The sequence below is a fragment of the Paenibacillus sp. FSL W7-1332 genome, assembly GCF_037969785.1.
Classification (GTDB): domain Bacteria; phylum Bacillota; class Bacilli; order Paenibacillales; family Paenibacillaceae; genus Paenibacillus_AQ.
Genome location: NZ_CP150209.1, coordinates 5,506,379 through 5,564,049 on the forward strand (window position 1 = coordinate 5,506,379; position 57,671 = coordinate 5,564,049).

Below are 57,671 nucleotides of genomic sequence, written 5' to 3' on the forward strand. Positions count from 1 at the left end.
GTCGCAGCCATCACGGCAGTTCTTCCCTGCTCATCCGTCGCATTGATGTCTGCGCCGGATTGAAGAAGCTGTCGTACTTGCTCCGTATTGCCTTGCTCGGCATATTCAATGAGTTCACGATTCATATTCTGCACCTCTTCTTTCTCCGGATTGGATTGACAGGCCGACAGGAAAAGGATCAATAGAATCGCTGATAAACGCAGCACTCGATGCTCCCTCCTCTTTCTATCGTGTATATTGGTATGCTAACATGAGACACAACCATATGAAAAATACTTAAAAAATTGAATTCACTAAGGTTTTTCATATACAAGGAGGATGGTTTCAACCTATGGACATCAGACAGCTCCGGTATTTTATTGCCATCGTGGAGGAAGGTACGATCTCGCTTGCCGCCAACCGGCTTCATATATCCCAGCCGCCTCTCAGTCAGCAGCTGAAAGCGATGGAGGAAGAGCTCGGGTCCGTCTTGGTATATCGCCGAGGAAAGCGGCTCGAAATCACCGAATCGGGTAAAGCGCTGTACAAATATGCGCTCCAAGTAACCCAGCTTATGGAAGAGGCCAAAGCCGAGGTTAAAGAGGTCGGAAACGGCGATAAGGGCACGCTGAGTCTTGGTATCAATACTTTATCCTCGGTAGAGCTGCCGTCATGGCTGCATGAGTTCAAGGCAAGATATCCCCAAGTCTCGTACAAAATTCAGCAGAACGAGTCGTATCAGCTCTGTGAACTCGTAAGAAACCGGTCGCTCGAACTAGCGATCGTCCGCCTGCCGCTCGAATTGGATGATTTCTCGATCCTTCATCTGCAGACGGAGCCCTTTTATATGCTCACCTCTGAGGCATCCACCGAACAGGAGACAACCCTCTCTCATATTGCGCAGTATCCGCTCATTCTGCCAAGCACGGAAGGATTGGGCGTATATTATACGATCCAGATGGCTTTCTCGGAACAGAAAATCCAGCCGAACATTGCAGCCGAATGCTCCGACATTTCGCTGCTGCTGCGCTTGGTCGCTTCAGGTTTTGGCGTGGCGATCGTTCCCGAAACGCTGGTCAAGCAGCACTTGCCAACATCTGTTCATGCCTTCAAAATCAAGGACACTCCGGCAGCGGCTTCCACAGCCTTGATCTGGCTGAGGGATCATCACGTCTCCAGTACGGCTCTGAACTTCATTGACTTGTTGACAAGTGCCCTATAACTGCTTGCTTACTGCTTCTATAATCTGCCGCTCATACAAAAAGAGGACAGAGCTAATGCAAGCTCTGTCCTCCGGCAAGAAATTAATGCAATTATCTTGTACGATACAATGAACCGGCAGCCTCGTGCTCCTGCTTCTGTCCTTGGGAGTGAAGATACAGCTCTTCATAATACCCATGGGAGTTCAGCAGTTCCTGATGCGTTCCTTGCTCTACGATCCGGCCTTTGCTCATGACCAAAATCCGGTCCGCCCCCATGATCGTAGATAGGCGATGGGCAATGACAAGGGTCGTTCGCCCCTCGGCCACAAGTTGAAGGGCGTTCTGAATCAGCTGCTCCGTATGCGAATCCAGATTGGCGGTCGCTTCGTCTAGAATGAGAATCTTGGGCTGGAACACAATGATTCGGGCGAAGGAGATCAGCTGCCGTTCGCCGGCGGACAAGCCGCTGCCCCGCTCCGACAACCGGGTGTCATAGCCTTCCCTCATCCTCATGATGATCGAATCCGCACCGATAAAGCGGCAAGCCTCGATCACCCGTTCCCTCGAGATGGTCTCGTCGAACAGCCGTACATTATCCAGCACCGTCCCGGAGTAGAGATACGGCTCCTGCTGAACAAGGCCTACCATCCGGTGCAGATCGGACTGTGCCAGCTCCCTGATGTCGATTCCATCAATTCGAATGCTTCCTTCATTTACATCATAGAAACGGCACAGGAGACTGATAAGCGAGCTTTTTCCCGCGCCGGTGGTACCGACAATCCCGATCATCTCTCCAGGGTTGATATGGAGATCCAGGTCCTGAATGACCGGTGCCCCGCCTTCGTAACCGAACGTGATCCGATCAAATTCAACGCGTCCCTCGACACTTGCTTTCTCGATGGCCACCGGCTTGCGTTGATCCGTAACCTCAGGCTGAATCGCCAGGAGACCCCATATCCGGTTAATCGCCACCGTTGCCGATTGCAGCGTGTTCCACTGCTGGGTGATCGTGTTGATCGGCTGAAAGAATAAACGGATATACGTTATGAAGGCATACAGCACGCCGAACTCCAGCGTCGTTCCCAGTACGGCTTGTCCGCCGAGCCACGTCACGAACGCAATCGCCAAGTTGTTCAATATTTCGTAGGAGCGGTTAAACAGCACATTCGTCCGGATCTCCCGAATGTTCGCTTTGAAGTAAGAGTCGTTCCGTTCCTCGAACTGCTTCTCCTGCTCCTTCTGCTGATGGAACACTTGGATCAGATTCATCCCCGATAGATTCTCGGCCACAAAGGCCACCAGCCGGGATAACCGCGTTCTGGCCATCTGATAGGTGTGGCGCATATAACGCCGGAACGCAATGGCAATCCCCGCAATGATCGGCAGCAGGATCAAGCAGTATAAGGTCAGCGTGACATCCAGCTGGAACATCAAGACCAGAATGAAGATCAAGGTGAAGCCGTCGCGGAACAGGCTGAGCAGCACCTGGTTAAAAAACTGATTGATCGCTTCGGTATCACTGGACACATGCGTAATCAAGCTGCCGCTCGGCACTTTATCGAAATATGACATCGACAGCTTGGATATATGGGCAAACAGCCGTTTGCGAATGCTCGCTACAATGCTCTGCCCCGCCTTCTGCAGCAAATTATTTTGCAAATAGGTAAAAACCATGCTGAGCAGCGATAACAAAAAATAGATAGCGCATATGAGCATCAGGCCCCGAAAATCGTTCTTGCCGACCATCAGATTATCATCGATTGCGATTTTCATCAGATACGGCTGCAGCAGCTCTGCCGAGATGGCAATCAAGGTGCAGCCGATAAACCCGGCAAAAATCAGTCGGTATTCCTTCATATAACCCGATAGAGCACGGAATGTGGAAATATACTTGGGCTTGGACTGAGGGGCATTCAGATCCGCCTTCTGGTCCAGCTGCCAATTGTTAATGGCCTGTGCCATGAAACTTCATCCCCTCTTCCTGAATGTCATGCAGCGTCCGGTACAGTCCGTCCTTCGACAGCAGTTCTTCATGCGTACCCCGCTGAACCATCTCTCCCTGATCCAGGACGATAATCTCATCGGCATGTTTCAATGCACTGATCCGGTGGGCAATAATGATCGTAGTCCTCCCAGCGCGGATATCCCGAACCGTCTCCATGATTTCCGTCTCCGTCACCGCGTCGACGGCGCTTACGCTATCATCCAGAATGAGGATAGGTGCATTCTTGATTATTCCCCGTGCAAGGCTGGTCCGCTGCCGCTGTCCTCCGGACAGGGTAATGCCGCGCTCCCCAAGGCGGGTCTCGAACTTGTCCGGAAACTCCACGATGTTGTCGTAGACCCGTGCTTTTCGCGCCGCTTCCTCGACGACAGCCGGCTCCGTGTCCCGTTTATAGAAGGCAATATTCTCGCGGATGGTCGAGCTGAACAGGAAGCCGTCCTGGGGAACATAGGCGATCCCTTCGCGCAGGCTTTTTAATGTAAGCTTCCGAATATCCACACCCCCGATCAGCACTTTCCCCGGAGGCGGGTCGAAGGTACGCAGCAGCAGCTTCATAAGCGTAGTCTTGCCGCTTCCCGTGCGGCCAATGATGCCCAGCGTCGATCCGGGCGGAACATCCAATTGAATGCCCCGCAGAACCTGTCTGGCCCCCTCCTCTTGACCATCCGCACCCTCGTAAGAGAAGGATAAATCACGCACTTCAATGCCCGGGTTCTCCTGATTCAGCTCCTTGGCGCCAGGCAGTTCCTTAATGTCGGCCTGCTTGCCAAGCAGGTCGTTTAATCGGTCAAGCGAAGCCCTCGCGCGCTGAACGACATTAATGACATTGCCGATCTGCTGCAGCGGATTCATCAGCATGCGAATGTAAAGCGTCAATGCGACAAAGTTTCCGACCGTAATCCGTCCCAGAATGGTCAGGTAACCGCCGAATAAGAGGGCGATAATGAGTGAGGTAGCGCCCAGAAACGGAATGATCGATTGAAAAAGCGATGATACGCGTACCAGCCGCAGCTGCTTGTCCCGGATGCGGTCCACCGTCGTCCCAAAACGCCGCTTCATCGTGTCTTCCACCGCGAACTTCTTGGTGACACGGATCCCGCCAAACTGCTCCTCCGCGGATTCCGTCATCACACCCAGCGCTTCCTGTACCTGCAACGATCTTCTTCTGATAATCGGTCCGAGCCAAACGACAATGACCGGAATCAGCAGCAAAGGCGCGATGCTCGCAGCCACCAGATACAGCGGTACGTTCGTGATCAGCAGCATGACGATTGTGGAGACCAGCAGGATGGAGGAGTTTGCCGTCTGATTGATCCCCATCGAGATCGCTTCCCTTACCGTCGTCACGTCATTCATGAAATAACTTAGCAGCTTGCCAACGCCATTCTTGGAATAAAATCGCTCACTGAGCCCCGTAAAATGGACAAACAATCGGCGGCGGTTCATAAATTCGAAATACCGCCCCGTGTACATCACCAGAAACTGACCGATCCCGCCGATGACGGCGAACCCGACACCGATACCCAGCAGCGTCCAGCTGTACTGCACGATACCGTCGACAGACAATAAACCATCCTTCAGTTCATCCGTAAAATTGCCCAGTACCCTTGGGAAGTTCACATGGATGATGTTAGCAACCAGATGACAGCAAACCGACAATACATAAAACGGCCACGTCTTCCTGAAAAAGTCTCCAAGTATTCGATGAGAGTCCAATGTCCCATATCACTTCCTGTCCCGTTATTGGATTGATTAGCCCGTTACGTTCCTCCTTCCATACGTTTGCTGTGATACTCCCATATTAATAGGTTCTAGAAATAAATCAGTCCTCCTTCCCGAACGGCCATATGATTTATACAAATTCAGACATACTGAGTAACAGGAGCCGATATCATTTCAATCCAATCATCCAAAGAAAAAAGCCGCAACCATTCGTCGCGACTTTTTTAAAAGGTGGTCCTATGGATGGCGCTATCCTGATTTTCGGCTCACGCTCACACCGCCAACCATGGTGCCGGCTCGCCCGAATAGGTCAGCGAAAGCTTATGCATGGCCCGGGTACAAGCAATATAGAGTAAGCTTCGATCCATCTCGGAACGATAGTTTTCGGCGTCCGCAAAAGGAACTAAAACCTGATCGAATTCCAGACCCTTGGCCATATGGGCGAAGGTGATCGTAATTCCCTCCTCAAAGCGTTCACTGCTAAAGTCGAGCAGATTCACGCTGCCCTGAAGCCCCCTGATGGACTCATACACCTGCCGGGCCTGCGAAGACGTTTTGCATATGATCCCCATCGTCTGCATCCCGGAATCTAAAAAGTGACGGCTAAGCTCTTGAATGAACTCCAGCTCCTCCCGGGCGTCACGACACCGGATCACCTGCGGCTCTTCTCCATGCCGCTCCACGGGAATCATGGTGCTGCCCGGATGAATTCGCTTCGCGAGTCCCATAATTTCCAGCGTGGAACGATAGCTTTTTAACAGCTCTATTGTATCGGCATGCGGAAATACGCTCTTGATATCATCCAGTGATGTGGACGTATATACGTTGACCGACTGGTTGCTGTCCCCAAGTATCGTTTTTTTGCACGAAAACCATTTCGATAGCACGACGTATTGAATCGGTGTATAATCCTGCATTTCATCGACCAGCAGATGCTTCACCATATCGTATGACGCGTTTCCTTCCAAATGCATTTTGAGATACAGCAGCGGAAAAACGTCCGCATACTCAATCGTTTTTCTTCCGTTCATGACAAACATGTCCGGTTTGTTCCTATATGAGAAAAATTCCTTGTACATGCTGAGCGCATTTTGAAATTTGAACATGTTCTTGATCGCGGTTTTGACTTTTTTGGCTTCTGCCGCAGTCAGTCTGTCTCCATCCTCTGTACGAACCCGGCCTGACAGGATGGAAGCCGTCTTCTCCAATCGCTGCCTGATCGGCGTGATCATGGTGCCAAGATAACAGTCCCTGATCTCCGAAGCCGAAATACATACGTCTTTCAGCTGAATATCCGCAGCCAGGAAAAAATGCTCCTCGGCATGTATCATATAAGCCTCCAGCTCATGTACGAAGTGCATGCTGGCCTTATACCGGATCCGTTCAATGGCCTGTTCGTCATCGGCGCTCACGATTTCGTTCACCTGTTCGAAGAAGGTCTGAAACTGACATAATCCCCCCAGCTCTTTGGCAGCAAGCTCCTCCATCGTAACCTCCATGATTTTCTCTTCGCCAAGCTCTGGCAGAACGTTGGATATATAATCAGAAAACACTTTATGGGGAGATATAATGAGCACGTTGCTGGAAGTCAACGTCTCCTTATGGCGGTACAACAGAAAAGCTACCCTGTGCAGAGCCACGGAGGTTTTGCCTGAACCTGCCGCCCCCTGTATGATCAGCACATTCGCGGTTTCGTTTCGTATGATGGCATTTTGCTCCTGCTGGATGGTAGCCACAATATTCTTCATCTTCTCGTCCGACGTGCTGCTGAGCTCCTTCTGCAGCACGTCGTCATTGATGTTCATGGAGCTCTCAATCATATATTCCATTTGACCGTCTTTGATTTTGTACTGCCTTTTGACGGTAATTTCGCCTTGCATCCTGCCCATGGGGGCTTCATACGACGCAGGACCGACATTGTAATCATAAAACAAGCTTGCTACCGGCGAGCGCCAATCATAAATGAGATGCTCCTGACTCTCCGGGTTCGTGAAGGAATGGATGCCAATATAGTAGGCACCTTCTTCTTCCGGTTCATTCGATCGGAAATCCACCCTGCCAAAATACGGCGACGTGAGTAGCTTGCGCATCTTCTGCAGCCTGGCAGCCGTCTTCTCACCCGTATCAATGGACAAGGAAATATCAACCCGGTTGGCTGCCCGTTCCGCCGCATCCAATTGGGCCATGTTGACCCACAGGTACTTCTTGGCTTCAATGATATCCCTGTAAGAATCAGACACCTTCCCCTCTAATTCCTTCGATGCCCGATGAAGCTCCTTTACTACAAACTCTAGATATTCCCGCTCTGCGCTTTCGCTTGGATTCAGCATTAGGAACCTCCCCCTCTTTGCTAAAGAATAGCTTTAAGTATAGGGGTTTCCCGAAAAAAATATAGACTTATACTTTCCGTTGTAGTATTGTGTATTTATCGTGGGTCCAAAAACACCTAAACGATTTACATCAACCATAATGTCATGACATAGATAAAAAACCAGGCTGCATGCTCATGCAAGCCTGGTTTTTTTCATGCCTCTTACCGCTCGTTTTTGGTTTGGTACAGATACAGCGTAAGTGGAACGAAAATAGCGATAATCACTACGCAGACCCCGATTCCTGTCATGATCACAGGCATGGTTGACGTGCCGTTCATCAGTCCCCTGACCGTGGCTGCCGCCATGCTGATCGGATTCAGGTCGATGAGAATGCCCGTCCATTTCGGCATCGTCGACGAATCCACCAGAATGTTGCTGGCGAACAGCAGCGGGTATATCGCGATCATGCTCGACCCCGATACCGTCTCCGGCCGTTTGGCCACGACGCCGATCAGCGCAAATATCCAGCTGACACCGAATGCAAAGAACAGGATGAAGGCAATGGCAAGTGCCATTTGGATGACGCTGCCCTCGGGTCGGAAGCCCAGCGCAAGCCCCGTGCCCAGGGCTACGATTACGCCGATTGTATAGCGCACACCATCCGTCAGGATGGAGCCAAGCACCGAGGCCGGCTGCCAAAAGGGCAGCGTTCGAAATCGATTATATACCCCTTTGGTAATATCCGAGCATATCGTGGTTCCGCTATACACCGTCATAGGCACGACCGTCAGGATCAGAATGCCGGGCAATAGGAATTGAATATAAGCCCCGGTTGACCCGGCCATAGCGCCGCCGAACAAGTAACTAAATATAAACAGCAGCAGAACCGGCGACAGAACCGCGTCCATCACCAGACCAAACCCGTTGTGCTTCGTATGCTGCCAAGTTCTCCACATAAAGATTCGGATCGCCGTCAGGGCATGGGGAGGATCGGTATCGGCTTGGCGAACAGGCAGCACGCCGTCCTTATTCGCTGTATGATGGCTTACACTCATGGCGTGCCTCCCTTCGACTTCGCGCGGGTCAGTGACAGAAAGACCTCATCCAGACTCGGTTCGCTTAAGGCGAAATATTCAATAGCGAACCCGTTCTTCATCAGTGTATGAAGGGCCTGATTCGCAGCACTTGCATCCTTCACCGGAATTTTATGTACCAAGGGATGATCGTCCTGCAATAAGGTCAACGCGTGTTCCTCATTTAACAAAGTACCCAGCTTGTGCTGGTCGGCCGGTTCGTTGAATTGAATGGTTAACGTTCTGTTGCCAACGGAAGCCTTCAATTGCCGGGGCGTCCCTTCCGCAATCAGGCTCCCCTTATCCATCACGGCAATCCGGTCCGCCAACTGATCGGCTTCTTCCAGATATTGCGTCGTCAGCAGCACGGTGGTGCCCCGTTTCAAAAGCGACCTTACAACCTCCCACACTTGAATGCGGCTTTGCGGATCGAGGCCCGTTGTCGGCTCATCCAGAAAAATAACGTCGGGTTTCGTAACGATACTGGCGGCAATATCCAGCCGCCTCCGCATCCCGCCAGAGTAATGCAACAGCGCGCGGTCCTTTGCTTCGCTGAGTCCAAAGGATTCGATCAGCTCCTCGCTTACGGATCGAGCCGATTTCGCCGAATAACCGTAAAGCCTTGAAACCAACATTAAATTCTGAAGACCGGAGAGTCCCTCATCCAGTGCTGCAAACTGGCCTGTCAGGCTGATCTTTCTTCGAACGTGCCGGGCATTGCTTGCGACATCATACCCGGCCACGCATGCGAATCCCCCATCCGGCTTAACCAGGGTGGATAACATATGAATGGTGGTTGTTTTTCCGGCGCCGTTCGGACCCAACAAGGCAAACAGCTCTCCTTGCTCCACTCGCAGATCCATTCCTTGAACGACCCCAATGCCGTTATAAGATTTGCGAAGCTCTTTCGTTTCAATGGCGTAAGGCAAGTTTCACAACTCCTCCTCTTCCTATACAAATCGACCTCTAGATTGCCATGCTGCTTGCCCTTAAAAATCGTCCTTATGATCACGGACCCAATCAGCAAGCGTGGCTGCCGGCCGCCCTGTGACCTGCGCTACCGTCGGTAATACCGTATAACCGATCTCGGGCGGATTTTTTCCCATTTGCACAAAAAATTCAATCGACTCCTCGTCATAGCCTTGCTCTCTCCATTTCGCTCTCGCCTGTTCCTCGGTCAGTTCCACAAAGCGGATGTCCCTGCCTGTTACCTCGCTTATAATCCGAACCGCTTCGAATCGCGAGAGGGCTTCCGGTCCCGTAAGGAAATATTCTTGTCCATGGTGACCTTCCTCAAGAAGTGCGGCGACGGCAACGCGAGCGATATCGGCTTCGTGGATTCTCGCACTCAGCGCATGGCCGAACGGCTCACGAACGACTCCTTCGTGGCGGATCGATTCCTGCCAATCCACCAGAATATTCGCCATAAACTCGCATGGCTTGAGCAAAGTCCACTCCATTCCGCTGTCTCGAAGTGCAGCTTCCACAGGCCCTTCTTCATAGCCCACCAATACCGTTACCCGCTGTATGCCAGCCTTCTCGGCAAGCTCAATAATCCGCGGATCCGTCTGCAGGGTCCCGTATGCCTCATCACTGGAAATGATCAAATGCATGGCCCTCACGCCTTGCATGGCGGGGATCAGGCTATCCGGGTCATTGAGATTCCCGGCTACCACCTGTACACCCTCCGGCAGATTCGCTTGCTGCGGATTGCGTGATATCGCCCTCACTTCTATGCCTCGCTGCACAAGCTGCTGCACGATATGTTTTCCAACGGTTCCTGTAGCTCCTGTTACCAAAACGGTCATATGAAACTTCCTCCTCGAGTTTTAATCTAACGGTTCATATTCATTCATTGTTCATTGTTCATGGTCCATCATTCATAACGTTTACGGATTTCCTCCAGCTCCTGCAGCAGTTCGTCCTTCAATTCCGGCGGAGAGATGATCTCCACCTTTGCACCGTAGCTTAAAATCACCGAGATGGCATAGGCTTTGGTATAGAACACCGTTCGGACATCTAGGAATCCCTCCCCGGAGATGAAAGCCTCCGGAAATTGCTCGGTCACCCTCGGTCCGGCGGATGAATCGAAACGGAGATGAGCCTGTATGCCCTGCACCGCCTCCTGATCCTCCCGCACCAGGTTTCCTCTTGGGATGAACGTGTCGGTGGATATTTCAAGACTGGATATGCGCGATACTCTGAAGATTCGTTTCCCCTGTTTTAACAAGCAGTAGGCCTCCAAATACCACACGCCTTGTTCCCAGTACAGCTGCAGCGGCTCCACTTGCCGCTCCGAGCGGCTGCCGGATGTACTCGTATAGTGAAGGGTCATCAGGTTCGAGCGTTCAATGGCATTTAGAATGGGTCGTACCCATGCCCGCTCATGCTCCGACGTGCTCATATCGAATAGAATTTGTTCATGACATCCTCCGTTCAACAGGGCAGGCTGCAGGGTTCCAAGCTTATTCAGGATGGAAGTGTATCTCCCCTTCACAGTCCCTTCGACGCCCTTCAAAAGATTGTAGATCGCCAAAAAATCGTCAACGGAGAAGTGCTGCCTCGTCAGATAGAACCCGTTCATCAATTCAAAGCCGCCATCCGCACCGGGATAGGAAGCAACCGGAATGCCAGCCTGATTAATGAGGTCTACATCGCGGTAGATCGTACGAACCGAGACTTCATACCGGGCGGCAAGCGCCGTGGCCGTCACTCTTTGTTTGGTCAACAATTCCATCGTAATGCCTAGCAGCCGGTCGAGTTTCATCGGTAACACTCCTCGCGTCTCGTAGTTTTTGACTTCTGAATCGAATGATAAAGCATGAATCCTGACATCTAGTATGTCAGGATTACATATCGTTCCTGATGGAATGGGATTATTTTTTAGGAAAAGAGTAGATGAGGTGGGATAACAAAAAAAAGCTCCGTATCACGGAGCTTCCTGCATAGATTATATCAGTTCAAACTGTCTAACTGCTACTGAAACCATCCGCTGACAGCTAGCTGTTTCCGCTGTTATGCCAGCTGTTGCGCATTACGCGTTCCATTCGACCCATTCGCCATCCTGCGGAATCTTGATTTGGGCGCGCAGATCTTCCGCTGTCAGACGACTTGACAGCTCCTCTCTTGTCACAAGACAGTGGTTGTTCGCTTCCATATGGACTGCAACCGCCATCGTATATGGAGCATACCGAAGCAGTTCGATCGCATCACTCTCATCCATGGTGATCGGATCTCCTGTAAGAAACTATCTATTGATAATTTTTCATATGATGTATTTTTAATATAATTTCTTTTATTTCACCGCATTTTCTTCTGCCATCAATTCCCTCGCATATTCGTTCAAATTGATGGATTGGCCGTGATTCAGCCTCGATTTCTCCGCTGCGAACGCAATCAGATGGCTCCGCACGGAGGCACTGGCCGACGTCAGGCTCTCCTGCCCGTTATAGCTCCGAACCTCCTTCAGGAAGCTCGCCACAATTCCGCTGTCGCCCCCGCCATGTCCGCTCGACTGCGAAGGAATCGTAATCTCCGTTTTCTGCCCGGTCAGGAAATCGTAAACCGTAATCTTGCCTTCCTCTCCCCGAAGCTCGCCGCGGGTGCCCATGATCTGAATTCTGCGCTCCTGTTCATACGTAAACCCGCACATGCTGAACATTGCAGTGGCGCCGCCTTCAAACTCCATGTTGACGACCTGATGATCGACCACATTGTTATCGCTCCGATATACGCAGCGGCCATAGTCCGTATCGCGAAGCCCCTGAATGATGTTCGGCTTGGTCAGCTCCTGGGTGAAATGCCCCGCCCATCCCTTGTACTGATCGCTCAAGTAAAACCGGGGGGCCGAATATGGACAGGTTGCTTCTACCTGGCAATCGAGGCAGCGGTCGGCCGAACCTTCGGGGGCCTGCTCCTCACGGAAATGCATCAGGGAGCCAAACGAAGTGACCTGCGTGCAAGGCCGGTCCATCAGCCACGACAGCACATCCATGTCATGACAGGATTTGGCCAGTATCATCGGGCTGGCCTTGTCGGAATGATTCCAGTTCCCCCGCACAAAGCTGTGCGCGATATGCCAGTATCCCACATTCTCGTTCAGCTGGATCGAAGCCACCTCACCGATGGTCCCTTCCTGAATCACGCGTTTAATGGTACTCCAAAAAGGGGTATATCTCAGAACATGGCATATGGTCAGCAGCCGGTTGTTGCGAATGGCCGCCTGCTCCATCTCAAGACACTCCTTCGGTTCCGGAGACATCGGTTTCTCCAGAAGTACATGATACTGTTTCTCCAGCGCTTGCATGGTTGGGCCATAATGCATGCGATCCTGCGTGCAAATGACGGCGATATCGGCAAGCTTTGGCTCCGCCAGCAGCGGCTCCCAGGATTCATAGCACTGTTCCGGCGGAATTCCGAACCTCTCGGCAAATCGGATGCGCCGCGCCGGATCGGCCTCGGCCACGGCCACGAAGGTCAACTCGTGCGGGTAATCCAGGGCATAGGGGGCATACCCCCCGGCGCCGCGAGCGCCGGCCCCGATCAATATGGCTTTCAATTGTGTCATAACATGTCGCTCCTTTTAGGTTCTGTACACGTGTTTATTTGGTATATCGATCTGCCGCGGACTGGTAAATGGCCAGATAGCGCTCCGAGCCCATTTTTTGCAGGTTAGCTACATATTGGTCCCAGTTATCAAAGGACTCGTTCCCAGCTATGAATTTATCCCGCATTTCATCCACGTATGTGTGAATGTCGGTTTGGATACCGGTAAGCTCGGACTGCTCATCGGCCGTAAAGTTAAACGGCGGCCAGACCTTGTCTTGAGGGATGACGTACGGCTCGGCTTTTTTTGCGTTCTCTACAGAAGTCGGTAGGCCTTCCGCTCCCTTGAAATACTTCTGGGTCACGAAGCCCGGATAATATCCGCCGGGCCATATCAGATACTGACCTACCGCCTGGTCCAGATTGAGACCTTCCGGATTGTTCTTGATGTCGTCCACGTAATCCACATTGCCTTCTGCATCTTCCTTATACGTTTCGTCTTTCCAGCCCATGAAGAACATGCGGATGCCTTCGTCGCTGTAGAAGTAATCCATCCAGCGGATGAGCGCGGCCGGGTTCTTCGCTTTATCGGTCAGTACAAACATCCCGATGTTCCCCAGCGGAGAGCCCGTGGCGCTGAACATCTGGTCGCCGTGCGGCCCCTTCAATACCGGCAGCCCCACATAACCCTCCTGATTGTAGATGGCGACCGGATCCACGTTATCAACAACGCCGAGAAGGCCTTCAACGCCTTTGGCGTCCACCTCCGTGCTCTTCACGGACATGATATCCTGCTCCAGCAGGCCGTCCTTGTACAGCTTGTTCACGAATTGAAGCAGTTCCTTGTATCTTGGATCCGTCGGAATGAACCGGACCTTTCCGCTCGCCGGATCGGTATCCACGTTAATGTTCGAAGTTCCGTGATAATTGAGACCGAACGAGCCGCGCAAATAGTTGACGATGCCGGCAGTCCCCACGCCGCCCCAGGCATATTCATCCTTCTGGCCGTTGCCGTTCGGATCCTTCTCTTTGAACGCCTTCAACATATCGTAGAATTCATCCAGCGTCTGCGGCTCTTGAAGGCCAAGCTTGGTCAGCCACTCCGACTTCACCCACGGCGTTCCGTACAGCACGGACCGGAATTCCGGATCGTATATCGTCGGCAGCCCGTAAATGTTGCCGTCCGGCATTGTAATCCCCTTCTCGATAACCGGATACTTTTCCATGAGGGCTTTAAAATTCGGAGCGTGTTGATCAATCAGGTCATTCAGCGGAATAAAAGCGCCCTGCTTGCCGTATTTCAGCAGGTCTGTCCTTGGAAATGCGGAAGCATAGAACATTTCCGGATAATCGCCGCCGGCCAGCAGCAAGTTCCGTTTTTCCGCCAAATTGTCTTTGTGCACCGTGTCCCACTGCACCTGAATATTGGTCATTTTCTCATATTCCTGCCACAGCCTGATGTTGTTCCAGTCGGCGTTGGCAAAGAACTTTCCGGCAAAACCGGTCACCGTCATCTTGTCGTCGACAATCGGAAAACCCGTTTCATTTATCGCGGATTTCCCTTCACTCGAAGGGTCCGATTGAGCCGTTCCTCCCGAACCTTTCGAGCTGCAGCCCACCGCCAGCGATACCGACAACATGCAGGTCAACAGAAGACTTCCCCATTGCTTCAGCTTCATCCGTAATCCTCCCCTTTTCATGTTCCATCCATATTTCCATGCAAGAAATTATCCTTTGATGGCCCCAATCATCACGCCTTTGACAAAATATCGCTGCAGGAACGGATAGAGGGCCAGCACCGGAATATTCGCCACGACCAGCACCGCGTACTTAATGCCCTCCACTTCCCTCTGCTGCTTGATCGCCGATTCGGTCGACATTTTGACCATATCGTTCGTTTGTCCCTGAATCAAAATTTCGCGCAGGATGAGCTGCAGCGGAAATTTATCTTTATCCGATACATACAGAAGTGCATTGAAGAACGCATTCCAATGACCGACCGCATAGAACAATATGGTCACAGCGATAATCGGCATGGACAGCGGCAGTATAATACGGGTCAGGATTTTAATGTTCGAGCATCCATCAATCGTCGCGGCCTCCTGCAGCTCGCCGGGTATGGACTGCTGAAAGAAGGTGCGCATAATGATGATGTTCCAGATGGATACGGCATTCGGGATAATCATGACCCAGAGCGTATTCAGCATGCCGAGGTTCTTGATCAGCAAATATGTAGGAATGAGTCCTCCGCTGAAAAACATCGTGAAGACCAGCAGCGCCATGATCGCATTTCGCCCGACAAAATCCTTCCGGGACAGCGGATAGGCGGCAAGGATGGTCATCGTGAGATTAATGAACGTGCCAAGCGACGTATATACCAGCGTGTTGGAAAAGCCGCTGATGATATCCTTGTTCTGAAAAATTTTTACGTAGGAATTCAGGTTAACGCCCTTGGGCCACAGCAGCATCTCGCCCCTCAGAACCGCCTGCGGGTCGCTAAACGATGCGCTGAGCACAAAAACCAGCGGGTACATGACAATGATGGTAACCAGGATCAGAATCGTATAATTGATAACATTAAAAATGCGGTCCCCTCTGGTTTCAATTTGCATGGTTCTTTCACTCCCCTCTTTACCAAAGACTGGTCTCGCTCACGCGCTTCGAAATAAAGTTCACAACAACCAGCAGGACAAAATTGATGATGGAATTAAACAATCCAATGGCAGCGGAGAAACTGTACTCGGCATTCTGGATCCCCATTCGGTAGACGTAGGTGGCTATAATGTCGGAGCTCTCCATATTCAGGTTGTTTTGCATCAGGAGCACCTTTTCGAACCCGATACCCATAATGCTGCCCATATTGAGGATCAAGAGGATGATGATCGTTGGCATGATGCCAGGGATGTTAATATGCCATATGCGCTGAAGCCTGGTTGCACCATCGACGCGCGCCGCTTCGTGCAGCTGGTTGTCAATGCCGGCAAGGGCAGCCAAATAAATAATGGAGCTCCAGCCCATGGTCTGCCATACATCCGACAGAACGTAAAGAGACTTAAACCAAGAGGGTTCAGTCATGAAATTGATCGGCTGACCGCCGAACATTTCAATAAAATGATTGATGATGCCGTAACGGGGCGACAGGAAAATCATCATCATCCCGACAACGACCACGGTAGAGAGAAAGTGAGGCGCATATGTGATGGTCTGCACGAATTTCTTGAACCGTTCAGCCCGAACCTCGTTCATGAGCAAAGCCAGAATAATCGGGATCGGAAAACCGACGGCAAGACTGTATAAACCGATGCCCAGCGTGTTCTTGATCAGGCGCCAGAAATAATAACTGTTGAAAAAGCGATCGAAGTGCTCAAAGCCGACCCAGGGACTGCCCCATATCCCCTGCGTTGCTATAAAATCCTTAAAGGCGATCTGGATGCCGTACATCGGAACATACTGGAACAGGATGTAATAGGCGATGACCGGTGAAATCAGGGCATAAAGCTGCCAATTGCGTAAGACGCGATTCCACAGTAAGCGCTTACGTTTCGTTTCGGGAACCACGGTTGCTGCGGAGTGCAGGGGCGTATTTGCCAATGAGCATCACCTCGTATGTATGGGATTGGATTAACCTCGTTTCACCAGCAAAGCGATTCTGACTTGCCATCAAAACATGGGTATCCGCTCAACCAGCGGATCAGTTTCTTTACATGCATCGAGCTTGAAAAGTACTCGTTACTGATTTCCCTCCTTTGCTATGCAATCCGTCATATGACTAAGCTACCACCGCCTCAGCTAGCCGTTTGTTAAAATACGGTTATTGCAACACCCCTATATGTTAGGTATAGTAACGCCAAATTAATTTATAAATAAGACCCGAGCAGGCGGGTGTTATTTCATTTGCTTGGAGTGATTTTGGATATATTTTTGGATGATTACGGATTAAATTTGGATCCATACTGGTATATAAGGCACCATGCGAAGGGCCTATTTCATGAATGGGAGGAATTCTTTCTATTATCAAAACCTTTATATTACAAGGGATGAAAACGAAATTAATGACTAGAGTGAAGTTATGCGAAGAATCGTTTAGCAGTTACCAAGACCAGAAATATCATTCCAAACATCTGGTTGATTTCCACTCATGATAATATAGCAATATGGCATTGTCAAATACTTTTTTGGATTGTTTTGGCCCAAAAACCTCAATGTTTGGATGAGAAAGCACAAAAAACAGCTATCGGATTTCAAGCCGACAGCTGTTCAATAATCTTTATTTCATATTTAATGTTAACTAATCGAACATATCGAGTTAGTTAAATGTGTGTTCTGGTAAAACTTGAAGACTCCCGAACAATCAATGAGCATGGCAGCAATATTTTGGTTGCCACCTTGAAATGCCCGTCCAAATAATCCACGATTGATTTGGCAGCTACCCTGCCGATTTCATACTTCGGCACGGAGACAGAGCTTAACGGGGGCGTTGTATACTGGGCCACATCAATGTTATCCATCCCCACGATCGCGATATCTTCCGGGATTCTGCCTTGATTCTCGACAACGGCACGCATCGCCGGAATGGCCAGCATGTCGCTGGCACAAAAAACAGCCGTTGGCCATTGCTCTTTGGGAAGGCCTCCGAGCAGCTCGGACAGCTTGCTGAAGCTTCGATCCACATTCCATCCGGTATTCATCAGCCACTCCTCGCGCACCTCCAGGTTGGCTTCCAGCATAGCGAATTTATATCCAACATACCGTTCTTCGCTCTCCATCTGCTTGGAATACGCAGGCCCCCCGATATAGGCGATTCGCGTGTGTCCCTGGTCAATCAGGTGGCTTACGGCTGCCCTCGCGGATGAAATCCGGTCACAGTCTACAACCGGTACGGTCAGCCGCTCATCATTCAAACTCACTCCCATGATGGCAACGCCGGCCTGCTGTATCAGTTCAAACAGCTCCTTGTCATACCAACTGACGGCTACAATCCCCTGAGCTCCTGTCTCCCTCAGCATGAGGCGTATTTTGTCCGCATCGGCGACTTCCTCGCATGTACGAACGATCGCCGGGGGCTGTCCGAGCTCCTCCATTTTTTTATGGAAACCGGCAAGAACCGTTGAGAAATACGGGTGGTCGTCCATCAGGTTTTGGGGAACGACGCAGACAACCCGCTTATCGGCTATGCCGTTATCATGTACGCTTTGGGATGACTCAGGCAGTTTATAACCAAGATCAAGCGCCGCCTGCCGGATTTTCTGCTTGGTATCCTCGCTGACCGGACGGCTTGCATCATTGCTGATGGCACGCGAAACCGTAGATATGGATACCCCGACCCGTTCGGCAATATCTTTGAGCTTAGCCAATCGCATCTCCTCCTTCGCAAAATTTGGAACCAAATTTTCCGCCATCCATTGATCATAGCATAAACTTTCTGGTTTTGGGGCGTCAAATTGATGACTCTCATCGCTGAGAAGAAAGGAGATGTCTCATGGATTCTTTCGTTTACGAAAGTATGAAATGCTGCATTTTAAGCTATCCCACAGCACTGCGTCATCAGTGGTTATTCATTAAGCTTCCAATGGCGCGCGCCCCATGCTCTCCCGCTTTCCTAAACGGAAAAGTACAAACGACACGACCATGGCTATGGCAACGCCCCCGGCACCGATCCAGGTGATGGATGACAAGGACCATTGCTCAACGGCAACTCCTCCGATGCCTGCGCCAGCAGCCATGGCGAGCTGCATCACGGATTGGTTCAGGCCTAGCATGACCCCCGATGAATTCGGCTCCAGCTGAACGAGATTATACTGCTGTGTCGGACCGGAAGACCAGGCGGATAACGACCATATAACAAGAATTGCAAATACGGGGATGGCCGATACGGCTGCTTGAGTAAAAGTCAGAACGATTAACGCGAGAATATGCAGCATCATGCCCCCTGTTAATGTAAGCGGCACTCCCCATCGATCCGTACTGAATCCGCCGAACTTGGAGCCAATAAGGCTGGCAATGCCAAAGGCAAACAGCGCCGCACTAATCAGACCTTCGTTCAGACCGCTAACATGAAGAAGGTAAGGAGACAGGTACGTATAGGCAATAGAATACCCGCCCAGCCAGAAGAAGGTGATCGCCAAACCGAGTGCGACTTTAGGCTTTTTGAGCAGTGCGAATTGCTGGAGCAGCGGTACGGGAGCATCTCCTTTGGTGTGGGGAATCGCCTTGTACAGCACGATCATGGAAACAACCCCCAGAACGGCAATGAAACCGAACACTGATTTCCATCCAAAAGCAGCAGCTACGACACGGCCGAGAGGGACGCCGATAATCAGGGAAGCCGTGAAGCCCATGACAACCGTAGCGATCGAACTCGCCTGTTTACCCGGCGGCGCGATTTTGGCGGCGATCCCGAGCGCAGTTACAACTACCATTCCTGCGCCCATCGCCATAATAACGCGCGCAATTACAAACGGAATATACCCCGGAAGGGCAAATGACAGCAGATTTGCGATCACAAAAATACCCAATGAATAAACCAACAGCTTCCGTCTCTCCATTCTAGCGGTCAGTGCCATAAGAACGGGGGTTAAAATCGCGTAGACCAATGAGAAAATCGTGATCAGCTGACCGGCTGCGGTTATCGTAATTCCTAACGAATCCGCAATTTTATCCAAAACTCCCGATATAATATACTCCGATGTTCCTACTAAAAAACTAACGATCGCTAAAAAGTAAATTTTCCAAGCACTCGTCATGATTGTATTTCCACTCCTTTAATAATATTTATATATCACGATTTGTCGATATGTTAAACCAATAAAAAGACATATCGCAATATCTAGATGTGTGGTGCGAGACAATACTGAATATTTCCTTTTTTTTGAAGGAATCATTCAGTACCTGCTCTAAATCTCCTGCTTTAAATACTCTCCAATTTCTCGGATAGCCTCTTCATCCCGCTTATAATACGTAAATTTCCCAAGCCGCTCCGTCTTGATCAAACCCGCCCGATGCAGAATCGATAAATATTGCGATGCGGTGGACTGCGTCATATTCAATTTCTCGGTCACCTGGGTTACGCATACCCCGACTTTCCTCATATCAATCCCTTCGTGGGGTGTAAAATGTTGTTCCGGTTCCTTGAGCCACTGCAATATTTCAAGCCTTGATTCATTGGACAGCGCTTTAAAAACTTCGATTGGTTTCATACGTATCATTATATCGGGATTTATCGATATGTCAACCCGTTTCCCTTACTGATCCTCCGTACGAATGCCATAGCGTTTTACGGCACTCGCGTAGAACCATTCGTTTGCCGTATCCAGCGCCGTCTCTTCGTCGATCCAGCCAGATAGGAGCCGCTCCCACAGAAACTCGGCAGCCAGCTTCTTCACAAGCAAAATCTTGCCGTAACTCCATTCCATGCATCGGGCATCCGAGACGATAATCGAGTTCTTGCTTGCCGGGAGTGCCTCCAGACGGTACTGCATGCTGTCCCGGTAGGTGCTCGCCCGGAAGTTGAACCACCACATGCCGCCGACATGAACGTTCGGGAAATTCCAGGCCGCCTGCACGGCATCGAGATTGTTCAGCTCCGATGCAAGCACAAGCTCAAATTCACATCGGTACGACTCAAACAAAGCCGTCAGCTTAAGAATCCGCTCTGTATCATTGGCAGGGAACGCCGTGCCGCACCATGATCTCTCTACTCCGAGAAACAGTTGAACGAGCAGGCCATTCCGATCTGCAGCACCACATATGACGTGCAGCAGCTCCATCAGAATATCGCCTCGCCCGCTTGCCGGCCCAATCTCCTTACGGATGTGCGAACTCGACTCATACCGCGGCAGCGTTGTCATGATGCCCGGGAGGCCGGCTTCGCGAAATCCGTCAAGCAGCAGGTCAATCTCGCCTCTCACATCAAGTAAAGTCCTGGCAGGATCATTAGATTGCACGATGCGGTCAACCCATGGACCCAGCACTCCGTCAATCCGGGGGATCAGTACAGCATCATCCCGCATGCCTTGAAACGTTGTATGCTCCGGATGATTCACGACAAACCGGCGGATATTCATCCGGTCAGCCGTTTGCTGTGCCCAGCCCTCTTCGGTCGATGCGTGCCGTACGCGAGCCATGGCTTCCCGCACCGAATGTTCATCCTTGATGGTGACTCCGTATAACTCACGCATAATGGAGGTAAATACCCAGTTCATCAGCGTGCTTCTCGTTGATCGATAGGCTTTTAGAAAAGCGGCAATTCGCTCCTCCTCCGGTAATTTATCCGCTTCATCCGGGTATCCTCCAGCTTGGAGCTCTCGGTAAAACCAGAAGTAATGGGCGATTTCCCAAAAATCCCTTGCACCGAGCCGGTCACCGATAAGGTGAGTATGGGTATCGAAGACCGGCAGCCCCATGATTCGCTCGAAGAATACGGCTTGTTTGCCGCTCATATCATGCAAGCTCATATGAACATCTCCCTCTCTTCATGAATCGGTTATTTCCGGTTTTCCGAGACGACAATGCCCTTCCCTTCGTTGTAACGGTCCGTGGCTTCCTTAATGATCTCAAGGCCGCCCTTCTTCTTGTATTCCTCAATCACTTTCGGCCAATCCGAGATCGGCTCTCTGCCATAAATCATCTTGATCATATGATCAAGAACGAGCTTAGGCCCCACGTCATCGCCTTGCGGCGCGGTATCCGGATATTTGGAATAAGCGTCCAATGCCGGGGAGAAGCGGATCGACCCCAGACCTTCCTTGAAGACCACCGTATCCATGAACTTGATCATATCCTGTCCGTCCTCGGTAAGCTCTTCCTTTGCCTTGTTGTATACCATATCGTGGACGAACCAGAACATGCTGCGGAAGCCGTCTTCATCCATCGCTTCCGGCGTGGATGGAGGCGTAAACTTGACCGCGCCGTTCTCCCGGGTGAACGTTTCGCCTTCAATGCCGAACGAGAAATATGTCTCTGCCTCCGGCGTCAGCATCCAGTCAAAAAACTTGATAATGCCGACGGCCTTCTCTTCTGAGACCTTGCTGTTAATATAGTAGGATGTATTGATGCTTGAATACAGCAGATGGCCTCCTGTGTTCTCCGGACCGCGCGGCGAAGCAATGATATCGACCTTGGCATCTGGCACGGCATTTTTCAACTTACCGCGGAATCCCGAGAGAAGCTGGGCATTGGCTGACCACATGCCGGATTTACCGCTCTCAATGTTTTTGCCATAATCACTCGAGGTCAGGGTCGCAAAATCCTTAGGAATCAGACCTTCATCGTACATGGTCTTATAGGTCTCGAGCGCCTTCGTCATATTGTCCACGTCGAAGAACTTGGGAACGACCTCCCCGTTCTGGAGTTCGTACTGTGATGGCAGCACGTCGAACGCTCCCAGAATCGTGTCCGCATATTTAAAGTTCTCCCGCATTTGATACGGGAACTCCACGCCTTCCTTTTTCATCGCACGCATCACGTCCAGAAATTCATCCACCGTCTTTGGAGCAGGGAGCCCTGTCTTCTCCAGCAGATCGGTCCGGATATACAGCCCTCTCCGGGACGGGTTGGACAGCCATGCCGGTATTCCGTAAATTTTGCCGTCATAGCTTGTCTCCTGCCAGGCTTCCTTCGGCACACTCTTCATCAAGTTCGGAGCATGCTCCTTCAGCAAATCGTCAAGCGGCATAAATACGCCTGCTTCTACGGAACCGGACATTCCCTTGCTTGTAGCCCCTCCCACGTTCTGAACGACGTCAGGAATATCATTGGAGGCAAACATTAAAGTCATTTTGCTGTCGAAGTCCTTCAGCGGAAGCATCGTCAGTTCAATATCCGTATTGGTCAGCTTCTCAAGCTCCTTCACCCATCTCTCTTCATTTACATCCTTCGAACGCTCGGCATGTTTGTTTCCGCTGGTTGCCATGGACATCGTGAAAGACAGCTTGCCATCAGCGGCAGCGCTTGATGAACCGGAGGTTCCTCCATCCGCTTCCTTGGCACCATTACAGCCAACCGCTGTTACGGCGATTAGCGCACTCATCAAAACCAAACTCCATTTTCTTCTCATCCATATCGCTTCCTTCCATAATTCTCACCTGAAAATCTAAAGCGCTTTCATAATAACATCCAATTCCCTTGCATTAACATGTACTTTCTTCTGATCGCATGTGTTTTCCTATGCTGGCCGTTCAAGGAGACATGGTGCTTAATAACCATTTGAATTATATTTAATATACTAATTTAATAAAATTAGTTTACTTTGTTCATAGTTCGTTATATACTCTCCCTGCAAGTGAGAATAGAGGGGGAATAAGACTATGAAGACCATTTTAATTACAGGCACATCCTCAGGAATTGGAAGAGGAACCGCACAGTATTTTTGGGAGCGAGGATGGAACGTTATCGCAACCATGCGTTCGCCGGAGAAGGAGATGGAATTCATTCAGCGAGAGCGTATGCTGGTCACAAGACTCGATGTTGTACGGAAGGAAACGATCGAAACATCCATCGCTGAAGGGATTCGGCAATTCGGTAAAATCGATGTGCTGCTGAACAATGCAGGCTACGCAGCCACTGGCGCATTTGAAGCCGCAACGGATGAACAGGTAAGAAAACAGTTTGATGTCAACGTATTTGGTGTCCTCCAGACAACCCAGGCTATACTCCCCCATTTCAGAATGAACGGCGAGGGAACTATCATCAATGTTTCATCCGTTGGCGGCAGAGTTGCCTTTCCTCTTCTGTCTTTGTATCATGCGAGCAAGTGGGCCATCGAAGGGTTCTCGGAGTCCTTGTTCTATGAACTGGCCGCACAGAATATTAAGGTGAAAGTTGTAGAGCCCGGAAACGTTGCAACAGACTTTACCGGACGTTCATTGGATCTGCTGTCAGACCCTTCGCTGAATGCTTATGCAGCCTATTCAGAAACGGTGCTGCAAAAACAAATGGCCAGCTTTGAAACCAACGTCTCCACACCGGAGTTAATTGCGGAAACCATTTACGAAGCGGCTACAGATACATCCTCCCGTTTCCGCTATTTATCCGGGGCGGATGCTCATTTCTTGATGGATTTGCGAAGCAAAGCCTCGGAGGAGGAGTTTATGGCGGGGATCACGCAGCAGTTCAGCTGAAAATTAGAAACCACCAGCTCCCTTTTATTCGGAGCTGGTGGTTTCAGGTAATGCATCATTGATCGGAAGACAGAGGCTGTGCTTTCCCCCTACCTCGCACGGCTGGCAGTAAGGACAGCAAACCGAGAACAGCCAAGAACGCCCCAACCCATAGAGGCGACGCCAAGCCAAAACCAGCATCCATCGCCATCCCTCCGATGGAGGATCCAACAACAACGCCAAGGCTGATCACGGACCCATGCACCGTCGTAACAAGCGACCCCGTATCGGCAACCCGGGTGACCCGGGTCGCCATGGCCGGGTTCATGGGCACACCTGCTAAACCTACGATCACAACCGCAATCATAGCGATCACCTGGCTGTGCACAAACAGTCCGAATACCACTAAAGCCGCCGCTAGAGCGACCAACCCAATGGTGAGGATGTGCATCATATATTGATCCGCCAGTCTGCCGGTGACCATGTTGCCAAGCACCGTTGCTACACCGTATACGCCAAGCAGGATCGGAACCGCCTGAACGCCAAAGCCGGTAAGATCGGTTAAGATCGGCGAGAAATAACTGAATGCGGCAAAGGTAGCTCCGATAATCAGCATGCTTGTGGCATATGCAGCCCATAGATGGCGATTCTTGAAGGCAACAAACTCTCCACGAATGCCGGCCGATTCCGTTCTGGGCAAGGATGGGATCGTAAACAGCCCCACCAGGCCCGATGCCAATACCAGAACCACAACAGCCCAGAAGCTGGCACGCCAGCCTAATAGCTGCTCGATCCACATCGCCAGCGGAAGTCCGATCGCCGTTGCAACCATTAAACCGCCGAGGACGATCGACGCCGCCCTTCCACGCGATTCCGGGCCGACGAGGGAAAAGCTAATCGCAAGCGAGACGCCAAACGCCGCTGCAGAGGAGATACCCGTGATCACTCTGGCAGCCATCATCACTTCATATGTGGTCGCGACAGCGCCCAGCGTCTGACCGACAAGAAAAATGGCAGCCAATATCAAAAAGGCCTGTTTGCGCGGCACCTTCAATAGCCCTACCGTCAGCAGCGGTCCTCCTATAATCATGCCGGCGGCATAAGCGGTAATGAGATAACCGATGGCTGCAACCGAAACGCCGAATTCTGCCGAAAGCGAAGGCATAATGCCTGCTACCATAAACTCAGAGGTTGTCATCGAGAAAATCATAAGTCCTAATATATAAATGGATAAAGGCAATGGAAACCACTCCTGTCTTTTATTATTCCACACTTCTGTAATTATCGGTACAAAAATAGGATCCGTGAGTCCCGTAAGCTCGAATAAGACGCACTTCGCATACAATCAACTATTTTACCGATTAGTACAAAATAATCCAAAAAAATAAGCCACCTCGCCCTCTCTACATTTCGGCATGAAAGAACATGCCATTCCGCTGAAAGGACGTATTCCTCCATAATCTTCGCACCATGATCGGCTCCTCTCTCCTATAGTTTCCAGCTCATTATATATATTTTGTAACGATCGGTCAATAAGTGTGTTTTTAAAATCCATCGGTTACGGGCGGCCGCATACCCCACCTCTACATTAGAAGTAGACGTGAGGTATCCACCCTCCGCACCAGCTTTACGTTACCTTTATGACTTGGCCGTTGGTGAACGCAACCGTCTCATTAATGAATTATCGTGCATCCACCGGCGCTTGCAGCTGCACATCCTGGCCGGCATCAAGCAATACCGCGTTAATCCCGTTAAGAAAAGCCAACGCGCTTGCCTTAATGATATCCGTATCCATCGCGCGCCCGGAATAGGTTTTGCCTTGGTATTCGATTCGAATGTTTACCCGGCCGATGGCTTCTTTTCCCCTGGACAGACTGTTGATTTTGTAATCCTTCAACTGTACGTCCAAACCGACCAACGTTTTCATGGCGCTGTACAGCGCATCGATCGGGCCATCCCCCACCATGCTGTCCCTGAACGTCTCGCTGCCTTTTCTCAGCTTCACGGTTGCCGTCGGATACAGATCATTGGTCACGACCTGGAACGAATCCAGCTCATACAGATGACTGCTGACTTCTTCATGGATACGGTGCTGGGTCACCAGATAAAAAACGTCATGGTCGTATACTTCCTTCTTGGCATCGGCCAACTGCAGGAATTTCGCGAACAGCGCTTCAAAATCTTCGCCTTCGCCTGTCTCGAAGCCAAGCTTCTCCACCGCATTCTTGAACGCATGCCTTCCGGACCGCGCCGTCAGGATCAGCTCCATGCTGTCGGCGCCGACTTCCTCCGGCGACATAATCTCATAAACCTGTTTATCCTTCAGCAGGCCGTCCTGGTGAATGCCGGATGAGTGCGCGAATGCATTCTCACCCGTAATCGCCTTGTTCACCTGCACATCCAGGCCCGTCAAATGCGTCAGCAGCCGGGAGGTTCTAATCAGCTCCTTGAGCCGGATGTTGGTGGAGGCCTTAAAGTGATTCTCCCGGACCTTCAGTCCCATGACCACTTCTTCCAGCGATGTATTGCCTGCGCGCTCCCCTAAACCATTGATCGTGCATTCTACTTTCTGGGCACCATTTCTCACTGCGCTGAGCGTGTTCGCCGTAGCTAGCCCGAGATCGTTATGACAGTGAACGCTGAGAATAACCTGGTCGTTCAGATTCTTCAGTCGTTCATTGATTTTGCGAATCAATTCGCCGAACTCATCCGGAACGGCATAACCGACCGTATCCGGCACGTTTATCATCGTTGCTCCGGCCTTCACGACGGCTTCGATCGTTGTCCACAGATATTCAAAATCGGACCTGGATGCATCCTCCGTCGAATACTGGACATGAGGCAGCAGTGTTTTGGCATATTTCACCGCATCAACGCCCATCTGGAGCACCGCATCCTTGGAGCGATTGAATTTCTTCTCCACATGAATGTTCGAGGTGCCAAGCACGATATGAATCAGCGGATTTTGCGCAAGCTTAATGCTCTCATATACGGCATCGATATCGCCCTTCACCGCGCGTGCAAGCGCAGTAATGGAGACGCTATCGCCTACGGTTCGGGCGATTTCCTGAACCGCTTGAAAATCCCCTGCCGAAGACGCGGGAAAACCAGCCTCGATAATATCGACGTTCAGCCGCTTTAGCTGCTGCGCAAACTCGATTTTCTGCTGTACGTTCAGTTTGGCGCCCGGAACCTGCTCTCCGTCGCGCAAGGTTGTGTCCAATACGATAATATTGCGTTCCATTTGATATTCCTCCTCGATCATCGATCGTTCATTTTCATTCATTTATATCAAGCGGGGTTGGTTAAACCCGGAATTTAACCAACAAAAAAACCCCGCCTCTACGTATAGAGGCGGGGTTGAACCCGCGGTACCACTCTAATTCATTTTATGCAAAATGATCTTCTTCGATGGCCATCACCATCTATCCCTATAACGGTGGAACTCCGGCTAACCCTACATGATCAGGCAGCTGTTCATAGGCGAGTTCAAAGGGAACGACATTACCGTTTCACACCTTCCAACGGCTCTCTGAAAAGTCATTTCGCTTTTACTATTTCTAATCAAAACATTTCGATATGAATTTTGATAATTATCTTAAGGAATGAGAAGCGCTTTGTCAACCCTTTATCTTCCAGAAGCGAAAGAGTGCATTTTTTACAGCAATCCGGATTTCTTCACATTCGCCAGAAAATCATGGAATTCCGGAATATTCAGCTGCTGCGCCGCATCGGACAACGCCGTAGCCGGATCGGGATGAACTTCTACCATCACGCCGTCAGCTCCTGCAGCGAGAGCCGCTCTGGCACAAGGGGCCAGGATGTCCTTGCGGCCTGTGGAATGGGTCACGTCCACCAGCACCGGAAGATGCGTTTCTTGTTTCAGAATCGGCACCGCCGAGATGTCCAGGGTGTTTCTCGTCGCCTTCTCGTACGTCCGAATGCCGCGTTCAATCAGCATCACTTGCGTATTGCCGCGGGACACGATGTATTCCGCAGCGTGCACAAACTCATCGATCGTAGCCGCAAGTCCGCGTTTCAACAGCACCGGCGTCTGAACATCCCCTGCCGCTTTTAACAGCTCAAAGTTCTGCATGTTCCGCGCACCGATCTGAATGACGTCAATGTATTCGCACGCAAGCTCGATATGCGCAGGATCCACGATTTCGCTGATCGTCTTCAGGCCGAACTCGGACGCCACTTCCTTCAGAATTTTCAGGCCCTCAATGCCCAAGCCCTGAAAATCGTAAGGCGATGTTCTCGGTTTGAACGCGCCGCCGCGCATGACGGTTATGCCCGCTTCCTTAAGGGCAGCCGCAACCTGGCGTACTTGCTCATAACTCTCAACGGAGCATGGCCCTGCGATCATTACCGGCGTACCGCCGCCGATCACCGTATTGCCCAGCTGAATCAGCGTGTCTTCCTGCTTCTTCTTCCGGCTCACCAGCAAATGCTTCTTGTGATCGACTTGCTGCAGCTTCAAGGATGCCTGGAAAATCTGTTTAAATAAATGACGCACCGTTTCATTATCGAAAGGACCTTGGTTATGCTCCACCAGAGTATCCAACATTTTTTTCTCGCGTACCGGGTCAAAATCAGGAACTCCCTGCTTTTGCTTCTCCTGACCGATCTCCTGGGCGATTCGTGCCCGCTCCGACAACAGCTCCAGCAGTTGAAGATTAACGGAATCCAGCTCTGATCTTAATTGTTCCAAACGTCCTTGACTCATCTGAAATCTCTCCCTCACCTTTTATTTCTGGTTTATAAAAACAAAAAGACCCCCCGCCCGGAAAGGGACGAGGAGTCGTGGTACCACCCTTATTAGATATGCCGAAAAAAAGCAAACACATCTCACTTGAACCTCTTAACGCAAGGGTTACGGGTAAACCTACCCTCTGCACGCAACATGCAGATTATCAGCATACCAGCTCCGGAATGAACTTCAGCGGAGAACCTTCGCCCGGGCGCTCTCAGTCGGTGGCTGCCCTTTCCTGTCAGGAACGTTCTTTCGCTTACTCTTTCCATCATCGCTTGTTATAACATATCGTGTTGGTTAATTAAGAAGCATTGTATTACACTCCGAATTAAAATTGCAAGAGTTTTATTTAAAGCTTGGGTGCTTTGATGCAGTGAAGAAACTTTATTTCTGCTTTTTGCAGGTGTTCACAATCTCCATACACACATAGATCTTTCCCTTACTTATAGTGCATAAGCTGTGGAGTTGCCCTGAGGTCTGTTCATCCATTTCCCGTTCGTGAAATCGGGGAACGGAAGCATTGTGCCTCCAAGTTCAATCGACTGCTCGGATAGCGCGGTCACCGCCATCCAGGCGGCCATGTCGTACACATCGATCGGCATTTCCGTTTTCTTGAGCACACTCTCGACAAAAGCGCGCAAGCATAGATAGTCCATGCCGCCATGCCCTCCCCGTACGCCGTCTTTCAAATAATTCGCCCACACCGGATGCTCGTACTCGTGGAAATAGGATTCGAACGGCTCCCATGCATGGGCCGGGCTTCGATCCTCGATATGAATAACGGCGCCGTCCTCCATCCAAATGCCCTTCGTTCCCTGTATGCGTCCCCCGCGGGAATATGGACGGGGCAGGGATGTATCGTGCGTCAACAGAATCGATTCACCGTTGGCGCACTGAATCATGGTGGTAACTATATCACCAAGAGCCATATCCGTAAGCGTAGCCGGGTGCTCGGCACCCAGGTTTCTGCGAGCCCACTCTGTTATTCCGCGCGTCTTGGTGGACATGGAGGAAAGCTTGGTAAGACGGTTGCCCCGGTTGATGTTCAGCATTTTGGCTGCTGGCCCCAGACCGTGGGTCGGGTACACATCGCCGTTGCGGTGCAAATAATTGTGGACGCGGTAATGGCGGTTTTCCACCCCCATCGCTACTTCTTCCCGGAGGTCATGCTGATAAGCCCCCTGACAGTGAAGCAGTTCCCCGAAAATCCCTTCTCTTACCATCCTCAGCAGCGCCATTTCTTCCCGGCCATAACAGCAGTTTTCCAGCAGCATGCAGGGCGTACCGGTCTCCTCATAGGTGCGAACCAGCTGCCAGCATTCCTCGAGGGAAGCAGCGCCTCCCACCTCCGATGCCACGGGCTTTCCCGCCCTCATCGCGGACACGGCGATCTCGCTGTGGCTGGTCCAGGATGAAGCGATGATAACAGCCGTTACATCCCTACGTGCAATCACTTCCCGATAATCCGTAGAGGAAGCAGGGACAGGACTTCCAGTTTCAGCAACCTGCCGTGCAGCCTCTTGAAGGCGATCCTCGTATAGATCCGAAATCGCCGTAATCTCCACATCCGGCATATCACTCAGCAGCCTCAGCAGATCCTTTCCACGTTTGCCGAGACCGACAAAGGCTAACCGAATCTTTTCTTGGGAATCGTTGTACCCGATCATATATGAACTACTCCTTCTATCATGAATTGGCCCCTTTAAACTTATGTTGATAAATGGCAGAACGAGGCTATGCCATCATTGTCCCCTGCCCCATCCGTTTCCGTTCATCGGACGAAAGATGCCGACCTCCGTGTAATTATTCCATTGGTTCGACGTATTGCCCGATCCGTTGATGCGGATAAATCTCGCCGTTACCTCGGGAAATTGGAATACTTCCGGTTGGGCGGTCGTTCCTGAGCTGAGTCCGTCCGGGTAAACCGTGTTCCAGTGGACCCCGTCAGTGGATGCCGTCACGGTAAAATAGGATCTGCGTGTTTCACCGCTGAAAAAAGCGATCGAAACCGCGCCCACCTTCCGGTTCTCGCCGAGATCGTATTGAATCCAATGCGATCCTTCCGATGTCCAGCGCGTCTCGTAATCTCCGTCGATCGTCTTGTCCGGGGTATATCCGTAGCTTGCCTGCGGAGAAGCGCTGGCTGTGACCTCCTGAATCGGCAAACGGTGACCAGGAGGGGGATCCCCAATCAACGGCCCAGGTACCAAAGCAACGGTATACCGATTGCGAACACCCGGATTGGATGGATCGGTCACATCGATATACGTCTTGCCGGGGATACCCTCGGCATATATGACAGCAGCGTCAAAATCGGAAACAACCTCTATCTCCGGAACCTTCGAGCGCTGATCGTACGGAACCGTCCATTCGTAGTAAGTTCGCTGCGGATCAAACCCGGCCAGAGCGGAGCCGTCCACCAGGATGGAATTCACTTCAGGCAGCCGGTCCCTTTCCTGCATGGGACCGTCCGGAATCGACCAATCGTCAAGACTGCGGAATTCCGGCGCTTCTTCCGGAAGCGGAGCCTCTTCGGTCAAAGGGACCATCCACAGCGACAGTCGGCCCCGGTTCGCGCCGGCCATATGAACAACCAGCTTGCGTATGTCGTGATTTACAGTTTGACCCGAAGGATTCGGCGTCCCTTCCAGCGGCTGGGCCATCATCTCGGAGAATGCCGCCCCTTCGGGAGCATCCAGCATTTTGACGTACAGTTTTTTGTCCTTCTGCGTCAGCACGGCTTCTTGGCCACTCCCGAGCACTTCAATATGCGCTTCCGTGTGCATGAACCAATAGAGCTCGGATGACGATTTTAAGTCAAATTCATCCTGCACGATCAACTGCTGGCGATCGCCGGTCAGCATTAATCCACGCCTGTAGGATAATGCATCTTTCGGATACCGCTCAGTTAGGTCGATAATGCCGAAAGCGCCCCGCGGCTTGGAAGCACTTCTTACAAGCGGTGCTCGCGCATCGTAATCCTGCATGAAGACGGGATTCGATTCCGGGTTCATTATCATCACGTTTTGTCCCTGTGCGCCCTTACGGTAATAGGTCCAGCGTTGTCCGCCGGCATAGTCCCAGAAGCCGGGCAGGTTATAGTTTTCCATCCCTAAATCCGTCGCCCACCGCTCACCCAGCGCATCGAACACAAATGTGCCTGCGTCCATATCGATATGGCTCAGCAATGTATCGTTAAAACCTTTCACCGAAGCGAAGGTATCGTTCAAGTTCGTCCATCCGCTACGCATGGATATCGATTCGATACCTGTGAATGTACGGTCCAGTGAAGGGGGCAACTCATCAAACATCCCCGGACGGTAAAACAGCAGGTAGTAAGGAGAAAAAGCCCCTTTACGACGGGTCAGTTCGCCTGCATACCAGGCGATGTGCGGCTGATCGTAGAAATCTGCCATCCAAAGGGTCTGGGGATGCACATTCGGTGTCGCCGAATCGTAAAAATTAAAGAATCCTCCCGGCCCCCATAAATGCAGCGGATACTCGCCGGATTCCTTCACCCCCTCAAGCTCGGCCAACCCGTAATCGGTTCCAAGCGTACGGTGCATGGCAGCCATCTTGAAAAATAGAAACTCCGTCCCGAACTGCCAATAATGCGGCCCCTCCGGCCACGATCCGTCCTCCGTAAAGAAACGGAGCGTATTCTGCAGCTTGCGATAAGACCCGCGCAGAATTTCAAGCCCGGCTTGCGTCACCTTCTCTTCATCGCCCAGCATGGCTAGCGCCGCAACGGAAAAGCTGCCATTATCCACCAAGTTGATGTTGTTATACTCCCCGTTATGGGTGAATTCGCCGCGATACCAGGAGAGCGCGTGGCTGAACGCATGCTTCATGACCGCCTCCCGTACCATGTTCCGCTGCTGTTCAGTCATGGCATCATACAGCCAGTCGTATGCGAGCGAAAATCCAAGCGTCATATACGTCATGGAGAGCATATTGTTATAACGTCCTCCCCAGTCGGGATATGCCGCGGCAGCCTCCAACTCCTCGATTGCCCGCCGAGCATAGGCTTCATCCCCGGTCAGCTGATACATCATCGATGTTCGAATCAGCAAATCCCGAACATTGCTGTTGCTGCCTCCATTCGCAAGATATCCGTACGGCTCCGTATCCAGCAGCCGATCCGCCTCCCGCTTCAACTGATCAAACCACTTTGTCACATATTCATCCTGCCCGATGAGTTCACGGATGGAAGCAAAATCACCGGCATCCGCAAACACGCGGGGATGTATGCCTTCATTACCGATGGAGGTCAATTGATCCAATAGATCCTCTTCATCCGGTACCACAAAAATACGGGTCTTCCCGGTCGCCGATTTTCCGGATGCTGTCGTCGCCGTAACTTCAAACGTATCGTAGCCGACTTCATTGGGGGCAGGCGTATAAGTAAAGGAGCCGTCCGAAGCCAGACTCATTTCACCGCGGGGAGACGTGCTGAGTGTCCATTCCACCTGTTCTTCCGACAACAGGCGGCCCAGTTGTCCGGTTAGCGGAGTGTTTTTTTCGGTCGAATACCACGTCAGATCCAAGAGCGGAGGCGAATCCAGAGGAAGCACCTCAATCTTCGCCGCGGCGGCTGCAGGTCCCCCATCCGCTCCATAAGCCAAGAAAATGAACGAATCGGCACCCGCGTAACCACGGTTCGGATAATACCGGAACGAACCATCAGGCAGGACCGATACCGTACCATTGCGTGGTGCAGCGGCCAGTTCAAATGAAACCGAAGCTCCCGAGCTGTCGGCAGCAGCTAGCTGTCCGTCTAGTACGCCATTCTCGCTAATGGATCCCAAGTAGGACTCGGCGATAAGCGATAGCGGCGTACCCACGGTAACGACGCCCTGTCTTGTTATCCCGCTCTGCGGGGACATAGCAGATATGACAGCATGACCGGTCGCATGCGCCGCCACCTCCCCGCTTTGATACACCGAAGCTACGACCGTGTTAGATGAAGCCCATTCCAGGAACGTATCTGAAGTATTCTCCGGCTCATAGGCTGCCTGGAAACGCCCGGTCTCTCCCGGTTGCAGGCTGATGGTCTGCCGGTCGAGTGTAATGTCCCGCAGCGGGACATACTCCCGCATGGAGAGCTGGTCGAACCAGACCGTACCCGCCGATTTCTCCAGAAAGGCCTCCACCTTTCCCTGAGGATTGGCATCCATGTCCGCAGCCACATGAACGACATGGCTGAAGTAGGTCCAATCCTTGGTCCCCCTTTCACCTTGAAACGCATAGCTAATGCTGCTGGTACCGCTTCTCTTGTACTGGAAGCGGACCAGCACCTGATCCGAAACGTTTTCCAGTTTATACATGCCGGTGAGCATATAACTCTTACCCGCTTCAATGCCTGCCGCAGGGAGCGTTATCGCTCCCCGGTCGGTTCCAGACACAGTACCGGTAATGGAGACAGAACGGGCCCCACTATAATAGACGGAGTCATCGACCGCAAACACCGGATTTCCTGCCGCCTTCCATTCACTGACATGCTCGGGAGCCACCTGGTCCAGCCAAGAAGCCTTCGTGGTCACGGCTTCAAAGTCCGAATTCAGCAGCAGATTGCTGCCTTGCGTATCCGCTTGATCTGCCCAAGCCTCACCTCTCGTCTTCGAAAGCCCACCTGCTGATAATGCGATAACAAGCACGATCATTAGCCAGCGTTTAAAGAACATCATCCAATCCCTCCCACTCACAGATTCATCAGATTTGCCTTGCTTTATGCTGCTCTTGCCCCTCATCTCCTCTCATCTCGAATTATTATACCTAGCATCATAACGCAAGCACCTTAGAGCCGTACAACATATCTTAAAAATTGATAATGCATCTTTAATCGGTATCATGCCGCCCGATATTTTTGTTCGGTTTTCTTATAAAAAAACTCGCCCCATAAGGGACGAGCGCTTAGTGAAATTTTTATGAAAATACACTTTATGCGAGGCTCTAACCTAGTTTATTCAGCATGCATTGCGGCCTTCTGCCCCTGTTGTTTCACCGGATTTCCCCAATACGTAAACAGGCGCCAGATATATTCGAATGGTCCCATCGGAAGCCGCTTCAACCAGACCCTGCTGAAGGCTGCTTGCAGAGCAAAAATGACGACAACTATCACCATCTGCCAGATCGGTTCGATCTTCCCATACCACCCCAATCCGTAGCTGTAAAAGATCAATCCGCAAAGGATCGATTGAAGCAAATAGTTGGTGAAGGCCATTTTTCCGGATAAGAAAATAAATCCAGTACCTTCTGCCACGTCTTATTCTGGTATAAAAGTGCAAACGCACCGATATAGCCCAGTGCCAAGAATGGTCCTCCAACGAATAAAACTACCGCCTCGCACCAGGATGGTAGTCCATCCGCTAGCGACATCACAAGTTGAAGAACAAGACCCAAACTACCTCCAATGACCACCAGACGGATGATCCCTTTTCGGTTCTTCTGGACCTCATGCAAAATACGACGCTTGCAGAAGTAGGCACCCATCAGGAACATCCCTAATACTTGGGGGTAGAAGACCACCATATTCAAGATGGAGCCGATGTAATCATTCAGCCGCTGAGCGATGATCTGGACCATCGTCCCCTCTCCGTATATGGCTGCATCCCGCTCCTGGAAATAAACACCTATCTGATGCGCATCCGCTTGGCTAAACGGCTCAAAGACCTGTCCAGCCGAAGAGCTCAGCAGACTTGCTCCCGTCAGCAGAACAGGAACGAGCAGCAGCAGGGATAGCGACCAGACCAGCAGCGTTCTTGGCTTGCAGCGTTGAAACAGCATCAGCAGAAAACCCATGAGTGCATAGTGGGTCAGAACGTCTCCGTACCAAATCAGAATTCCATGGATCAGACCGACTAGAAGCAAAGCCGTCAACCTTCGAGTATAGATGCGATTAAAGCTTCGTCCTTTTGCCTGACTGCTCTCCTGTAACATCACCATGCCAAAACCAAACAGGAAAGAGAATATCAATATGAATTTGCCGTCAATTACAATTCCGCGCAGCAGCATCAGGACTTCATTGTACCAGCCTGACCATAATTCAACCCCGAACGAAATGGTTTGCAGCGATGTCGTAAAAAACGTAATGTTTACCAAAAAAATGCCTAATAGTGCAAATCCCCTCAAGCTGTCAATGAGCCTTATTCTTGGCTGTAAATTCGTTGCCATCATCGTACCTCCTTATCAATGTGCCTTCAGGTTAAGGTACAATCATAAAGAAAGGATAAAGAAACTTATATTGAACTGTAAGTACATAGTAGCTTAGGCATCACTGCGCATGCGGATCATTCTTCCGATCGCTGTTGCCCCCAGATTTCTATCTATCCATTTAAGAATGGTTGAAATCCGGATGCTGTGTTTGCTTCCGATGCCAGCTTTCCTTTGGAAGGCTTTCAGGCGACCGCTATCGCTTCTCCAGAACGATTTCCGCCTGCTCCGTTGAAGGTTGGGCAATTATAAACTTCAAGTAATCGGACTTTCTTTATTCATTCTTTAGAAATGCGGTGTACACTAACTAGATAGATCTTTATAAATAGCTAGTTCTCGGAGGATGTAATAGATATGGCAAACGAAACGATCCTATTAGTCGATGATGAAGAAGAAATCATCTCTTTTATAGAAGATGCCCTGGAGCTTGAAGGCTATCAGGTACTAACTGCCGGAAGTGGACAGGAGGCGTTAATCCAGAGCAAACAGCAGCCGTCCCTGATCATACTCGATGTAATGATGCCTGATATGAACGGCATTGAGGTATGCGAGCAGCTTAGGGAAAGGACGCAGTGTCCCATTGTGTTCTTGAGTGCATGCCAAAGTGAAGTGGACCGAATTCGAGGGCTGGCTGCCGGCGGGGACGATTATTTGCTCAAGCCCTTTAGCCTTGCTGAATTAAAAGCCCGTATCCATGCCCATCTGCGGCGAGAACAGAGAATCCGCACCCACAAAGAACAGGGTTTCCTGCGCTTCCCAGCCCTGACGATCGATTGCAAGGGACATGCCGTTACCTGCAACGGGCACAACCTCGCTCTTACGAATAAGGAGTATCAGATCTTAGAACTGTTGGCGATGCATCAGGGGCAGGTCTTTTCCAGAGAGCAGATTTATGAGAAGTTATGGGGATTTGACGCTGAAGGGGACGACTCTACCATCACCGAGCATATTAAGAAAATACGGGCCAAGCTGGCCGCCCACGCACAGGACCGCAGCTATATTCAAACCGTATGGGGCATTGGCTACAAGTGGGATCCCAAATGATGAAACAGCGTTCCATCAAAAACACGTTCGCCCGCCATTTCGCCTCGATCCTGGCCTGCAGCTTGCTGGCTACGCTTGTAACCTGGGGACTGCTCGCGATGCTGCTTGGATACTTGTTCAACCATGACATCGCGTTCCCGGCCAATCATTATGAAGCTCAAATCCCTGTAATTTCGGAGTACGCCGAAGCCCGGGGCGATTCTGTCATGAGCAAGCAGGGACAAGCCGATCTGGAAAAGGTGATCCCCTCGCAGGGCATGTCCTACCTGGTAGTGTCCCTTACTGGCGAACCCCTATATGGTGATCTTCCTCTCAACGAATCACTTAGCCGGCAGAAAATACTGGCACGCTTGAACCAGACGCATAGAAGCATGAATCAAGTCGTGAAATACACTCCGGTTGTCTCCAGTGACGGAAATCTTGCAGGGGCTCTTCTGCTTGGATATAACCTGAAGGTGACGGCATCCAATCCGGCGCTGAATCCCTTGGTAACCATCGGTTCCCTCCTCTTTGTTCTGACGCCTTTTCTGTACATCATCTTGTTCACGCTAATATTCGGAAGGCGATTCAGCCGACAGATCAGCACTCCGCTGCAGCAGCTTCTGCAAGGAGCCGAGCAGATTAAAGAGCGAAATTTACACTTTTCGATGACAGGGACATCGTCAATAACGGAAGTTAACCGGCTTACACATGCTTTTGAGGACATGCGTCAAGAGCTGGAGCAATCCATCGAGCGGGAATGGAGATTGGAGCAGGATAGAAGCACCATGTTTGCAGCTCTCGCTCACGACCTTCGGACACCGCTTACGATTATTCAAGGACATGTTGAGGGCTTGGAGCAGATGAACGGGGAGTCTTACGAAGCCAAACGATCGCAATATCTTCAAGTCATCAAACGCAACACGACACGTGCTTCGAAGCTCCTTCAGGATATGAACACCATCGCAGAAATTGAGAAGGTCTCTTTTCGGCTTCAGCCGCTTCCCGTGGATCTTGAAGAGCTGGCAGAAGATAAAACCATGGAATATGCCGCTTTATGCAGCAATCAGAACATAACCTTCCATACAGAGATCAACGATAATCGATTGAACAAGAAGCCCGTCCTCTTGGATCCCTATCGCATCATGCAGGTACTGGATAATCTCGTTTCAAACAGCATTCGATATACTCCTGAAGCCGGACAGATTCTATGGCGGATCGAAATCACCGAGGAGCAGGTGATGATGGCTGTTACGGATAACGGAGCAGGCTTTGGGCAGCAGCAGGATCTGCAGCAGGTATTTAAGCAGTTTTATCAAGGGGATCATCATTCCTCCAGACAAAAAGGGCATTCCGGTCTGGGGCTGTATATCGCCAAACTTCTTATTCAGCATCATGGAGGGCATATTTCTGCCGAGAACACCCCGCCTCGCGGGGCGACGGTGCGCTTTACCATACCGATATCGAGCCAAGAACCTTAAACTTTTCCAAGCATAACGAAGAGGCATCCTCCATGATCCAATGGATCGAAGGATGCCTCACTCATTTTATGAAAGGCACTCTCTTTTCTTACTCGTATTCAAGCAATCCTTATACCTTCAGTCGATAAATCGCCTTATTGTCGAGTCCGCGGATCATCGGTGTCCACGGCTCCGTTTCAAGTGTCGTATCCAGGGCATCCTCTACCATCTGCAGCTTGGCATCCAGCAGATCGATATGATGCAGCGCGACGGCTTCAGCCGTCTGCGGCTGAACCGGGCTCCCCCACTCTCCCAGGTTATGGTGGGAAAGTACGAGATGCTGTAGTCCCAGTACCACTTCGGAATCCAGCGCGATGTCGTTCTGTATGGCCGCTTCCACGATCCAATTGGATGCCAGCGCGATATGTCCGATCAATTTTCCCTGATTGCTGTAGTCCGTAACAATGCCCATCTGAGCGATCATCTCTTCCGGCTTTGCGATATCATGAAGGATAATGCCCGCCCTAATCAAGTCCGGATTCAGAAACGGCCGCTGCTTGCAGATGAAATCGCCAATCTCCAGCATGCGGACAATATGATAGGCAAGTCCGGCAAAATAGGCATGATGATAGGTTTTGGCAGCCGGATAATGCATCAGCTTCTCTTCCACCTTCGACACACAATACTGCACAATGCTTCGTACCTGCGGCTCCGTAATCTCATTCATCGTAAGTTTGATCGTATGTAACAGATCCACGGGACGGATTGGCGCAGCCCTCACAAAATCGGTTAAGGAAACGCCGTCCTCATCCGTTGCTTTACGGATTCGGCTGATTTTGACTTGAGGCTGATCCCGGTAGCTCAGCACGGTTCCCCGGATTTTGACTAATTGCATCGGCAGGAACGTTTCTTTATCCTGTATGGTTACATCCCAGTACTTGGCCGAGATCTGGCCGCTCGCATCCGAGAGAATGATGTCAAAATAATCTTTCGGCGGCGTGCCGTTGGTCTGTCTCATATTTAATTCCTTCAGCAAGTAAAATCCAACAAAATCATCTTGAACGCTAAGTTTATTAATAGGTTTCATCTGGTTCCTCCCCAAAAAATCCCGTTAAGTTAACTATAACAAAGTCCCGTGCAATGAGTCTATTACACTGAAATATTCGCTTTGCAAAATCACAGAATCATTAGCCAAACTTCAGCTGTTGACTTTGACACCAGTGTCATCGTTTAGCATAGGGTTAGACTTATTGAGAGGAGCTATAATTCAAAATGAAAAACACTACGCAAAGTCAATCATCCGTGACGATCATAGGCCTGGGACCGATGGGTCAAGCCATGGCACGCACGTTACTGAATCACGGTTACGAGGTCACATTGTGGAATCGCACAGCCAGTAAAGCCAATGAGCTTGTTGATCAGGGAGCAATCAGAGCGTCCACAATTAAGGAAGCCTTGAATGCAAGCGAGGTAGTCATTCTCAGTCTTACGGATTACCATGCGATGTACGCTATTCTTGAAAAGGACTCAGACAGCCTCGCCGGCAAGGTATTCGTTAATCTAAGCTCGGACACCCCGGAGAAAGCCCGGGAAGCAGCCAAATGGCTGGCCGGACATGGCGCTTCGCATCTCACAGGCGGTGTGCAGGTCCCACCGTCGGGAATCGGAAAGCCGGAGTCGTTCACCTTTTACAGCGGCCCCTTGGATGTCTTCGAGTCCCAAAAGGAGTTGCTTGAAGTGCTGACGAGTACGGATTATCGGGGTGAAGATCCTGGGCTCGCCGCGCTATATTATCAGATCGGAATGGATATGTTCTGGACGGGGATGCTCAGTTATTTGCACGCTGTTGCAGTAGGCAAGGCTAACGGCATCACAGCAGAGCAATTGAAGCCTCATGCGATCAGCACGATGGCATCGCTGCCGCAATTCATTGAGTTCTATACGCCGCGCATCGATGCAGGAGAATATCCGGGGGACGTGGACCGGCTCGCTATGGGCGCTGCCAGCGTTGAGCATATCGTCCATACTACACATGACGCTGGGATTGACGCTTCACTGCCTGAAGCGGTGCTGGAGATCTTTAAACGGGGGTTGGCCAATGGCCGTGGCGGGGACAGCTTTACCAGCGTGATTGAAACGTTCATGAAGCCCGCGGATCATGTCATTGAACCATCCCGTGCTTCTAAGAGTCATCTCTAAATTTCGATTCCATCCTGCGAAGCGGATGGTAGCCGGTTTGGCAGGCAGGATGTGGATGATACAAGAAAAAGCACCTTCACAGGTGCTTTTTCTTGTATCATCGCCCAATTCGCACTCGAGTCTGGCTGTACTAAGGTTTCCACGCTCCCGGATGGTCGTCTTGGACCAAATCCAGCTCAACGGCTCTTGCGTTCGTCTCCACCTGCTCCACGCTCTTGCAGCCGGGAATGACACAGCTGACAGCCGGATGCTTTAAGCACCAGGCCAAGGCCCACTCGGCCATATTCACGCCCTCCGGCACTTCGTTCTGCTTGATCTCTTCCACAAGCTTCAGCTTGGCATTGATCTCGTCCTGGTCACGATTCTTGCGCACATTGTCGCTGAACACCGTTCCCGGCTTGTACTTTCCGCTTAAGTACCCGCTCGCAAGCGGAACTCGCGCCAACACGCCAAGATCCTGCTTCAAACATGAAGGGAAGACCTCTTCCTCCGGAGCTGGGTCCAGACGGTTATATACGACCTGAATGGCTTTGGCATTCACCTCCGCAGCCTTATCGGTTTGATAGATATTTCTGTTGCTTCCGATGGATATGCCCAGATTGCGGATCGTTCCCGCCTGAACCTGCTTGTCCAGCATCGTCCACATGTCATCATTGTTGAACACTTCATCCGAGCCGGAATGGAATTGATACAGGTCGATGTAATCGGTACGGAGCGCTTTAAGTGACTCTTCCAGCTGAATTCGGATCTGCTTCGCATCCCAAGCGTTCTCCCATTGCTCATGCCATCGATGACCAAACTTCGAGGCAATGACCCAATCCTCGCGGCGGTCGCGCGACAAGAAATCACCGATGAAATTCTCAGACATATGATGAGGACCATAACATTCGGCTGTATCCAACAGATTAACGCCGAGCTCCTTCGCATGCGTTAAGATGGCGTCGACTTCCTTTTGGTTGAAATCCTTCCCCCAATCTCCGCCAAACTGCCAGGTTCCCACACCGACTACCGATACTTTCAGATCGGTTTTTCCAAGACGTCTGTATTTCATATACTCACCCCTACTCTTTAGATTTGTGCGCCTATATCTTATGTGATATTGCAACCGTTTGCAACTCATGCTGCGGTCTCTTTTTTCTCGTCCATCACCCTTATTTTCATCCACTCGGATTGTTTAATAATAAGTCGTTATGGTGAACCCTATAATATGTAATCATTTCGTTATCATATAAAGGAATCAGAAAGGAGGATTGTCGGCGTGAATACCCGGACACTGGAGCAATGGATGCCGGACATTATAGAGAGTCTGAAAGCAAAAACACCCAATGACTTTCAGCGAATGATCGATGAATTTCTTCCTTATGACCTGGCCAGAATACATAGCCACCTCAGCGATACGGACCAAACCCGATTTCTGCAGTTTCTGAACGAGGAACAGCTGGCCGATATGGTTCAGGAAATGGAGCATGACCAGCAGATCGAAGTTTTGGGCAAGCTGGGCAAAGAAAAAACAGCCATCATCCTGGACTTGATGGATAACGATGACCTCGCCATTCTGCTTGATGAGCTCTCGCCTGAGCAGAAAGACGAATTCCTCAAGGGAATGCGGGACGAGGAATCCCAATTTGTCCTGAACCTGATGAAATACCCGCCGGAAACTGCGGGACGAATCATGACCAATCGTTATGTGTGGATTCCCCAGCATTACACCGTATCAGAGGTCGTCCAGAAGCTGAAAACCTACGTCTCCATTTCCGAAACGATCAACTATCTGTACGTCATTGACCAAGACAAGAAGCTAATGGGTGTGGTGTCCTACCGCGGTCTTATCTTGGCCGAACCGGATGAATATATGGTGGATATCATGCACAGCCGGGTACTGTCCGTACCTGTGGATGCCGATCAGGAGGAAGTCGCGCAGATAATCCAAAAATACGATTTGGTCGCCATCCCCGTCGTTGAACAGGATAACAAACTTGTAGGCATCATTACGGTTGACGATATTCTCGATGTCGTCATCAAGGAAGCCGATGAGGACATTCGGAAAATGAACGCCACCGGGGGCAAATCCATTGACTTCAACACCAAAGCAACCGTTGCCGCCTTTCGAAGATTACCGTGGCTGGTCCTGCTCTTATTCATCGGTCTGATCTCGGGAACGATCATTTCCCGATTTGAAGAGACGCTGGCACAGGTTGTGGCGCTAGCCTTCTTCATGCCCATGATTGCCGGAATGACCGGCAATACCGGCACGCAGTCGCTAGCTGTTATTGTACGCGGCCTGACTACGAAAGAAATGACCAAGTCGCTGGTGTTCCGGCTGTTAGCGAGAGAGCTGAAGGTCGGCTTGATGATCGGGGTCACATGCGGGATCCTGATATCCTTGATCGCATACTTCTGGCAGGGCAATGTTTATCTGGGGCTTGTGGTCGGAAGCTCGTTGATTGCAACACTCATCGTGGGCACGATGGCCGGCACCATCATCCCCCTCATTCTGTTCAAATTCAAGATTGATCCGGCTGTGGCCTCCGGTCCACTGATTACAACCATTAACGATATCCTGTCGCTTGTCATCTACTTTGGTATCGCCACCCTGTTTCTATCTTACATTTAGCCGAAATTTACGAACAGACAGCATCAATTAGGGTGAAAAAAGCCTTCCCGCACACGAGCAGGAAGTCTTTTGAGGCTCTGCCAGATCAAGTTAATCCACGGGTTTCTTATCCGGCAAGTTATTTAAACTCATGTCATCCCTGTTGGCATTGCTTAAACATTACCAAAAAGTGACTAGGTCACTTCAAAGTGCGTACTTCCCAAGCCGAACCCTAACGTGCAAAATGACATTAATCAAGAACAAGACGTTAGGAGATGAATATATGAATACAGATCAACGTTCACATCATTCGCAAAAGACGGCATTGGTAGTAGGGGCCAACGGGGTGATCGGCCGCAACCTCATCGAATACCTTGCGACGCTTCCCGATTGGAATATCGTCGGCGTATCGCGCCGAGGCGGCGAATCCACGAAACGTATAAGCTATCTATCGGCCGATTTGCTTGATCGCGAGGATACGGTCGCCAAATTAAGTCACTTATCGGAAGTAACGCACATCTTCTATGCCGCCTATCAGGACCGGCCAACTTGGGCCGAGCTCGTTGCCCCGAATCTGGCAATGCTCGTTCATGTTGTGGAAGCTATCGAGCCCATTGCCGCCAACCTGCAGCATGTCAGCCTGATGCAGGGATACAAGGTATACGGCGCTCATCTCGGTCCATTCAAAACGCCAGCACGGGAGACGGATGCAAACCATATGCCGCCAGAATTCAATATCGATCAGCAGAACTTCCTCGAGGAGCGGCAGCAAGGCAAAACCTGGACCTGGTCAGCCCTGCGTCCATCCGTAGTCAGCGGCTTCGCCCTTGGAAATCCGATGAATCTGGCGATGGTCATTGCCGTCTATGCCTCGATTTCGAAAGAGCTCGGCATACCTCTGCGTTTTCCAGGTAAGCCGGGGGCCTATCACAGTCTGCTGGAGATGACCGATGCCGATCTGCTCGCGAAGGCTACAGTATGGGCCGCAACCGATGAACGATGCGCCAATCAAGCATTTAACATCACGAATGGGGATCTGTTCCGTTGGAACGAGTTATGGCCGAAGATTGCGCAGTATTTTGAGATGGAAACCGCACCGCCTCTACAGATGAATCTGGAAGTTGTCATGGCAGATAAAGAGCCGATCTGGAATCGTATGGTTGAGAAGCATGGACTTGCGGAGCACACGTATCAAGAGGTTTCCTCCTGGAAGTTCGGTGATTTTGTGTTCTCATGGGATTATGATTTCTTTGCAGACGGTTCGAAGGCCCGCCGCTTCGGATTTCATGAGTATGTCGATACAGAGGCCATGTTCATGAACATCTTTGACGAGCTCCGGCGGCGTAAAGTCATTCCCTAAGTTATCGCGCAAGCTGCATGACAAAGAGCCGACTATACGTGGAATAGTCGGCTCCTTCATTTATCATACCTGTTAATGACGATCCTCAAATGCAGGCTTCTCCAGCACCATGGCGGATTCGCCGTATTTTCGCTCGATATGAATATCGCCCCATCGGCACATCAAATGGAGAATTTCCTTCAAGCTCCAGCCATACTCGCTCAGTTCATACTCTACCTTGGGTGGAACCTGATTGTACGTTTTTCGTACGATAACGCCCTCCTCCTCCAGCTCCCGCAGATGCTGTGTCAGCATTTTTTGCGTGATCTGGGGAATCAGGCTTAAAAATTCGCTATTTCGTCTTTTACCGAAAGTAAGATGAAAGAGAATGACCGGTTTCCACTTCCCGCCAATGACCTCCAGCGTTGCTTCCACCGCAGTATTGTAGACTTTATTAGGATTTTCCATGCGCGTACTCATCTTCCTTTCGATATGCTGAACCCTTCTTCTCCAACAAGCATATCATTTTCCCCCTTGCTTAGAGCATGTATACATACGATTTATCAGCAGTTCTACATAAAATGTCTCTTACAAAGATATACCATCTGATTTATGCTATCAACAGGGCACCTGATAACCAGTTGGATGGAAAATTTGAATAAGCTGTCGATTATAGATTCGAATATATGGATGAGAAAAAAAACGGCAGTTAGGTATCCCACTGCCGTTTCTATCATCCATAATATCATTTACTCTATTTGTCTATTCACTAATAACTATTCAAGGAAAGTTCATTAAGATTATCTGTTACGCAGGAACTTTTAGACATGGAATAATCGTAATTCGGATAAGCGGTAATGCAAATATCTTCACCGATTTGTTGTACAGATTGAATCTTTACGCGTACCGCGTCATCCATTAATTCCAAATCCGAGCCGCCATAGGGGGAGAAGGATTGCCGTCCCCCCAACACTTTGGGAGCAATATAAATCATCCATTTATCAATAAGGTTGGCTCGAAGGAATGATCCATTTACTTCGCTGCCTCCTTCTACCAGCAGGTCGGTAACACCTCGCTGATATAACATATCCGATAATGCATGGAGGTCCAGCCCGAAACGGTTCACTGGAACGAACAGAACTTCAATTCCTTTTTGCTGCAGCATGTGTACTCTTCCCGGATCAGCCCCCTCCTTCGTGACTACCCATGTCATTGCTTCCGAACAATCGGTAACTTTGGCATCTTCGGGCAACCTCAAATTCGAATCTAAAATTACCCGTATGGGATTCTTCCCACTTTCTTCCGGCAGTCGGGTCGTAAGGAGCGGATCATCGGCCAAAACCGTATTAATTCCTACTAATATGGCGTCGACTTTGTTTCTTAATTTATGTACTACAAGCTGTGTTTCATCACATGTAACCCATTTAGAATGCCCCGTTGACGCGGCAATTTTTCCGTCAAGCGTCATGGCTACCTGGGAAATGATAAACGGCCGTCGTTTTGACATATTGTGCACGAATCGTTCATTAAGTAACTCGGCTTCCTTCCCCAATACACCCACATCAACTTCTATTCCATTCTCTCTCAATAATTGAATGCCTCTTCCGGCCACCTTCGGATTCGGATCCTCCATCGCCACGACAACTCTTGCGACTCCCGAATTTAAGACTAATTCTATGCAAGGAGAGGATTGAGGGCTTGGTTCCAGCGTAACATAGAGCGTTGCGTCTTCGGTATACCCATCAGCCATCCGGAATGCGTGCACCTCTGCGTGAGGTTCCCCAGCCTTTCTATGAACACCTGCGCCGACTACTTGTCCGTCTTTGACTATCAGTGCGCCAACGACCGGGTTCGGATTGGTTTTCCCACTGGCCGTACCTGCCAAATCCAATGCCAGCTTCATAAATTGTTGGTCTAATTTCATATGATTAACACTCCCCATCATAATAAAGCGGTCTCCACCAAAGAGTCGTAAATATGACCCGATTTTTCGATCTTCGTTGCCAAATACCGATTATTATGCTCGGATACATCTCCCCAAATGGATTTATGATGATCGGTTAAAAGTCCCTTTTCCCGCAAAGACTGCAGCTTTCTAGGGTTGTTTGTAATAAGGGTGACTGGTTTTTGCCGCAAGCTTTGGAGTACACGTATGGCTTCATCATAAGATCGATGGTCATCTGCAAAGCCAAGGCTTAGATTGGCCTCTACAGTATCGCACCCCTCATCTTGCAAAAGATAAGCTAACGTTTTTGGGAAAAGCCCTATTCCGCGACCCTCGTGATTCGCCAAATAAAAGAGAGCTCCACTACCGTTTTCAATGATCATGCGCATGGATTGCCGCAGTTGGTAGCCGCAATCGCATCGTTTACTTCCAAAGATGTCTCCCGTATGGCAAATGCTGTGCATCCGTATCAAGGCATGCTCCTCATTGGCAAAATCGCCATATACTAGTACGGAAGACTGCTGATGTGAAGCGAGATCTGCCTGAGATAATGATTCCAGAATGTCATTCTTATCCACAAATGAATTGCCTGTATTTAACCATGTATACCATTTAAATACAGCCTCATGGTCCTCCAACTGCACAGGGAGCCGAACGGGACCAACAAGACCGATGTTGGGACATTCCGGCTGTTTAAGAATGGTTAATTTACTAGCTAGCAATTTCCTGACCTGGTCCATAATCATGAATACAACTCCTTGTTGGTTTAGATGGGGATCAATCGATTGGTTTGTTTCCCTCCTTGAAAACGTTGGCAGTTTTTACGTCAGCTACTACTTCTCCAACCTTAAAGAATTTGGTTAGAAAATCGAATTTTTTTATAAATAAACACAAAAAGCCCCTGTCTGAATAGACGGAGGCTTTTCCGTCGTATTCGGTAACTGGCTAGCATAGCGGATACGAGTGATCCGCCTTAGCCCCTATAGCTTTGCGTCGCCACTTTTCAGTGGGTTTGCCATTATCGTACGATGTCATTTCATAAAATAAATCCGCGATCATTGCCGAATATGGAAGAACACACCATATCGGAAACAATCGAAAGTAATAGCTTTTTATCATATAACTACCAGATGAATATAAAATACATTTTTATGAAATGCAACCTAAATATAAACATGACCCGAAAGAATCACCATAGATTGCCTTCTTCCCGCTTCACTTCCTCAACGATCGCTTGAACCCCTTCCTCAATCTGATCCAACCGTGCTCTGGAAATGCTGATACGTATAAACTTCTCGCGCATAAGGTTGTTAGATAGATAGAACAGCTTGCCGGACACCACATGAATGTTCCGCTCTTTCAGCCGCCTGATCAACCGCTCCAGGTTAACGGTCTGCGGCAGCTTAAACAGCTTATATATGCCGCCGTCGCCAGGCACGGCTTCAATCCATCCGGCTCCCTCGTATCGCTGCACAGCCGCATTCAGGGCTTGCATTCGGGTTTCATACTGGCTGTAAATCTTCTGTTTATGCCGTTCATACATTCCGTTGCTAATATAAATTTCAAGCGCCGCTTGGGACAGCAGCGACGTATCCCCATAACTTTTAAAAGCACGGAACGTATCGAGCAAACGTTCCGGCAGGACGACGGCTCCCAGGCGCAATCCTGGGAAAATAATCTTCGAGAAGCTCTTCAAATACACCACATGCGATGTTCGGTTGTAGGCATAGATGGGATCATATCCCCGTTCCTCGCCTAGATCAGCCATATAATCGTCTTCCACGATATAAACATCATATTTCGCCGCCAGGTTAGCAATGGCCTTTCTCTGCTCTGCGGTGTAGGAGTTGCCCAGCGGATTATGGTATCTCGACATCGTATAGAAAAATTTAATATGTCCGGATCGAAATTGCTCCTCCAGAGCCTTCAGGTCGATCCCCGCTGCCGTGCGGGTGATTCCGATAACGGGCACTCCTTCACTTTCCAACAGCTGCAAATAATTATTGTAGCTGGGCTGTTCGACCAGAATGACGGACTTTCCGCCGGGAAACGGCATTTTTGTCAAAATCTCAAGCGCCTGCTGGGCGCCTGCCGTAATCATAATCCTCTGCGCGGAAGTGAACACTTGAGCTCCTGCCAAATGGGAGACCAGGGTGCGGCGCAGTTTCTCCATTCCTTGCGGATCACCATAGGTAAACAGCTCATATTTATAGGTATCAATCGCCTTGTTCAGGCAATGCTGAAAATCCAGATACGGGAATACGTTCACGTCCGGAGAAGCCGACGCAAAATCAATCAAACTCTTATCCATGTTATTCGAATCCCCATCTTTCTGGACTACATAATAACCGCTTTGCGAAACCGAATAAATGGCGTGCCGTTTCTCAAGCTCAGTATAAGCACGAATCACCGTACTAATGCTGCACCCGTAGGATTGTGCCGCACTTCGAACGGAAGGAAGCTTCTGCCCTGAACGATATTGGCCTTCCTGAATTTTCGATTCCATATCGGTAAGAATGGATAAATATTTTTTCATGACCCCGCCCCCTCGCGACTCTTATTATACAGGATCTCAACACTGTATCGATACAGTTGTCAAAATAGGATATGGTTTCGAACCCATCATTATCCTATATTCAAGTAACCGTTCGCTGTGTTGGGAACACCTTCCCGGCCTTAAGAATGAAGATAACTACGATAGGGAGCTGATTCACATGCCATCCATTTCGCATGCCGATTTTTTAACTACTGTACGTGAACGTCAAGCGGTTAAACATTTTGATCCCCAACACAACCTCAGTCATGATGAGATTAAAGAAATGCTAGAGATTGCGAGTACCGCACCTTCTGCCTGGAATCTGCAGCATTGGACGTATCTTGCCATTACAGATAAGGCCACCAAAGACAAATTGTTACCCATCGCATATGGACAAAGGCAAATCGTAGAAGCCTCCGCTATCATCGCGGTTTTGGGAAACCTGCGGGCCCATCAACATGCTGAAGCGATATATGACCAAGCGGTTCGGGCAGGATTCATGCCAGAGGAGGTCAAAACGAATCTGGTCCGGCAAATAATGAATTCCTACACCCATGCGCCTGAACTTGCCCGGGAAGAAGCGATACGGAGCGCCTCCATGGCCGCCATGCAGCTCATGCTGGCTGCAAGGGCGCGCGGTCTTGATTCATGCCCGATGGGCGGATACAACTCAAGCCTTTTTATTGAAGCATTCGGGGTTCCGCGCCATTTGATCCCCGTTATGCTGGTTGCGATCGGTAAGAAGTCCGTACCGGCTCATCCTTCAACCCGTTTACCCCTAGAAGAGACGGTCTTTTGGAATCACTTCTAATGCTCAATCCAAAAAGATCTAATATTTTTAGGTGAAAAACCTAATTTTATTAGGTTTTTGGAGAGGAACACGTCTGATAAAATGAATACAAGCGCTTACAAAGTGATGATCCAAGGAGGAACCGTAATGAACAAGCCCGTACAGCCTAACGAACCGATCGTAACCCATATCTATACTGCAGACCCATCCGCCCACGTATTCGAGGGTAAAATTTATATTTATCCATCCCATGACCTGGATCATGAGAACACGTCCAATGATAACGGCGACCAGTATGACATGGAAGACTACCATGTTCTCTCGATGGAGAATGTGGATGCTCCCTGCGTGGACCATGGCGAAGCTCTTCATGTGAAGGATGTGCCATGGGCGAAGAAGCAAATGTGGGCACCGGATGCTGCCTTCAAGAACGACACTTACTATTTATACTTCCCTGCCAGGGATCATGACGATATTTTCCGCCTTGGCGTAGCAACAAGCTCGTCGCCTCACGGCCCCTTTAAACCGGAGCCTCATTACATCCCGGGCAGCTACAGCATCGACCCCGCCGTATTCGTGGATGACGACAACCGTGCCTATATTTACTTCGGCGGCCTCTGGGGTGGACAGCTGGAACAATGGCAGACCGGATCGCACATTCCGGATGCGGAAGGGCCTCCCGCAGACGCGCCTGCCATCGGACCGCGGGTCGCTGAGCTGAGCGATGACATGCTCACTTTCAAAGAGGCGCCCCAAGAAATATCCATCGTCGATGACAAAGGCAACCCGATTGTTGCAGGGGATGAAGAGCGGAGATATTTTGAAGGACCTTGGGTCCATAAATACAACGGAACCTACTATCTTTCTTATTCCACCGGCTCAACGCACAAAATCGTCTACGGCACGAGTCAAAGTCCAACGGGGCCTTTCGAGTTCAAAGGCACGATTCTAACCCCCGTAATCGGCTGGACGACCCATCACTCCATCGTTCAGTTCCAGGATAAATGGTACCTCTTCTACCATGACAGCTCCCTTTCCGGCGGAGCGGACAACAAACGCAGCGTCAAGTTTACCGAGCTGACCTACAATGAGGACGGCACCATTCAGACGATTCATCCGTACGACAAATAAGGCACGGGGAAGGCTGGATTCCAAGAGTATGGAGTCCAGCTTTTTCATTTCAATTTCTGTTCCCGATACGGATAAACTCGCGCTCTGCCGTATAATAAAACAAGCTGCCCCATCGTTCATGGAGTCAGCTTGCTGGCCGTTCAGGACGTTTATGTGTTGCAGCCCCGCCCGTTACACGCCCTTTTTAAACAAAGAGAAAGAGTAAATCGCCGGAGCCGCCACAATCAATATAATGACAGGAACGATTGCGACGGCAAGGTTCATCTTCAGAAACGCCGTCAGGATCATGAACGCTCCGCCTGCCATCCACAGGTATCCCGCAAAACGATGCGTTTTATTCCAATTATTCTGGCTGTTCAGCGTCCAAGGCAGCTTGATGCCCACCGTATAGTTCTGTTTGCTCTTCGGCAAATAATTTCCGGTGACCACGAGCAGCATGCCCACGAGAGCCGGTGCAATCGTCTGGATCGGCAGCTCGGCCCCCATGGCCTTGAATAGCGTGATCGGCATGAGAATGAGAGACAGCGCGGGGATGAGCCATAGACCCATCGTTCTTAAAACCGGGGCAGCGTTCATTTTCTTTGGATCGTTGTTAAGCGCTACATTGACTATGACGTTAATAACCGCTGTAATCAACGGAAGCACAAACGCCGCAACCGCCTTCGACACATAATTATCCGGATTGCCCGCCGCGTCCCAGTGAACAGCCACCTGCTCAGGCAATTGGTTATACAGCGTCATCGATAAAATAATCGGCAATAAACATATCAGCGTTGTTATAACCAGCATCGAACTATTCTTTTTCCTCATCTTGTTTCCCCCCGTTAAATTGTGAAAACCACAGCATGATTTCTTCGAAGACGGACACGTTGATCTCATAGTAAATATAATTTTTATATTTTGTTTCAAATATCAGTCCGGCCTTCTTCAGCTGCGACAGATGATACGAAATGGTCGCCCCGGTCATATCGAAATGTTGACCGATCTCTCCGGCTGACATTTTGCCGCGCTTGAGCATAACCAGGATGTCCCGTCTCACCGGATCAGATAACGCCTTGAATGTTTCCGGAAACCCCAATGTGCATCACCCAAATTTCTATTTAGAATTTCATCTAAATACATTATCGCTTATCCCTGCATCCAATTGCAATACCTATTTTGAAAAAATTCTAAATAGAAAGTGAAATGGGCATCCCATCGCCATGATAGTAATCGTAGTTTTCCTATAAACAACAAAAGCCCGCCACGGACCCGCATTACGCGCTGATCCATAGCAGGCTTGCTTCACGGCCTGTTTATCCAAGCACCTTCTCAAATACCGGAAAGCTTGCCGCTCTCCCTGGGAAATTCACTTCTCCCCGCAGGTCATAACCTAAGCCTTGATACAGCTTGAGCGCAGCCGTGTTCTTGGCATAGGTATCCAATCGTAGACTCGTGTAGCCCTCTCGCATGGCATATTCCTCGGAGAAGGCTATCAGTTTTCGCGCAACTCCCTGTCCTTGGGCTTCCGGATCGACAGCAAGCCGATGCATCATTAAATGAGGCCCTTTCATCTGCTTCCAGTTAATGGTCTCATACTGCTCATCCTGGGATTCGTCAAGGACGATGATCCCTAAGATGCGGCCTTCGCCCTCAGCTGCAAACAACGTTCCTCGCTGCAAATCCTCACCAATGACCTCTCGGTTCGGATACTGATCATCCCATTGATCGCTGCCTCCAGCCTGCATGACCGCAACACAGCGGGCTATCAATGCCATGATTTCTTGAAGCTCCTCTATTCGTCCTGTCCGTATGTTTATATTCATCGATGCACCTACTATTGTTTTTTTAGAACATTTTACTATTCTTGGACGGCTGCAACAACATGTAAACATGAAACTCAACGTCAACCCACGAATTACTTGGGTGGGATAATACCTTTAAAGGTTCCATTACAGATACCCTTTTATTCAAGCAATGTAAGAGTCACCTCTATCGTATTCGTTACGAATGAGCGCTCCGGACGGGATTTCAACATGACGGTCAACCCAATCAGCGATACGATCAGCGCTTGGGATAAAGCTTTCGCGTCTGTCCCGATCGCAAGCTCGCCCGATTGTATGCCTCGTTCAATGGTTTCTTGAAATATGACCGCCAAGTACATCTGATGCTCCCTTGTCAGAATTTCAAATTTCTCATCATGAGGCGCAAGCTCGACCATCGTATTGATACAAAAGCACCCTCGGCTGCTGCTTTCGGAATATTCCTTATCAACCACATTTTCAAAAAAAGCCCGAAACGCCTCCCTGACCGATCGATGGTTTTGCAGCCTGGCCCGCACCTCGGAAGCATGTGACATCGTGTATTTGCGCAGAGCTGTTTCGAACAGCTCCTTCTTGTCTCCAAAGGCTGAGTATATACTGGGCCGTTGAATGCCCATTCTGGAAGTCAAATCGCTTAATGAGGTAGCCTCATATCCCTTCTCCCAAAATAACTGCATTGCTGCATCTAATACTTTCTCTTCATCAAATTCGCGGACTCGTCCCATATTGAATTACCTCTCGTTACATTTGATTTTAAGGAAAACTTCATGATCACCGAAGGAGTAAAGAGCTACTTTCATTACCAATCAGTATAATTAAGTTTATGATGTGCGGATGCTTTTGTCAAACACCGATTTCCTGTATATTTCTGATTTATATTAGAAAATCCCGTTGTTTCTTAACGTTTGAAATAAACCTGTTGACATGGATCGTAAGGATGGGATATATTAATCGGGCGATTTATCATACCGATCAGTACATATAAAAATCGAAAGGGTTGGATTCACACAATGGAAGAGATGATAGCAAAAAAAGCGGTCCATAACGAAACAGCCGCGAATGCGTCACAGGGGACGGCGACTACGGCCAAATCCGGTAATCGTATGCCTCTGACTCGTTCCGTTACGTTATTGTTTGCGATTGCTTGCGGCATGTCCGTTGCCAATATCTACTTCGCTCAGCCGCTGCTCGATGAGCTGTCGTACGAGTTCAACTTGGACTATGCCGTCATTGGAATTCTGATTACCGTCACACAGATCTTTTATGCATTGGGACTGCTCCTGCTGGTGCCTCTGGGGGATTTACTGAACCAGCGCCGATTAATTATCGGTCAAATGGCGATCTCCGTGGCGGCTCTCGTGATCGTTGGTACTGCTTCATCCGGCGCGATGCTCTTTGCAGGTTTGGCTTTGGTCGGATTGCTTGCCGTTGTAACGCAGACGATTGTGGCGTTCGTGGCGACCGTAGCTGCTCCTGCTGAACGAGGGCGAGCCGTAGGCATGGTAACCAGCGGAATTGTGATCGGGATCCTTCTTGCGCGAACCATTTCAGGAGTTTTGAAGGATCTTGCAGGATGGCGTTCGGTTTATCTGGTTTCTGCTGCGTTGATGCTGTTCATGGTTTACGCATTATATAAGGTGCTGCGAAATGTTGAGCGTAAGGTAAAAACTCTTTCCTATTCTCAACTGCTCAAGTCGGTACTGGTGTTGTTCCTTCAAGAACGGCTACTACGTGTCCGCGCTGTTTTGGCTATGCTGATTTTTACAGCTTTCAGCATTTTGTGGACGCCATTAGTGCTGCCTCTTAGCGCACCGCCACTATCCCTTTCGCACTCTGCCATCGGGGCGTTTGGTCTCGTAGGCGTCGTGGGTGCATTGGCTGCAGCAAAAGCCGGTAAGCTAGCCGATCGAGGTTACGGACAAAGAACGACCGGAATTGCATTGTCCCTGCTATTGCTGTCATGGCTGCCGATCAGCTATACAGAACGGTCCCTGTTTACCTTAGTCATTGGTATTATTCTGCTGGACTTGGCGGTACAGGCGGTGCATGTCACGAATCAGAGTATGATTTTTGCATTGCGCCCGCAGGCGCGCAGTCGCATGGTTGCCGGGTATATGATTTTTTATTCCATCGGAAGTGCCGCCGGTTCCATTGCTTCGACCCATATCTATGCACAGTATGGTTGGCATGGAGTTTGTATGCTTGGAGCCTCCGTCAGCGCTATTGCCCTTATATTTTGGGCTGTGACCAAAGGCGATAAAGGTGCCCATTGACAATAAAATCAAACTACAAAAGATCGTACCCACAGGGTGGCGATCTTTTAGAATATCCACGAACAGTAGCTGCCTTGCCAGCCCATACGTCAATCATTTTGGAAACTCTCTATTTAGCGTTAAGGATGCCGTTCCTCAGAATAACAAAAGACACGCCGTATGGGCGTGCCTGCAACATATTCTTATGGTGTTTTCCCCAGGATCACTTCGCCTGTCGTCTTATTCCAGGACATCGGAATGCCAAGCTTTGTCGTGATCAACTCCAATGGAAACATGCTCGAATTAGCCAGGAATGGAATGCTGACATCTTCTCGCGTCATCTTCCCGTTCACTAATACAACGGCGGGATCACTGGATTTAATGGACACGGTATTCCCGCCATAAGAGAAAGACCATACCGGAAATCGATGATTTCCGTGTTTCGGATCCGGATTCGACTGTCCGCGCTTCACTTTGATCCCGAGGGCTTCAAAAACGCTAGTATACGGTACATACAGCTTGCCTTGCACAATAGCGGAAGAACCGTAGAAGCTAACCGATTGTCCGTTTGCCGTCCAGGATAGAGGAGACTGTACCATGACTGGATTCCCATCGTTCTCGTTAGGCGAGCCGCTGCCTTGATATTTCTCTTCTCCCCAAGCCAGCAGCTTACCGTCTTTGTTGGTTGCATAACCTGTATATCCATTGCTTCCCCAAAGCGCCTTGATACCTGTCAAACCTTTCACTTGAAAAGGCTTCGCCGCTGGGTCGTTGTATTTCCACTGCCAGACCGTGCCGTCATTTTTAAGCATGTACAAACGGTTAGACCCTGTTCTTATCTCTTGGATATCGTTTAATCCCTTCACCGCAGCCGGCACTTGCTGCTTTTCATTCACATTCCACCGCAGCACCGTCCCGTTCTCATGCAGCAGAAACACGTCATACCAATCCGCGGCGATTCCGGCAATGGAGGAAGTAACCAGCGGTTTAATCTCACGGAACTCACGCTCCAGCCGGTACCGATCGTAGAAGCTGTTATATACCGTTAACATATCAACACTGCCGTCATCACCGAGAATCAGCGCCTCATGTCCGGCGACCACTATTGTTTTTGCATTTATGACTCCCTTGATCGGAAAGTACTTTACCGTCATCTTTAAATGATCATTCGGATCAAACGTCGGATTCCATATCGTTGCAGACCCATCCTTATGCAATGCGACAGAACCATGGTTTGAAATAGCCAAGCTGGCTACATCCTTAAGTCCTTCCAGCTTGATCAGCCCTCCCCGTTTTTGGAAAGGTAACAACGGATCCCCGTTAATATAAGGAGAGTAATAATCGCCCCAGGCCCACACGTCCCCGTTCTTGTCCAAGGCAAATGAAGAATTGTCCCCTGCCGCCACCTGAACAATATCAGTTAAACCCGCGACTTGCTTTGGCACCAATTGATGAATGCTAGTCCCGTCACCTACTTGACCTGACTTGTTATAACCCCAGGCAGTCACGGAGCCGTCGCTCCATGCCGCAACACCATGTCCGCTGCCGCCAGCCACGCTTACCGGTGTATGCGGTGAATCTCCATGCACAGCTTCGGCAGCTCCCACACTGTCCATTGCCATACAATTGACTGCTAACAATATCGTCATTAACATATAAGCTACTCTACGATTCAATACCTTCAAGTATGAGGCCTCCATTCGCGATCTTTATAATGGTATATAATACCATACAAAAGATAGTATGGAAAAAACAGTAACTTCCCGATTTGCTTGCTGGTATCCGTAATACTTAGGGTTGCCGGATTCAGGCCTATGTCTGCTGAAACAAGGTTGCCGTCACCTGGCAGTCCGCGCACAGGAACATATAATAAATGCCTTCTCCATACTCCTCGATCTGTTCCCAATCCAGCTGCCCGATGAATGTCATGCTTTGGGAACAGCAGGAGCAGGAGGGATATACGGCGTCCTGAATCCAAGCCGGGTAGCCGCCGATTTGCGAAACCGCCGAACCGAGCGTCCAATAGGCCGCATAATAGCTGTTGCGGGGATGGTCCGCAAGCCGTAAGGACTGCCCCTCCGCCGCATAGCTTCTATCATCCTCCTCGGAATCAGGCTCCGGTAGATATTCCGGTTTAATATTAGCTTGGCTCCATTCGGATTTTCCGTGGAAATCCACATCCATATAGATCGTATCGTAACAGCTGCAATTCACACAGGTGCACACCCGCAGCCTCTCTCCGGTCAACCCCAAGAAATGAAGCTTCGGATGGCGGATGTCCAGATCCGTCAAGGTGGTCAGGCCGCTTCCGCACCATGGACAGAGAGCGGAATTCTCCTTCAAGAATTCTGCGGGTTCAGGTTCTGCTGCATAGGTGCTTTCTGATGGCACTATTTTCGCTATGGCGTAGCTGTCATGGTAGAATAGCCGGCGCTTACTTCCTTTCTCCGTAAGCTCCCAGCCCCCCTCATGCGCATAAGCTTCAGGCGGGACGTATAATTCCTCCGCCCATGATGGAGGCACGGTCCTCCATTCTTGAAATTGGTGCACGACCTGATCATCCCCGATCCAAGCCAGGGCGAGCAGCAGATGGTTGCGGTTATCCTTGTCCTGTTCCACTTGTTGAAGCAGCTCGTCTCGGCTACGGGCGGATGCATCTTTGAATAGAATGCCGGGGTAATAGATACCGCGCTCCATCA

Annotated in this window: 47 protein-coding genes, 1 riboswitch and 1 other annotated feature (2 of these 49 running past the window's edge); of the genes, 10 read left to right on the top strand and 37 right to left on the bottom strand. The window is 50.1% G+C overall.

Annotated features, from left to right (window positions below):
• Positions 1 to 125: the 5' end (the start) of an ankyrin repeat domain-containing protein gene (locus tag MKX98_RS24885; RefSeq protein WP_194544910.1), read on the bottom strand. Its footprint begins 481 nt before the window's first position; the window shows 125 of its 606 coding nt (coding positions 1-125); the start codon lies at positions 123 to 125; its stop codon lies off the left edge, out of view.
• Between the two features lie 206 nt (positions 126 to 331).
• Here MKX98_RS24885 and MKX98_RS24890 point away from each other — a divergent pair, with 206 nt between their 5' ends.
• Positions 332 to 1,201, top strand: a complete 870-nt coding sequence (locus MKX98_RS24890; protein WP_339219009.1) for a LysR family transcriptional regulator — start codon at positions 332 to 334, stop codon at positions 1,199 to 1,201.
• A gap of 91 nt (positions 1,202 to 1,292) precedes the next feature.
• Here MKX98_RS24890 and MKX98_RS24895 read toward each other — a convergent pair whose 3' ends face one another.
• From MKX98_RS24895 to MKX98_RS24975, 17 genes are all read right to left on the bottom strand, one after another.
• Complete coding sequence (locus tag MKX98_RS24895; protein WP_194544014.1) at positions 1,293 to 3,143, bottom strand: ABC transporter ATP-binding protein; 1,851 nt, start codon at positions 3,141 to 3,143, stop codon at positions 1,293 to 1,295.
• Positions 3,127 to 4,902, bottom strand: a complete 1,776-nt coding sequence (locus MKX98_RS24900; protein WP_339219011.1) for an ABC transporter ATP-binding protein — start codon at positions 4,900 to 4,902, stop codon at positions 3,127 to 3,129. Before MKX98_RS24900 ends, MKX98_RS24895 begins: the two co-directional genes overlap by 17 nt.
• Before the next feature lie 278 nt (positions 4,903 to 5,180).
• Positions 5,181 to 7,238 (bottom strand): UvrD-helicase domain-containing protein, encoded by a 2,058-nt coding sequence (locus MKX98_RS24905; RefSeq protein ID WP_339219013.1) that lies wholly within the window; start codon positions 7,236 to 7,238, stop codon positions 5,181 to 5,183.
• Positions 7,239 to 7,441: 203 nt separating this feature from the next.
• Positions 7,442 to 8,275 (bottom strand): ABC transporter permease, encoded by an 834-nt coding sequence (locus tag MKX98_RS24910; RefSeq protein ID WP_194544017.1) that lies wholly within the window; start codon positions 8,273 to 8,275, stop codon positions 7,442 to 7,444.
• The gene (locus MKX98_RS24915) at positions 8,272 to 9,222 is read right to left on the bottom strand and encodes an ATP-binding cassette domain-containing protein (RefSeq protein WP_194544018.1); all 951 of its coding nucleotides are present in this window, start codon (positions 9,220 to 9,222) and stop codon (positions 8,272 to 8,274) included. Before MKX98_RS24915 ends, MKX98_RS24910 begins: the two co-directional genes overlap by 4 nt.
• A 60-nt stretch (positions 9,223 to 9,282) precedes the next feature.
• Positions 9,283 to 10,101: an NAD(P)H-binding protein gene (locus MKX98_RS24920; RefSeq protein ID WP_339219015.1), complete on the bottom strand. Its 819-nt coding sequence runs from the start codon at positions 10,099 to 10,101 to the stop codon at positions 9,283 to 9,285.
• A 68-nt stretch (positions 10,102 to 10,169) separates the two neighbouring features.
• Complete coding sequence (locus MKX98_RS24925) at positions 10,170 to 11,060, bottom strand: YafY family protein (RefSeq protein WP_339219017.1); 891 nt, start codon at positions 11,058 to 11,060, stop codon at positions 10,170 to 10,172.
• A 267-nt stretch (positions 11,061 to 11,327) separates the two neighbouring features.
• Positions 11,328 to 11,516, bottom strand: a complete 189-nt coding sequence (locus MKX98_RS24930; protein WP_259445180.1) for a hypothetical protein — start codon at positions 11,514 to 11,516, stop codon at positions 11,328 to 11,330.
• 72 nt (positions 11,517 to 11,588) lie between these two features.
• Positions 11,589 to 12,860 carry a Gfo/Idh/MocA family oxidoreductase gene (locus MKX98_RS24935; protein ID WP_216530335.1) on the bottom strand — a complete coding sequence of 424 codons (1,272 nt, stop codon included), beginning with the start codon at positions 12,858 to 12,860 and terminating at the stop codon, positions 11,589 to 11,591.
• Between the two features lie 34 nt (positions 12,861 to 12,894).
• Positions 12,895 to 14,517: an extracellular solute-binding protein gene (locus MKX98_RS24940; protein WP_194544022.1), complete on the bottom strand. Its 1,623-nt coding sequence runs from the start codon at positions 14,515 to 14,517 to the stop codon at positions 12,895 to 12,897.
• Positions 14,518 to 14,565: 48 nt separating this feature from the next.
• Entirely contained in the window at positions 14,566 to 15,450 is an 885-nt protein-coding gene (locus MKX98_RS24945) for a carbohydrate ABC transporter permease (RefSeq protein WP_339219021.1), read from the bottom strand.
• A 19-nt stretch (positions 15,451 to 15,469) separates the two neighbouring features.
• A complete protein-coding gene (locus MKX98_RS24950; protein WP_233355130.1) occupies positions 15,470 to 16,396 on the bottom strand; it encodes an ABC transporter permease subunit in 927 nt (308 codons plus the stop codon).
• 752 nt (positions 16,397 to 17,148) lie between these two features.
• On the bottom strand, positions 17,149 to 18,192 hold the full coding sequence (locus MKX98_RS24955) for a LacI family DNA-binding transcriptional regulator (RefSeq protein WP_339219023.1): 1,044 nt from the start codon (positions 18,190 to 18,192) through the stop codon (positions 17,149 to 17,151).
• Between the two features lie 204 nt (positions 18,193 to 18,396).
• Complete coding sequence (locus MKX98_RS24960) at positions 18,397 to 19,581, bottom strand: MFS transporter (protein WP_339219025.1); 1,185 nt, start codon at positions 19,579 to 19,581, stop codon at positions 18,397 to 18,399.
• Positions 19,582 to 19,731: 150 nt separating this feature from the next.
• A complete protein-coding gene (locus MKX98_RS24965) occupies positions 19,732 to 20,034 on the bottom strand; it encodes a metalloregulator ArsR/SmtB family transcription factor (RefSeq protein WP_194544911.1) in 303 nt (100 codons plus the stop codon).
• Between the two features lie 45 nt (positions 20,035 to 20,079).
• A complete protein-coding gene (locus tag MKX98_RS24970) occupies positions 20,080 to 21,291 on the bottom strand; it encodes a glucuronate isomerase (protein WP_339219027.1) in 1,212 nt (403 codons plus the stop codon).
• A gap of 29 nt (positions 21,292 to 21,320) precedes the next feature.
• Entirely contained in the window at positions 21,321 to 22,892 is a 1,572-nt protein-coding gene (locus MKX98_RS24975; RefSeq protein WP_339219028.1) for an extracellular solute-binding protein, read from the bottom strand.
• Between the two features lie 250 nt (positions 22,893 to 23,142).
• On the opposite strand from MKX98_RS24975, the gene MKX98_RS24980 reads away from it, so the two are divergent.
• Entirely contained in the window at positions 23,143 to 23,955 is an 813-nt protein-coding gene (locus tag MKX98_RS24980; RefSeq protein WP_339219030.1) for an SDR family oxidoreductase, read from the top strand.
• A gap of 55 nt (positions 23,956 to 24,010) precedes the next feature.
• Here the strand turns inward: MKX98_RS24980 and MKX98_RS24985 are convergent, their stop codons facing one another.
• From MKX98_RS24985 to MKX98_RS25015, 7 genes are all read right to left on the bottom strand, one after another.
• The gene (locus tag MKX98_RS24985) at positions 24,011 to 25,174 is read right to left on the bottom strand and encodes an MFS transporter (RefSeq protein ID WP_339219032.1); all 1,164 of its coding nucleotides are present in this window, start codon (positions 25,172 to 25,174) and stop codon (positions 24,011 to 24,013) included.
• A gap of 441 nt (positions 25,175 to 25,615) precedes the next feature.
• Entirely contained in the window at positions 25,616 to 27,178 is a 1,563-nt protein-coding gene (locus tag MKX98_RS24990) for a 2-isopropylmalate synthase (RefSeq protein WP_339219034.1), read from the bottom strand.
• A 103-nt stretch (positions 27,179 to 27,281) separates the two neighbouring features.
• Positions 27,282 to 27,511 (bottom strand) — a binding site (T-box leader).
• An 81-nt stretch (positions 27,512 to 27,592) separates the two neighbouring features.
• On the bottom strand, positions 27,593 to 28,663 hold the full coding sequence (locus tag MKX98_RS24995; protein ID WP_194544030.1) for a bifunctional 3-deoxy-7-phosphoheptulonate synthase/chorismate mutase: 1,071 nt from the start codon (positions 28,661 to 28,663) through the stop codon (positions 27,593 to 27,595).
• Between the two features lie 470 nt (positions 28,664 to 29,133).
• Complete coding sequence (locus MKX98_RS25000) at positions 29,134 to 30,357, bottom strand: Gfo/Idh/MocA family oxidoreductase (RefSeq protein ID WP_339219035.1); 1,224 nt, start codon at positions 30,355 to 30,357, stop codon at positions 29,134 to 29,136.
• Positions 30,358 to 30,432: 75 nt separating this feature from the next.
• Entirely contained in the window at positions 30,433 to 34,377 is a 3,945-nt protein-coding gene (locus tag MKX98_RS25005; protein WP_339219036.1) for an Ig-like domain-containing protein, read from the bottom strand.
• Positions 34,378 to 34,652: 275 nt separating this feature from the next.
• Positions 34,653 to 34,913 (bottom strand): DUF418 domain-containing protein, encoded by a 261-nt coding sequence (locus tag MKX98_RS25010; protein ID WP_339219037.1) that lies wholly within the window; start codon positions 34,911 to 34,913, stop codon positions 34,653 to 34,655.
• Positions 34,868 to 35,866: a DUF418 domain-containing protein gene (locus tag MKX98_RS25015; protein WP_339219039.1), complete on the bottom strand. Its 999-nt coding sequence runs from the start codon at positions 35,864 to 35,866 to the stop codon at positions 34,868 to 34,870. The genes MKX98_RS25010 and MKX98_RS25015 overlap by 46 nt, the downstream gene beginning before the upstream one ends.
• A 384-nt stretch (positions 35,867 to 36,250) precedes the next feature.
• On the opposite strand from MKX98_RS25015, the gene MKX98_RS25020 reads away from it, so the two are divergent.
• Positions 36,251 to 36,946 carry a response regulator transcription factor gene (locus MKX98_RS25020; protein ID WP_220687343.1) on the top strand — a complete coding sequence of 232 codons (696 nt, stop codon included), beginning with the start codon at positions 36,251 to 36,253 and terminating at the stop codon, positions 36,944 to 36,946.
• Entirely contained in the window at positions 36,943 to 38,406 is a 1,464-nt protein-coding gene (locus MKX98_RS25025; RefSeq protein WP_339219040.1) for a HAMP domain-containing sensor histidine kinase, read from the top strand. The genes MKX98_RS25020 and MKX98_RS25025 overlap by 4 nt, the downstream gene beginning before the upstream one ends.
• 109 nt (positions 38,407 to 38,515) lie before the next feature.
• Here MKX98_RS25025 and MKX98_RS25030 read toward each other — a convergent pair whose 3' ends face one another.
• A complete protein-coding gene (locus MKX98_RS25030; protein WP_071223279.1) occupies positions 38,516 to 39,472 on the bottom strand; it encodes an HD domain-containing protein in 957 nt (318 codons plus the stop codon).
• Between the two features lie 185 nt (positions 39,473 to 39,657).
• Here MKX98_RS25030 and MKX98_RS25035 point away from each other — a divergent pair, with 185 nt between their 5' ends.
• Complete coding sequence (locus MKX98_RS25035; protein WP_339219042.1) at positions 39,658 to 40,584, top strand: NAD(P)-binding domain-containing protein; 927 nt, start codon at positions 39,658 to 39,660, stop codon at positions 40,582 to 40,584.
• Positions 40,585 to 40,714: 130 nt separating this feature from the next.
• On the opposite strand, the gene MKX98_RS25040 is transcribed toward MKX98_RS25035, so the two are convergent.
• A complete protein-coding gene (locus MKX98_RS25040) occupies positions 40,715 to 41,635 on the bottom strand; it encodes an aldo/keto reductase (RefSeq protein WP_339219044.1) in 921 nt (306 codons plus the stop codon).
• A 207-nt stretch (positions 41,636 to 41,842) separates the two neighbouring features.
• Here MKX98_RS25040 and mgtE point away from each other — a divergent pair, with 207 nt between their 5' ends.
• Positions 41,843 to 43,198: a magnesium transporter gene (gene mgtE, locus MKX98_RS25045; RefSeq protein ID WP_220684234.1), complete on the top strand. Its 1,356-nt coding sequence runs from the start codon at positions 41,843 to 41,845 to the stop codon at positions 43,196 to 43,198.
• Positions 43,199 to 43,460: 262 nt separating this feature from the next.
• Positions 43,461 to 44,537, top strand: coding sequence for an SDR family oxidoreductase (locus MKX98_RS25050; RefSeq protein ID WP_194544038.1), 1,077 nt, complete (start codon positions 43,461 to 43,463; stop codon positions 44,535 to 44,537).
• A gap of 72 nt (positions 44,538 to 44,609) precedes the next feature.
• On the opposite strand, the gene MKX98_RS25055 is transcribed toward MKX98_RS25050, so the two are convergent.
• From MKX98_RS25055 to MKX98_RS25070, 4 genes are all read right to left on the bottom strand, one after another.
• Positions 44,610 to 44,984, bottom strand: a complete 375-nt coding sequence (locus MKX98_RS25055; RefSeq protein WP_194544039.1) for a helix-turn-helix domain-containing protein — start codon at positions 44,982 to 44,984, stop codon at positions 44,610 to 44,612.
• Between the two features lie 301 nt (positions 44,985 to 45,285).
• Positions 45,286 to 46,440 (bottom strand): bifunctional diaminohydroxyphosphoribosylaminopyrimidine deaminase/5-amino-6-(5-phosphoribosylamino)uracil reductase RibD, encoded by a 1,155-nt coding sequence (gene ribD / locus MKX98_RS25060; protein WP_339219047.1) that lies wholly within the window; start codon positions 46,438 to 46,440, stop codon positions 45,286 to 45,288.
• Positions 46,441 to 46,457: 17 nt separating this feature from the next.
• The gene (locus MKX98_RS25065) at positions 46,458 to 47,207 is read right to left on the bottom strand and encodes a GTP cyclohydrolase II (protein ID WP_339219049.1); all 750 of its coding nucleotides are present in this window, start codon (positions 47,205 to 47,207) and stop codon (positions 46,458 to 46,460) included.
• A gap of 187 nt (positions 47,208 to 47,394) precedes the next feature.
• Positions 47,395 to 47,488: riboswitch (cyclic di-GMP riboswitch) on the bottom strand.
• 162 nt (positions 47,489 to 47,650) lie between these two features.
• On the bottom strand, positions 47,651 to 48,997 hold the full coding sequence (locus tag MKX98_RS25070; protein ID WP_339219051.1) for a PLP-dependent aminotransferase family protein: 1,347 nt from the start codon (positions 48,995 to 48,997) through the stop codon (positions 47,651 to 47,653).
• A gap of 178 nt (positions 48,998 to 49,175) precedes the next feature.
• Between MKX98_RS25070 and MKX98_RS25075 the strand changes: the two genes are divergently transcribed.
• Together MKX98_RS25075 and MKX98_RS25080 are read left to right on the top strand one after the other, a co-directional pair.
• Entirely contained in the window at positions 49,176 to 49,808 is a 633-nt protein-coding gene (locus tag MKX98_RS25075; RefSeq protein WP_339219053.1) for a nitroreductase family protein, read from the top strand.
• Between the two features lie 126 nt (positions 49,809 to 49,934).
• Positions 49,935 to 50,918: a glycoside hydrolase family 43 protein gene (locus MKX98_RS25080; protein ID WP_339219055.1), complete on the top strand. Its 984-nt coding sequence runs from the start codon at positions 49,935 to 49,937 to the stop codon at positions 50,916 to 50,918.
• Positions 50,919 to 51,089: 171 nt separating this feature from the next.
• On the opposite strand, the gene MKX98_RS25085 is transcribed toward MKX98_RS25080, so the two are convergent.
• The 4 genes from MKX98_RS25085 to MKX98_RS25100 form a co-directional block, all read right to left on the bottom strand.
• Entirely contained in the window at positions 51,090 to 51,728 is a 639-nt protein-coding gene (locus MKX98_RS25085; protein WP_194544045.1) for an SdpI family protein, read from the bottom strand.
• Complete coding sequence (locus MKX98_RS25090) at positions 51,712 to 51,996, bottom strand: autorepressor SdpR family transcription factor (protein ID WP_015736836.1); 285 nt, start codon at positions 51,994 to 51,996, stop codon at positions 51,712 to 51,714. The genes MKX98_RS25085 and MKX98_RS25090 overlap by 17 nt, the downstream gene beginning before the upstream one ends.
• Positions 51,997 to 52,213: 217 nt before the next feature.
• The gene (locus MKX98_RS25095) at positions 52,214 to 52,723 is read right to left on the bottom strand and encodes a GNAT family N-acetyltransferase (protein WP_220684228.1); all 510 of its coding nucleotides are present in this window, start codon (positions 52,721 to 52,723) and stop codon (positions 52,214 to 52,216) included.
• 140 nt (positions 52,724 to 52,863) lie between these two features.
• Positions 52,864 to 53,445 (bottom strand): TetR/AcrR family transcriptional regulator, encoded by a 582-nt coding sequence (locus MKX98_RS25100; RefSeq protein WP_339219058.1) that lies wholly within the window; start codon positions 53,443 to 53,445, stop codon positions 52,864 to 52,866.
• A gap of 294 nt (positions 53,446 to 53,739) precedes the next feature.
• Here MKX98_RS25100 and MKX98_RS25105 point away from each other — a divergent pair, with 294 nt between their 5' ends.
• Complete coding sequence (locus MKX98_RS25105) at positions 53,740 to 54,993, top strand: MFS transporter (protein WP_339219060.1); 1,254 nt, start codon at positions 53,740 to 53,742, stop codon at positions 54,991 to 54,993.
• A 182-nt stretch (positions 54,994 to 55,175) separates the two neighbouring features.
• Here the strand turns inward: MKX98_RS25105 and MKX98_RS25110 are convergent, their stop codons facing one another.
• Together MKX98_RS25110 and MKX98_RS25115 are read right to left on the bottom strand one after the other, a co-directional pair.
• Positions 55,176 to 56,657 (bottom strand): chromosome condensation regulator RCC1, encoded by a 1,482-nt coding sequence (locus MKX98_RS25110; protein ID WP_339219062.1) that lies wholly within the window; start codon positions 56,655 to 56,657, stop codon positions 55,176 to 55,178.
• A 127-nt stretch (positions 56,658 to 56,784) separates the two neighbouring features.
• Positions 56,785 to 57,671, bottom strand: partial view of a DUF1963 domain-containing protein gene (locus tag MKX98_RS25115; RefSeq protein ID WP_339219064.1) — the 3' portion only. Its footprint extends 415 nt past the window's final position; 887 of the gene's 1,302 nt are visible here — the last part of the coding sequence; its start codon lies beyond the right edge, outside the window; its stop codon occupies positions 56,785 to 56,787.

Excerpts from the sequence above, each read along its gene's own strand:
- MKX98_RS24890 (WP_339219009.1), top strand. The coding sequence starts at position 332 with ATGGACATCAGACAGCTCCGGTATTTTATTGCCATCGTGGAGGAAGGT.
- MKX98_RS24895 (WP_194544014.1), bottom strand. The coding sequence starts at position 3,143 with ATGGCACAGGCCATTAACAATTGGCAGCTGGACCAGAAGGCGGATCTG.
- MKX98_RS24905 (WP_339219013.1), bottom strand. The coding sequence starts at position 7,238 with ATGCTGAATCCAAGCGAAAGCGCAGAGCGGGAATATCTAGAGTTTGTA.
- MKX98_RS24910 (WP_194544017.1), bottom strand. The coding sequence starts at position 8,275 with ATGAGTGTAAGCCATCATACAGCGAATAAGGACGGCGTGCTGCCTGTT.
- MKX98_RS24920 (WP_339219015.1), bottom strand. The coding sequence starts at position 10,101 with ATGACCGTTTTGGTAACAGGAGCTACAGGAACCGTTGGAAAACATATC.
- MKX98_RS24925 (WP_339219017.1), bottom strand. The coding sequence starts at position 11,060 with ATGAAACTCGACCGGCTGCTAGGCATTACGATGGAATTGTTGACCAAA.
- MKX98_RS24930 (WP_259445180.1), bottom strand. The coding sequence starts at position 11,516 with ATGGATGAGAGTGATGCGATCGAACTGCTTCGGTATGCTCCATATACG.
- MKX98_RS24935 (WP_216530335.1), bottom strand. The coding sequence starts at position 12,860 with ATGACACAATTGAAAGCCATATTGATCGGGGCCGGCGCTCGCGGCGCC.
- MKX98_RS24940 (WP_194544022.1), bottom strand. The coding sequence starts at position 14,517 with ATGAAGCTGAAGCAATGGGGAAGTCTTCTGTTGACCTGCATGTTGTCG.
- MKX98_RS24945 (WP_339219021.1), bottom strand. The coding sequence starts at position 15,450 with ATGCAAATTGAAACCAGAGGGGACCGCATTTTTAATGTTATCAATTAT.
- MKX98_RS24960 (WP_339219025.1), bottom strand. The coding sequence starts at position 19,581 with ATGACGAGTGCTTGGAAAATTTACTTTTTAGCGATCGTTAGTTTTTTA.
- MKX98_RS24965 (WP_194544911.1), bottom strand. The coding sequence starts at position 20,034 with ATGAAACCAATCGAAGTTTTTAAAGCGCTGTCCAATGAATCAAGGCTT.
- MKX98_RS24970 (WP_339219027.1), bottom strand. The coding sequence starts at position 21,291 with ATGAGCTTGCATGATATGAGCGGCAAACAAGCCGTATTCTTCGAGCGA.
- MKX98_RS24975 (WP_339219028.1), bottom strand. The coding sequence starts at position 22,892 with ATGAGAAGAAAATGGAGTTTGGTTTTGATGAGTGCGCTAATCGCCGTA.
- MKX98_RS24980 (WP_339219030.1), top strand. The coding sequence starts at position 23,143 with ATGAAGACCATTTTAATTACAGGCACATCCTCAGGAATTGGAAGAGGA.
- MKX98_RS24990 (WP_339219034.1), bottom strand. The coding sequence starts at position 27,178 with ATGGAACGCAATATTATCGTATTGGACACAACCTTGCGCGACGGAGAG.
- MKX98_RS24995 (WP_194544030.1), bottom strand. The coding sequence starts at position 28,663 with ATGAGTCAAGGACGTTTGGAACAATTAAGATCAGAGCTGGATTCCGTT.
- MKX98_RS25000 (WP_339219035.1), bottom strand. The coding sequence starts at position 30,357 with ATGATCGGGTACAACGATTCCCAAGAAAAGATTCGGTTAGCCTTTGTC.
- MKX98_RS25005 (WP_339219036.1), bottom strand. The coding sequence starts at position 34,377 with ATGATGTTCTTTAAACGCTGGCTAATGATCGTGCTTGTTATCGCATTA.
- MKX98_RS25010 (WP_339219037.1), bottom strand. The coding sequence starts at position 34,913 with ATGGCCTTCACCAACTATTTGCTTCAATCGATCCTTTGCGGATTGATC.
- MKX98_RS25015 (WP_339219039.1), bottom strand. The coding sequence starts at position 35,866 with ATGATGGCAACGAATTTACAGCCAAGAATAAGGCTCATTGACAGCTTG.
- MKX98_RS25025 (WP_339219040.1), top strand. The coding sequence starts at position 36,943 with ATGATGAAACAGCGTTCCATCAAAAACACGTTCGCCCGCCATTTCGCC.
- MKX98_RS25030 (WP_071223279.1), bottom strand. The coding sequence starts at position 39,472 with ATGAAACCTATTAATAAACTTAGCGTTCAAGATGATTTTGTTGGATTT.
- MKX98_RS25035 (WP_339219042.1), top strand. The coding sequence starts at position 39,658 with ATGAAAAACACTACGCAAAGTCAATCATCCGTGACGATCATAGGCCTG.
- MKX98_RS25040 (WP_339219044.1), bottom strand. The coding sequence starts at position 41,635 with ATGAAATACAGACGTCTTGGAAAAACCGATCTGAAAGTATCGGTAGTC.
- MKX98_RS25050 (WP_194544038.1), top strand. The coding sequence starts at position 43,461 with ATGAATACAGATCAACGTTCACATCATTCGCAAAAGACGGCATTGGTA.
- MKX98_RS25055 (WP_194544039.1), bottom strand. The coding sequence starts at position 44,984 with ATGGAAAATCCTAATAAAGTCTACAATACTGCGGTGGAAGCAACGCTG.
- ribD (WP_339219047.1), bottom strand. The coding sequence starts at position 46,440 with ATGAAATTAGACCAACAATTTATGAAGCTGGCATTGGATTTGGCAGGT.
- MKX98_RS25065 (WP_339219049.1), bottom strand. The coding sequence starts at position 47,207 with ATGATTATGGACCAGGTCAGGAAATTGCTAGCTAGTAAATTAACCATT.
- MKX98_RS25070 (WP_339219051.1), bottom strand. The coding sequence starts at position 48,997 with ATGAAAAAATATTTATCCATTCTTACCGATATGGAATCGAAAATTCAG.
- MKX98_RS25075 (WP_339219053.1), top strand. The coding sequence starts at position 49,176 with ATGCCATCCATTTCGCATGCCGATTTTTTAACTACTGTACGTGAACGT.
- MKX98_RS25080 (WP_339219055.1), top strand. The coding sequence starts at position 49,935 with ATGAACAAGCCCGTACAGCCTAACGAACCGATCGTAACCCATATCTAT.
- MKX98_RS25085 (WP_194544045.1), bottom strand. The coding sequence starts at position 51,728 with ATGAGGAAAAAGAATAGTTCGATGCTGGTTATAACAACGCTGATATGT.
- MKX98_RS25095 (WP_220684228.1), bottom strand. The coding sequence starts at position 52,723 with ATGAATATAAACATACGGACAGGACGAATAGAGGAGCTTCAAGAAATC.
- MKX98_RS25100 (WP_339219058.1), bottom strand. The coding sequence starts at position 53,445 with ATGGGACGAGTCCGCGAATTTGATGAAGAGAAAGTATTAGATGCAGCA.
- MKX98_RS25105 (WP_339219060.1), top strand. The coding sequence starts at position 53,740 with ATGATAGCAAAAAAAGCGGTCCATAACGAAACAGCCGCGAATGCGTCA.